Origin of the sequence: Streptomyces polygonati, from assembly GCF_042650325.1 — a bacterium.
Lineage (GTDB): Bacteria > Actinomycetota > Actinomycetes > Streptomycetales > Streptomycetaceae > Actinacidiphila > Actinacidiphila polygonati.
This window is the reverse complement of record NZ_JBHSBB010000012.1, coordinates 153,341-210,606: the sequence shown is the minus strand read 5'-3', so window position 1 is coordinate 210,606 and position 57,266 is coordinate 153,341. Positions and strand designations below refer to the sequence as shown.

Annotated in this window: 46 protein-coding genes and 2 pseudogenes (1 of these 48 cut by a window edge); 25 read left to right on the top strand and 23 right to left on the bottom strand. The window is 70.3% G+C overall.

Features of this window, described 5'->3' with window-relative positions:
• The first annotated feature begins 800 nt into the window (after positions 1-800).
• Together ACFO3J_RS18095 and ACFO3J_RS18090 are read left to right on the top strand one after the other, a co-directional pair.
• Positions 801-2,918, top strand: a complete 2,118-nt coding sequence (locus tag ACFO3J_RS18095) for an MFS transporter (protein WP_386430479.1) — start codon at positions 801-803, stop codon at positions 2,916-2,918.
• 216 nt (positions 2,919-3,134) lie between these two features.
• Positions 3,135-3,365, top strand: coding sequence for a hypothetical protein (locus tag ACFO3J_RS18090; protein WP_386430478.1), 231 nt, complete (start codon positions 3,135-3,137; stop codon positions 3,363-3,365).
• A 133-nt stretch (positions 3,366-3,498) separates the two neighbouring features.
• Here the strand turns inward: ACFO3J_RS18090 and ACFO3J_RS18085 are convergent, their stop codons facing one another.
• Complete coding sequence (locus ACFO3J_RS18085) at positions 3,499-5,664, bottom strand: FG-GAP-like repeat-containing protein (RefSeq protein ID WP_386430477.1); 2,166 nt, start codon at positions 5,662-5,664, stop codon at positions 3,499-3,501.
• A gap of 358 nt (positions 5,665-6,022) precedes the next feature.
• Between ACFO3J_RS18085 and ACFO3J_RS18080 the strand changes: the two genes are divergently transcribed.
• Positions 6,023-7,714 carry a SpoIIE family protein phosphatase gene (locus ACFO3J_RS18080; RefSeq protein ID WP_386430476.1) on the top strand — a complete coding sequence of 564 codons (1,692 nt, stop codon included), beginning with the start codon at positions 6,023-6,025 and terminating at the stop codon, positions 7,712-7,714.
• 225 nt (positions 7,715-7,939) lie between these two features.
• Here the strand turns inward: ACFO3J_RS18080 and ACFO3J_RS18075 are convergent, their stop codons facing one another.
• Together ACFO3J_RS18075 and ACFO3J_RS18070 are read right to left on the bottom strand one after the other, a co-directional pair.
• Positions 7,940-8,647 (bottom strand): alkaline phosphatase family protein, encoded by a 708-nt coding sequence (locus ACFO3J_RS18075; RefSeq protein ID WP_386430475.1) that lies wholly within the window; start codon positions 8,645-8,647, stop codon positions 7,940-7,942.
• Positions 8,648-8,690: 43 nt separating this feature from the next.
• Positions 8,691-9,155 (bottom strand): annotated as a pseudogene (locus ACFO3J_RS18070) (alkaline phosphatase family protein); the annotation flags it as partial.
• Positions 9,156-9,514: 359 nt separating this feature from the next.
• Here ACFO3J_RS18070 and ACFO3J_RS18065 point away from each other — a divergent pair.
• Both ACFO3J_RS18065 and ACFO3J_RS18060 read left to right on the top strand, forming a co-directional pair.
• Entirely contained in the window at positions 9,515-11,194 is a 1,680-nt protein-coding gene (locus ACFO3J_RS18065; protein WP_386430474.1) for a DUF7910 domain-containing protein, read from the top strand.
• A gap of 187 nt (positions 11,195-11,381) precedes the next feature.
• On the top strand, positions 11,382-13,301 hold the full coding sequence (locus tag ACFO3J_RS18060; protein WP_386430473.1) for an arabinofuranosidase catalytic domain-containing protein: 1,920 nt from the start codon (positions 11,382-11,384) through the stop codon (positions 13,299-13,301).
• A gap of 222 nt (positions 13,302-13,523) precedes the next feature.
• Here ACFO3J_RS18060 and ACFO3J_RS18055 read toward each other — a convergent pair whose 3' ends face one another.
• The 5 genes from ACFO3J_RS18055 to ACFO3J_RS18035 form a co-directional block, all read right to left on the bottom strand.
• Positions 13,524-14,657, bottom strand: a complete 1,134-nt coding sequence (locus ACFO3J_RS18055) for a glycoside hydrolase family 19 protein (protein WP_386430472.1) — start codon at positions 14,655-14,657, stop codon at positions 13,524-13,526.
• A gap of 460 nt (positions 14,658-15,117) precedes the next feature.
• Positions 15,118-16,086 (bottom strand): phosphotriesterase family protein, encoded by a 969-nt coding sequence (locus tag ACFO3J_RS18050; protein ID WP_386430471.1) that lies wholly within the window; start codon positions 16,084-16,086, stop codon positions 15,118-15,120.
• Positions 16,083-16,526, bottom strand: coding sequence for a carboxymuconolactone decarboxylase family protein (locus tag ACFO3J_RS18045; RefSeq protein WP_386430470.1), 444 nt, complete (start codon positions 16,524-16,526; stop codon positions 16,083-16,085). Before ACFO3J_RS18045 ends, ACFO3J_RS18050 begins: the two co-directional genes overlap by 4 nt.
• A complete protein-coding gene (locus tag ACFO3J_RS18040) occupies positions 16,526-17,113 on the bottom strand; it encodes a DUF4865 family protein (protein ID WP_386430469.1) in 588 nt (195 codons plus the stop codon). Before ACFO3J_RS18040 ends, ACFO3J_RS18045 begins: the two co-directional genes overlap by 1 nt.
• A gap of 59 nt (positions 17,114-17,172) precedes the next feature.
• The gene (locus ACFO3J_RS18035) at positions 17,173-17,745 is read right to left on the bottom strand and encodes a TetR/AcrR family transcriptional regulator (protein WP_386430468.1); all 573 of its coding nucleotides are present in this window, start codon (positions 17,743-17,745) and stop codon (positions 17,173-17,175) included.
• Positions 17,746-18,015: 270 nt separating this feature from the next.
• Between ACFO3J_RS18035 and ACFO3J_RS18030 the strand changes: the two are divergent.
• Positions 18,016-19,076 (top strand): annotated as a pseudogene (locus tag ACFO3J_RS18030) (pyridoxal phosphate-dependent aminotransferase).
• A 347-nt stretch (positions 19,077-19,423) separates the two neighbouring features.
• Here ACFO3J_RS18030 and ACFO3J_RS18025 read toward each other — a convergent pair.
• Positions 19,424-20,575 carry a serine hydrolase domain-containing protein gene (locus ACFO3J_RS18025; protein WP_386430467.1) on the bottom strand — a complete coding sequence of 384 codons (1,152 nt, stop codon included), beginning with the start codon at positions 20,573-20,575 and terminating at the stop codon, positions 19,424-19,426.
• Positions 20,576-20,631: 56 nt separating this feature from the next.
• Here ACFO3J_RS18025 and ACFO3J_RS18020 point away from each other — a divergent pair, with 56 nt between their 5' ends.
• The gene (locus ACFO3J_RS18020) at positions 20,632-21,000 is read left to right on the top strand and encodes a MerR family transcriptional regulator (RefSeq protein ID WP_386430466.1); all 369 of its coding nucleotides are present in this window, start codon (positions 20,632-20,634) and stop codon (positions 20,998-21,000) included.
• 136 nt (positions 21,001-21,136) lie between these two features.
• Here the strand turns inward: ACFO3J_RS18020 and ACFO3J_RS18015 are convergent, their stop codons facing one another.
• From ACFO3J_RS18015 to ACFO3J_RS18005, 3 genes are all read right to left on the bottom strand, one after another.
• Positions 21,137-21,640 carry a hypothetical protein gene (locus tag ACFO3J_RS18015; RefSeq protein WP_386430465.1) on the bottom strand — a complete coding sequence of 168 codons (504 nt, stop codon included), beginning with the start codon at positions 21,638-21,640 and terminating at the stop codon, positions 21,137-21,139.
• A 558-nt stretch (positions 21,641-22,198) separates the two neighbouring features.
• Positions 22,199-23,455 carry an MFS transporter gene (locus tag ACFO3J_RS18010; RefSeq protein WP_386430464.1) on the bottom strand — a complete coding sequence of 419 codons (1,257 nt, stop codon included), beginning with the start codon at positions 23,453-23,455 and terminating at the stop codon, positions 22,199-22,201.
• Positions 23,446-23,946 carry a MarR family winged helix-turn-helix transcriptional regulator gene (locus ACFO3J_RS18005; RefSeq protein ID WP_386430463.1) on the bottom strand — a complete coding sequence of 167 codons (501 nt, stop codon included), beginning with the start codon at positions 23,944-23,946 and terminating at the stop codon, positions 23,446-23,448. The genes ACFO3J_RS18010 and ACFO3J_RS18005 overlap by 10 nt, the downstream gene beginning before the upstream one ends.
• A 410-nt stretch (positions 23,947-24,356) precedes the next feature.
• On the opposite strand from ACFO3J_RS18005, the gene ACFO3J_RS18000 reads away from it, so the two are divergent.
• The 4 genes from ACFO3J_RS18000 to ACFO3J_RS17985 all read left to right on the top strand — a co-directional run bounded on the left by ACFO3J_RS18000 (position 24,357) and on the right by ACFO3J_RS17985 (position 33,868).
• Entirely contained in the window at positions 24,357-24,716 is a 360-nt protein-coding gene (locus ACFO3J_RS18000) for a hypothetical protein (RefSeq protein ID WP_386430462.1), read from the top strand.
• A gap of 542 nt (positions 24,717-25,258) precedes the next feature.
• Positions 25,259-31,738: an RHS repeat domain-containing protein gene (locus ACFO3J_RS17995; protein WP_386430461.1), complete on the top strand. Its 6,480-nt coding sequence runs from the start codon at positions 25,259-25,261 to the stop codon at positions 31,736-31,738.
• Between the two features lie 127 nt (positions 31,739-31,865).
• A complete protein-coding gene (locus ACFO3J_RS17990; RefSeq protein WP_386430460.1) occupies positions 31,866-32,519 on the top strand; it encodes a hypothetical protein in 654 nt (217 codons plus the stop codon).
• A gap of 356 nt (positions 32,520-32,875) precedes the next feature.
• On the top strand, positions 32,876-33,868 hold the full coding sequence (locus ACFO3J_RS17985) for a LysR family transcriptional regulator (RefSeq protein ID WP_386430459.1): 993 nt from the start codon (positions 32,876-32,878) through the stop codon (positions 33,866-33,868).
• Between the two features lie 88 nt (positions 33,869-33,956).
• Here ACFO3J_RS17985 and ACFO3J_RS17980 read toward each other — a convergent pair whose 3' ends face one another.
• The 4 genes from ACFO3J_RS17980 to ACFO3J_RS17965 are packed head-to-tail and all read right to left on the bottom strand — an operon-like array spanning position 33,957 to position 37,512.
• Positions 33,957-35,195 carry an FAD-dependent monooxygenase gene (locus tag ACFO3J_RS17980; protein WP_386430458.1) on the bottom strand — a complete coding sequence of 413 codons (1,239 nt, stop codon included), beginning with the start codon at positions 35,193-35,195 and terminating at the stop codon, positions 33,957-33,959.
• Positions 35,192-35,446, bottom strand: a complete 255-nt coding sequence (locus tag ACFO3J_RS17975; protein ID WP_386430457.1) for a hypothetical protein — start codon at positions 35,444-35,446, stop codon at positions 35,192-35,194. The genes ACFO3J_RS17980 and ACFO3J_RS17975 overlap by 4 nt, the downstream gene beginning before the upstream one ends.
• Positions 35,443-36,051, bottom strand: a complete 609-nt coding sequence (locus ACFO3J_RS17970; RefSeq protein WP_386430456.1) for a VOC family protein — start codon at positions 36,049-36,051, stop codon at positions 35,443-35,445. Before ACFO3J_RS17970 ends, ACFO3J_RS17975 begins: the two co-directional genes overlap by 4 nt.
• 48 nt (positions 36,052-36,099) lie before the next feature.
• Positions 36,100-37,512 (bottom strand): MFS transporter, encoded by a 1,413-nt coding sequence (locus tag ACFO3J_RS17965; RefSeq protein ID WP_386430455.1) that lies wholly within the window; start codon positions 37,510-37,512, stop codon positions 36,100-36,102.
• 171 nt (positions 37,513-37,683) lie between these two features.
• On the opposite strand from ACFO3J_RS17965, the gene ACFO3J_RS17960 reads away from it, so the two are divergent.
• Positions 37,684-38,559, top strand: coding sequence for a LysR family transcriptional regulator (locus tag ACFO3J_RS17960; protein ID WP_386430454.1), 876 nt, complete (start codon positions 37,684-37,686; stop codon positions 38,557-38,559).
• A 38-nt stretch (positions 38,560-38,597) separates the two neighbouring features.
• Here the strand turns inward: ACFO3J_RS17960 and ACFO3J_RS17955 are convergent, their stop codons facing one another.
• A complete protein-coding gene (locus tag ACFO3J_RS17955) occupies positions 38,598-40,235 on the bottom strand; it encodes a class I adenylate-forming enzyme family protein (RefSeq protein ID WP_386430453.1) in 1,638 nt (545 codons plus the stop codon).
• A gap of 543 nt (positions 40,236-40,778) precedes the next feature.
• On the opposite strand from ACFO3J_RS17955, the gene ACFO3J_RS17950 reads away from it, so the two are divergent.
• The 5 genes from ACFO3J_RS17950 to ACFO3J_RS17930 all read left to right on the top strand — a co-directional run bounded on the left by ACFO3J_RS17950 (position 40,779) and on the right by ACFO3J_RS17930 (position 44,941).
• Entirely contained in the window at positions 40,779-41,585 is an 807-nt protein-coding gene (locus ACFO3J_RS17950; protein WP_386430452.1) for a hypothetical protein, read from the top strand.
• A 79-nt stretch (positions 41,586-41,664) separates the two neighbouring features.
• Positions 41,665-42,369 (top strand): O-methyltransferase, encoded by a 705-nt coding sequence (locus tag ACFO3J_RS17945; RefSeq protein WP_386430451.1) that lies wholly within the window; start codon positions 41,665-41,667, stop codon positions 42,367-42,369.
• Between the two features lie 97 nt (positions 42,370-42,466).
• Positions 42,467-43,732: a 3-deoxy-7-phosphoheptulonate synthase gene (locus ACFO3J_RS17940; RefSeq protein ID WP_386430450.1), complete on the top strand. Its 1,266-nt coding sequence runs from the start codon at positions 42,467-42,469 to the stop codon at positions 43,730-43,732.
• 65 nt (positions 43,733-43,797) lie between these two features.
• Entirely contained in the window at positions 43,798-44,130 is a 333-nt protein-coding gene (locus ACFO3J_RS17935; protein ID WP_386430449.1) for a putative quinol monooxygenase, read from the top strand.
• Positions 44,131-44,464: 334 nt separating this feature from the next.
• Positions 44,465-44,941, top strand: coding sequence for a hypothetical protein (locus ACFO3J_RS17930; protein ID WP_386430448.1), 477 nt, complete (start codon positions 44,465-44,467; stop codon positions 44,939-44,941).
• A gap of 279 nt (positions 44,942-45,220) precedes the next feature.
• Here the strand turns inward: ACFO3J_RS17930 and ACFO3J_RS17925 are convergent, their stop codons facing one another.
• Together ACFO3J_RS17925 and ACFO3J_RS17920 are read right to left on the bottom strand one after the other, a co-directional pair.
• The gene (locus ACFO3J_RS17925; RefSeq protein ID WP_386430447.1) at positions 45,221-46,189 is read right to left on the bottom strand and encodes a lysylphosphatidylglycerol synthase transmembrane domain-containing protein; all 969 of its coding nucleotides are present in this window, start codon (positions 46,187-46,189) and stop codon (positions 45,221-45,223) included.
• A 202-nt stretch (positions 46,190-46,391) separates the two neighbouring features.
• Positions 46,392-47,351, bottom strand: a complete 960-nt coding sequence (locus tag ACFO3J_RS17920) for a hypothetical protein (RefSeq protein WP_386430446.1) — start codon at positions 47,349-47,351, stop codon at positions 46,392-46,394.
• 364 nt (positions 47,352-47,715) lie between these two features.
• Between ACFO3J_RS17920 and ACFO3J_RS17915 the strand changes: the two genes are divergently transcribed.
• Entirely contained in the window at positions 47,716-48,156 is a 441-nt protein-coding gene (locus tag ACFO3J_RS17915; protein ID WP_386430445.1) for a hypothetical protein, read from the top strand.
• A gap of 39 nt (positions 48,157-48,195) precedes the next feature.
• On the opposite strand, the gene ACFO3J_RS17910 is transcribed toward ACFO3J_RS17915, so the two are convergent.
• Positions 48,196-49,806 carry a discoidin domain-containing protein gene (locus ACFO3J_RS17910; RefSeq protein ID WP_386430444.1) on the bottom strand — a complete coding sequence of 537 codons (1,611 nt, stop codon included), beginning with the start codon at positions 49,804-49,806 and terminating at the stop codon, positions 48,196-48,198.
• Positions 49,807-50,149: 343 nt separating this feature from the next.
• A complete protein-coding gene (locus ACFO3J_RS17905) occupies positions 50,150-51,226 on the bottom strand; it encodes a hypothetical protein (RefSeq protein WP_386430443.1) in 1,077 nt (358 codons plus the stop codon).
• A 155-nt stretch (positions 51,227-51,381) separates the two neighbouring features.
• Here ACFO3J_RS17905 and ACFO3J_RS17900 point away from each other — a divergent pair, with 155 nt between their 5' ends.
• The 4 genes from ACFO3J_RS17900 (at position 51,382) to ACFO3J_RS17885 (ending at position 55,187) form a co-directional block, all read left to right on the top strand.
• Positions 51,382-51,828 carry a PhoD-like phosphatase N-terminal domain-containing protein gene (locus ACFO3J_RS17900; RefSeq protein WP_386430442.1) on the top strand — a complete coding sequence of 149 codons (447 nt, stop codon included), beginning with the start codon at positions 51,382-51,384 and terminating at the stop codon, positions 51,826-51,828.
• Entirely contained in the window at positions 51,782-52,921 is a 1,140-nt protein-coding gene (locus ACFO3J_RS17895; protein ID WP_386430441.1) for an alkaline phosphatase D family protein, read from the top strand. Before ACFO3J_RS17900 ends, ACFO3J_RS17895 begins: the two co-directional genes overlap by 47 nt.
• On the top strand, positions 52,914-54,176 hold the full coding sequence (locus tag ACFO3J_RS17890; protein WP_386430440.1) for a hypothetical protein: 1,263 nt from the start codon (positions 52,914-52,916) through the stop codon (positions 54,174-54,176). Before ACFO3J_RS17895 ends, ACFO3J_RS17890 begins: the two co-directional genes overlap by 8 nt.
• A gap of 468 nt (positions 54,177-54,644) precedes the next feature.
• The gene (locus ACFO3J_RS17885) at positions 54,645-55,187 is read left to right on the top strand and encodes an RDD family protein (RefSeq protein WP_386430439.1); all 543 of its coding nucleotides are present in this window, start codon (positions 54,645-54,647) and stop codon (positions 55,185-55,187) included.
• A gap of 14 nt (positions 55,188-55,201) precedes the next feature.
• Here the strand turns inward: ACFO3J_RS17885 and ACFO3J_RS17880 are convergent, their stop codons facing one another.
• Positions 55,202-55,354: a hypothetical protein gene (locus ACFO3J_RS17880; RefSeq protein ID WP_386430438.1), complete on the bottom strand. Its 153-nt coding sequence runs from the start codon at positions 55,352-55,354 to the stop codon at positions 55,202-55,204.
• Between the two features lie 121 nt (positions 55,355-55,475).
• On the opposite strand from ACFO3J_RS17880, the gene ACFO3J_RS17875 reads away from it, so the two are divergent.
• Positions 55,476-55,721: a hypothetical protein gene (locus tag ACFO3J_RS17875; RefSeq protein WP_386430437.1), complete on the top strand. Its 246-nt coding sequence runs from the start codon at positions 55,476-55,478 to the stop codon at positions 55,719-55,721.
• Positions 55,722-55,804: 83 nt separating this feature from the next.
• Here the strand turns inward: ACFO3J_RS17875 and ACFO3J_RS17870 are convergent, their stop codons facing one another.
• Positions 55,805-56,080, bottom strand: a complete 276-nt coding sequence (locus ACFO3J_RS17870) for a hypothetical protein (RefSeq protein ID WP_386430436.1) — start codon at positions 56,078-56,080, stop codon at positions 55,805-55,807.
• A gap of 283 nt (positions 56,081-56,363) precedes the next feature.
• Here ACFO3J_RS17870 and ACFO3J_RS17865 point away from each other — a divergent pair, with 283 nt between their 5' ends.
• Both ACFO3J_RS17865 and ACFO3J_RS17860 read left to right on the top strand, forming a co-directional pair.
• The gene (locus tag ACFO3J_RS17865) at positions 56,364-56,969 is read left to right on the top strand and encodes an RNA polymerase sigma factor (RefSeq protein WP_386430435.1); all 606 of its coding nucleotides are present in this window, start codon (positions 56,364-56,366) and stop codon (positions 56,967-56,969) included.
• A protein-coding gene (locus ACFO3J_RS17860) for a hypothetical protein (protein WP_386430434.1) crosses the window boundary here: on the top strand, positions 56,966-57,266 show its start. Its footprint extends 674 nt past the window's final position; 301 of the gene's 975 nt are visible here — the first part of the coding sequence; it begins with the start codon at positions 56,966-56,968; the stop codon falls past the right edge of the window. Before ACFO3J_RS17865 ends, ACFO3J_RS17860 begins: the two co-directional genes overlap by 4 nt.

Below are 57,266 nucleotides of genomic sequence, written 5' to 3'. Positions count from 1 at the left end.
GTTCGGAAAGGGCGAGGTGGTCTTCCGGCCCGACCCTCCCTCCGGCTGAGCGCAGCAGCGGTCGATGAGGTAGACGCCGTACGCGGGCGCGGGAGGAGGACGGATCATGATGCCGTCCATGCCCGTGCGGAGAGAGCTTGAGCGGGCCGCCGCAAGGCTCCTGATGTCGGAATCGCCCGGGCGACCACGGCGGCAGGGCGCGCGGCCCGGCAATGGCGGAGAAGCTATTCGGCGACCGCGTCGTCACGATGAGCGGCATGAACAGACGACAGCCGCCAGGAGTCTTCGCCACCGCCGCGATCACCGCCCCCGTGTCAGTGTTCGGGCTGCCGGGGGCCACCGCCGATGCGGCTACCGCCCCGACCCGGTCCGCGCCGTTGCCCAGGAACGGGGGGACTTCGAGTCTCCCGGCGCTCCAGCGTCCGCTGAACGCGGAGCCGGCCGCCGGGATGCCGGCGGCCGGCCGCGCCGACACCGGCACCCGCCGACCGCCGCGCACCGCGTTCGAAGAAGCGGCCTGCCGCTGATCGTCGGGGCCCGCCGAACAGACATCTACCAGGCGGCAGGGCCGAAAGGGGGCGCGGATGGCTGATGCGCGACACCGCGACACATTCCATGCGCTCCCGACGGCGGGTCGGCAGCGCTCGGCTCGGCTGGATCGGTGGCCGCGTGAGGAGTCCGTCCTCCCCTTCAGCGGGCCTGCCACCCGGCGCGGAGCAGCGCCGGCCGAAGGCCGAAGAACCCTCCGGCGATCCGATACCAGCGGGACTCCCACCTGCTCTGACAGAAGAGGTACCGACATGTCAGCACCGACCATCCCGGCCGCGCCGCCGATCAGAGCCAGGCGCGGGCTGTGGGGACGCCAACTCGACCGGTACCCCGAAAACGGGGCCCGGAGACTCTATCTGGGCATCGTCGTGGTGAGCACGGTGACCTTGTACTACGAGCTCTTCGTGCAAAACGCGGTGTCGACGCAGATCGCCGCGAAGCTGCACATGTCCCTGTCGTACTTCATCGCCGTGATCGTGATCGGTTACGGGCTCGGCGCGGTGGGATCGGTCGTCGCCGGGCTCGCGGACCGCTGGGGTCGGGCGAACCTGGTGGTCTACGGACTGGCCCTGACCGGAGGGCTGGTGCTGTTCGGACTGCCGAACGCGCACACCAAGCTGACGTACCTGGTCTTGTTCGGCCTGGTCAGCATCGTCGAGGGCGTCGTCCTGGTGGCCAGCCCGGCACTGGTGCGGGACTTCTCGCCGCAGGTCGGCCGGGCCTCGGCGATGGGCCTGTGGACGCTGGGCCCGGTGGTCGGCTCGCTGCTGGTGACCGAGGTCTCCAGCAACACGCTCACCGCGCACCCCGACTGGCAGTACCAGTTCCGGTTCTGCGGCGTCGTGGGTCTGGCGGTGTTCGTGATCGCGTTCCTGGGCCTGCGGGAACTGGCGCCGCGGCTGCGCGACCAGCTGATGGTCAGCCTGCGGGACCAGGCCGTGGTCGAGGCGCGGGCCCGCGGCGTCGACCCGGACCGGGCCGCCGACGGCCGGTGGCGGCAGGTGCTGCGGGCCGACGTGATCGGACCGGCGTTCGGGATCGGCGCCTTCCTGCTGTTCTTCTATATGGCGGTCGGCTTGTTCGTGGTCTTCTACACCACGACCTTCGGCTACAGCCTGGCCCGCGCCAACGCCCTGGGCAACTGGTACTGGGGTCTGCAGGCCGCCGCCCTGATCATCGCCGGCGTGCTGTCCGACCGGCTGCGCGTGCGCAAGCCGTTCATGGTGGTCGGCGCGGCCGTCAGCGCCGTCGGCGTGGCTCTGTTCGCCCGGGCCACCACGCACGCCGACACCGGCTATTACCACTTCGCGTGGATCATCGCGCTCATCTCGATCGGCAGCGCGATCGCCTTCGCGGCGTGGATGGCCGCGTTCACCGAGACCGTGGAGCGGCACAGCCCAGCCGCCACCGCCACCGGCCTGGCTGTCTGGGGCGCGATACTGCGCGTCATCGTCGTGGCGACACTGGGCTCGGTGAGCTTCGCGATTCCGGCCGCCGAGACCTTGGTGGACCACGGACCGCGGCTCAATGCCGCGGTGGCGGGCCAGGACCCGAGCCTGAGCGCGGCGCAGAACGCGATCGTCAAAGCGGTGGCGGCGGACCCGGGCATCGCCGTCAGGGCGCGGACGCTGGCCGCCCAGGACTCCTCCGAACTCGCGACCGCCGCAAGGCTCACCCCGGCCGTCTCCGCCGCCCTGATCGCGAACCCGAACGACCAGGTGACACAGGCCACGGCGCTGAGCCAGATCTCCGGCAAACCAGTCCCCGAAATCGTTCAGGCGCTGACGCTCAGCACGCGCTACCAGGCGCAGCTCGCCACCGCCGCCACCCTCGACCCGGCCACCCAGGCCGCGCTGGCCACCGGCGCCACCGACCCGGGCACCCTGGCCAAGGCCGTCGGCGAGATAGCGGCCGGCCTGCACGTACCGGTCGCCACCGCGACCGCCGACCTGCAAGCCCTGGCCCAAGTCCCGCCGACCGACCTGACCCTGCTGCGCACCGACGGTCCCGTGCTCCAGCAGGCACGCGCGAAACTCACCGCGCTGGGCACGGTCCCGCCGGCCGATCTGACGTTCCTCAACACCTACGGCCGCGGCCTGAAGGACCCCGCGGTGGCCTCCGCACTGGCCTACCTGCAGAAGGAAGCACCGGTAGTGCAGAAGGCGGCCAAGGACGGCCCGGCGCAATGGCAGCGCTGGTGGTGGCTCTGCTTCATCGGCCAACTGGTCTTCCTGCCGTCCATCTGGCTGCTCGCCGGACGCTGGACCCCGGCCAAGGCCCGCGCCGACGCCGCCGCGCACAACAGCGCGGTAGCCCGCGAACTCGAGGCCCTGGCGGCTGAACGAGCGGGCGGCCCACTGGCCCGCTGAGCCATTCCGGTCGGACCTCCGGTGCAATAAAGTCAGGGTTCCGCCCATTCATCACGGATGACACCCCGATGCCCGGAGGTTCACCGCCACGCCGCACACCGAATTGGGCAACGACCAGCCCGGGATCCGTTCGCTGTTCTTCTTCCGCCCGGAGACCGCCGCGCCGCTGTGCGACCTGGTCGAGGTCCCCCTGCGCGCGCCGAGCACATTGCGGCGGTGGAGCTCGTCGAGCCCGCCCGCGCGCAGGGGGCCACGGACGTCGAGCTGCACGACGCGGTCCTGATCGCGGCGGCGTTCTGCATGTACAACCGCTACGTCGACGGACTGGGCACTATCGCGCCGCAGGACCCGGAGAACCATACGAAGCGCGCCGAGGCGTTGGCCCGGAACGGCTACCTGCCGATCGTCGACGCCGCGTTGGCCCACCAGGCCGCCGCGCGAGGCTGACACGTCGAGGTGGTGCCTCACGCCGTGAACCGCACATCTTTGTCCACCGTGTCCACGGGGGATCGCGTGCGGGGCGCCGGGCGGTGGCCGGTAGGAGGTGGAGGGCGTGCCGGTCGGTACGCGTAGACGCCGGTCAGTACAGTCCTCCCACCGCCTGCCAGTCGGTGGCGATCTTCACCGGTCCGGTGACACCGCCGGTGCCGTCGCCGGAACGGCGCCACAGGTTGCCGGAGGCGTCGCGGCCGACCAGGTCGGGTTTGCCGTCGCCGGTGATGTCGCCGGCTCCGGTCAGGGAGGTGAGGGTGTTGAAGCCGGTACCGATCTTCTCCTTGGGGAGCCAGCTGCCGGCGCCGTCGCCCGACCAGCGCCAGAGGTTGCCGGAGGTGTCGCGGGCCAGGAGGTCGCCGATGCCGTCGCCGTCGAGGTCGCCGCCGCCGACCAGCATGGTGTAGCCGGACAGGCTCCAGCCGGCCTTGACCCGCGGGTCGAAGCCGCCCTTCCCGTTGTTGGCGTAGAGCCACAGGTCGCCGTTCTTGTCCTCGGCGAGCAGGTCGGCGCGGCGGTCGCCGGTCTCGTCGCCGGCGGAGACCAGAAAGGTGTACTGGTTCCAGCCCGTGCCCAGGGAATAGTCGCGGATGCCGTCCGGGTAGATCGGGAAACCGTCATCGCAGTCGCCCTGCCACTCCTTCAGTTCCCCTTGCGGGGTGCGCACCAGCAGGTCGTTGCAGCGGTAGCCGAGGATGTCGCCGAAGGGTATCGCGAGGTCGCCGGCCTGCCAGCCGGGTATGAGCTTCCTGGCCGTCGGTGCGGGGAGGCCGCCGCGGCCGTCGCTTTCCACCACGCCCGCCGCCGCGCCGGAGGGGCTGGTGAAGACCAGGCTGCCCTGGGCACCGAAGGAGTGGAACTCAACGGCTTTCACCTCCAGTTGTCCGCTGATCGTGGCGGTGTCGGAGGCGCGGTCGGCGGCGGTCGCGCTGAACACCCACCGGTAGGTGCCGCTGGGCACCAGCTGGCCGGAGGAGTCACGGCCGATCCAGTTCGGCCAGTGGTTCTGGTACGTGTCGTCGCCGTGCAGGTGCCCGCGGACCGGTCCGCCGGAGGTCGTCCACACCGTGCTGCCGGCCGCGTCGCGGATCTGCAGGGTCCAGGAGGAGGCCGGCTTGGACATCGAGAAGTCCGGCTGCCAAAGAGGATTCGGAAGGCGCTCGTTTGCCACCTTCTCCATCGCGCCGGGCACCAGGGTCATGCCCGTGGTGGTCACCCGGGGCATCATCACCCGGATGCCTCCGTCAGCGGTGATCACCGCCGCTCCGCCGCCGAACCGGTCCACGGTCCAGTACAAGCCGCGCTGATCGGCGGAGGCGCCGGGGCGGGAGGGCAGGTCGGCCAGGTCACGGGTGTCGAGAGCGTCCCCGTCGGACTGCGGCAGGTAGCTGATCCGCAGTGTGGCCGCGGCCGTGTCCTGGGTGACGAGGTAGCCGTCACCGAGCATGGCGTAGCCGGAGTCCACCGGCGTCAGCCGTCCGCTGGCGAGGTCGTACACCGCGGCGTGGGCGTCCGGGCCGCAGGACCAGTAGATCCAGTGCGCCACGACCTGGAGGTCGGTGATGGCACAGGTAGCGCCGACGTCGACCTTCTGCCCGGGTGTCATCGCCGGGAGTTCGGCGGCGGTCACCGTCCCCTGCTGGGCGCCGGTGCCGGCCGTCCACAGGGTGTTCTCCCACAATGCGGCCCCGACCGGGTCGCCCTCCGACAGCAGGCCGGGGCTGCTGCGCGTAGCGAACACATACTGCCGCTGCGGCGATCCCTTCCGCAGGACCTCGTAGCCACCCGAGGCGGCCACCATGTCCTGGGTCGTGTCGTACGAGTCCGAGCCCATCCCGGTATGTGTGACGTGGGCCCAGCCCGACGCGGTGAGGCGGCGGCAGTCCCCGGTGCACGGTATGGTCCGTCCCTCATCGTTGATGTACCCGTTGAGGATGTCGGCGAAGTCGAACGCCCCGACCGAGGGCGTACCGTCGGCCGCCACCGACACGTCGGCGGCCGTGACGTCGTCGGCGGGGGAGCCGTAAACGGGAGGGTAGATCGAATCGGTGCCGACGAACAGCCGGCCCTGGTCCAGTGCCAGCCCGCCGCCCTGCCAGGCCGGCGCCCCGGTCTCCTGCACCGTCGCCGGCGGCACGGTCACCGACGGCACGTCGTCCGCCGGGCCATCCGCCACCGCCGGCACCCCCGGCAGGCCCATCACGATCGCGGTCAGCAATGCCGACCCGATCAGCAACGCTCGTTTTCGGCGCATCCGAAACCCCCGGTTTCCTTCGACTTCGCGTCATCTGCGACTCGCATCCGAACTGCCAGACCCCGCACGGCACTTAAGGGTTGTAGCGACGTGATCGAATACCGTGCGTTCACCGGGCAGTCTCCAGAGAGCCCCGGCGTCCAGCACTCGTCCGGACCGGCCACCGGCGGGGTCGGCACCCGGCCGACATCCACCGCTACGGGCGGATTCCGGCTGCCGCTGATGAGGGCGCCGTTTCGGCGGGTTCGGCGTGCCGCATGCCGGCCCCTTCACGCCCGTCTCCGCTTCGGCCACCTGACACGGTCGTGAGAAGCTGAGGTGACGGAACAGGACCCGACCGCCGGAGGAGGTGCAGGAGATGGTGCCGAGAGCCAGGGCCGACGGCGTGCCCGCGTCCGAGGCGGCTTCTTCGGCCGGACTGCCCGACCTGCTCGGGGCGGCGGTGTGCGTGCTGGACGAGCGGGGTGTGGTCGCCCACCTGAACGGCCGCGCGGAGCGGCTGCTGGGCTGGGACGCCGCTGATCTGGTCGGCCGGAACGCTCACGATGTGCTTCAGCGCGACCGCCACGGCCAGCCGTTGCCCAGGTCCCAGTGCTCGCTGCTCCAGGCGTTCTTGTCCCGGTGCCCCCGGGCCGGCACCGGGTGGTTCGAGCGGGGTGACGGGTCGCTGGTCGAGCTGTCCTGGCTGATCGCGCCGTACGCCGAGGCGGGCGCCGACGCCGACGCGTTGGTGATCTTCACCGACGCCGATCGTGCCGCCGACCTGCCGAGCGGGCCCGGGTCGGCGCTGTCGGAACTGGAGCGGCTGACGCTGCTGGCCGATACGACCACCCAGCTGACATCGACCCTCGACAGTGACGAGGCGCTGAACCGGCTGGTTCACCTAGTCGTTCCCCGTATCGCCGACTGGGCGGTGGTGGACTTGATCACCGAGGGCGACGAGGTCGAGCGGGCCATCGTGGTGCACTACGAGGACGGCGTGTATGCCGCCCGGGAGGATTTGCAGGGACCGATGCCGCCGGTGCCGGCCGATTCGCCGATGCCGCTGTCCCGCGCGCTGCGCGGCGCGGCCTCCACCCTGGTGACGCCGCAGACCTACCAGGGACCACCGGACTCCGGTATCGCCCTCGAACAGGCCAGGCTGTTCGAGGCGACGGGCATGCACTCGGCCGCCATCGCCCCGATACGGGGCCTGCGGGACGTACTCGGCGCGCTGACGCTGGGGCGGGTCGAGCCCCGGGGCCCGTTGACTCCGGTCGACCTGTCGCTTCTGGAGGATCTCACCCGCCGCACCGGGCTGGCCCTGGACAACGCCCGGCTCTACCAGCGCCAGCGCAAGGTCGCCGAGACCATGCAACGGCACCTGCTGCCGCAGCTCCCCTCCGTACCGGGGCTGCAAATGGCCGCCCGCTATCTCGCCGCGCCGGACGACTCGCAGGTCGGCGGGGACTGGTACGACGCTTTCACCCTGGCCGACGGTATGACGGCGCTGGCGATCGGCGACGTGGTCGGGCACGACCTGGACGCCGCCGCGGGCATGGCACAGATCCGCAGCATGCTCCGCGCCTACGCCTGGAGCCACCACGAGTCGCCCAGCGCGATCGTGCGGCGGCTGGACGGATCGACGTCCCTCGCGGGAGTGCCGATGGTGACGCTGGTCTTCGGCGTGGTGGAGCAGTCGGCCGATGGCGCGTGGCAGCTGACCTGGACCAACGCCGGCCATCCGCCGCCGCTGCTGATCAGCCACGACGGACAGGCCCGCTACCTCAACGACGGACACGGCATGCTGCTGAGCACGGGCCTCACTCCGGTGCGCTCCGACGCCAGTCTGACTCTTCCGCCCCGGTCCACGCTGGTCCTGTACACCGACGGGCTGGTCGAGAGCCGCCACCGCCCGATCGACGACGGGCTCGAGCGGCTGCGCAAGCACGCCGCCTCCTTGGCCCACCGCCCGCTGCCGGCCTTCATCGACCTGCTGCTGGAGCGAGCCCGCCCCGCAGACGACAAGAACGACGACGACGTCGCCATCCTCGCGGTGCGTACCCCCTGATCGGGTCGTCGCTCGACGGCGGCCGGGACCCGCGGCCGCCGTCGCCACGGGTGTCCTGGCCGGTCAGTCCTTTTCGGCGGTGGCGATCCGGCCTGCCGGGGGCGACAGTGAACTCTCGCGTCCCACCGAGGTAGTCGTTGGCGGTGAGCGTGTAGCGCAACGGCTTGGTGCCCTGGTTGTGCAGGGTGAGTTCGACCAGTGGCTTCTGCTGGGCGCCCCTGCCCGTCAGCAGGTCGACCTCGACACGGGGAGGCCGCGGTCCTTCTGCTCCCGGGAGGGAGTGACCTGGCCGGCGAAGGCCCGAACGAAGCCGTCGTTGGAGTAGACCGAGAAGGCCGGATACTTGTCGGGGAAGACCTGGAAGCTCAAGGCCTTGTCCTTCGGGCCACCGGTCAGGGTCATCCTGGCGGTGATCTTCCCCGACTCGGGGTCCTCGGAGACCGTCGCGTGCGGGTGGAAGCTCAGCGGGCGCGGTGTCATGTGGCCGTCGGGGATCGACACCGGCTGCTCGGCGCGCGGGGCCGGGAAGGCCGCCGGTCCCGGCTGCGGGTGGGCGAAGTCGAGCGCGCTGGTCAGGTCGCCCGCGATCGAGCGGCGCCAGTCGCTGATGTTCGGGCTGCGGAACGGCTTGCCGAGGTGGGCCGACCAGATTTCGGGGAACCTGATCGTCGAGGTGTGGTCGAAGACCTCCGAGGCGACGTAGCCGCCGCGACTCCAGGGCGAGACCAGCAGCATCGGCACCCGAGGACCGAAGCCGAGCGGGTAGTCGCCGGCGTACTCGCGCGCGGTGCCCGCCTCGGGCCACGGCGGCAGCACATGGTCGAACTTCCCGTCGTTCTCGTCGTAGTTGAGAATGAAAAGGGTGTGGTTCCAGATATCGGGGTTGCTCCGCAGGATCCCGAGCACATTGTTGACGTAGCGCTCGCCGAGCATGGTGTCCCCAGAGGTAACCCTGCCGCCCGTCGCCGCTGTTGTCGGAGTAGAGCCGCCAGTCGATGCCGGCCCGCTGAAGCTGCTCAGCCACCGTGATCCAGGAGCGGGAGTAGTTGGATTCGTCCGCGTTGTTCGTCTCGGTGTTGGCGGTACCGCTCCACAGGTACTCGCGGTTGGGGTCCGTCGGCCCGAACTCGGAGCAGAAATTCTGGTCGGCGATGGTGTATTGGGCGGCGACCGAATGATAAAAGCCCATGTAGGCGTCGCTGTGGTAGTTCATGCCGCGGGCGCCGTCATCGACCTGAGGGGTGACGATATTGCCGTCGGCGTCCTTCTGCTGGAAGACGGTCGTTCCGTCCTGGAATCGCAGCGCCTGCTTGTCGTTGAAGCCGCGTACGCCGGGGAAGCTGCCGAAGTAGTGGTCGGTCGACCGGTTCTCCGCCCTGCGCCGTCCCGGATCTGTCGCCGCGGTCGGACCCAGCCCGGGGGTGATCGGACTGGCTTCCATGGAGGCTCCTCGCATGAGCACGGATCGTCGGGAATGGCTGCTATGGCCCGTTCATCGAAGCCGGTGGACACCTACGCCGCAGGCGCTGAGTTCGGTTTCCTTCAAATGCGATCAATCATTGGGGGGCAAAGTGGATATAAGGGCTATACAGTACCAGCTATATGCGGACTTGCGCGCCAACTGTGCCGCTGCGACGGGTAGTTAAGAGAAACATCGGACGTCGGACCCCTTGACCCCCTCAGAGTTCGGGAGTTGAATCGCCGCGCACTGCGGGGTCCCCCACGGGCTCCACCCGGCGCCTGCGCTGGGAACCCGCACGCCTCCCCCCCACCGCAGCTATGCGCAATGGAGTTGTCGCCATGGGTGTGTCACGTCGTACCTTCCTCACCACCGTCGCCGGCGGGTCGGCCGCCGCGGCCCTGGGCCTGGAAAGCCGCTCCGCCGCCGCGGATCCCGCGCCCGCGCGTCCCGCCGCCAGCGCGGCCGGCGACGTGGTCGGCAAGATCAGCGTCGGCTACCAGGGCTGGTTCGCCTGCGCCGGCGACGGCGCGCCGATCAACGGCTGGTGGCACTGGAGCCAGAACTGGGGCCAGGCGCCGTCCCCGTCGAACAACGCCATCAAGGCCTGGCCGGACATGCGTGAGTACGGCAAGACGTATCCGACGGCGTACGGCAACTTCAACGGCGGCGGCGCCGCGACCCTGTTCTCCTCCTACGACCAGAGCACGGTCGACACCCACTTCGCCTGGATGAAGACCTACGGCTGCGACACCGCCGCCCTGCAGCGCTTCAATCCCAACAGCAGTGAAGGCCCCACCCGCGACGCGATGGCCCAGAAGGTCCGCAACTCCGCCGAGGCCAAGGGCGTGAAGTTCTACATCATGTACGACATCACCGGGTGGACGAACATGCAGTCCGAGATCAAGACGGACTGGACGAACAAGATGAAGGCCCATACGGCGTCTTCGGCGTACGCCAGGCAGAACGGCAAGCCGGTGGTCTGCGTCTGGGGCTTCGGTTTCGACGACGCCAACCACCCGTTCAGCGCGGACGCCTGCCTGGACGTGATCAACTGGTTCAAGGGGCAGGGCTGTTACGTCATCGGCGGGGTCCCGCGCGGGTGGCGGACCGGCACCGCCGGATCGCGCGCCGGCTACGCGGACGCCTATCACGCGCTGAACATGATCACCCCGTGGATGGTCGGCGCGATCGGCAACGCGGCCGACTCCGACAACGTGTACAACACGTACACCGTCAGCGACCAGGCCGACTGCAACGCCCATGGCATCGACTACCAGCCCTGCGTGCTCCCCGGCGACGTCTCCGCCCGCCAGCGGGCGCACGGCGACTTCATGTGGCGGCAGTTCTACAACATGTGCCGCGCCGGGGTACAGGGCATCTACATCTCGATGTTCGACGAGTACGGCGAGGGCAACCAGATCGCCAAGACCGCCGAGAACGCCTCCATGGTCCCGGCCGGGTCCGGGCTGTGGGCGCTGGACGAGGACGGCACACCCTGCTCCGCCGACTACTACCTGCGGCTGACCGGCGACGGCGGCCGGATGCTCAAGGGCCAGACCGCCCTCACCGCGACCCGCCCCACCCAGCCGACGACAGGAGGCAGCACGCCTCCCGGCGGGGGTACGACCGTGGTCGGCTTCCGGGCCCGGGCCAACAGCCAGTACGTGACCGCGGACAATGCCGGTGCCTCCCCGCTGATCGCCAATCGGACCTCCGTCGGGACGTGGGAGCAGTTCGACATGGCGGACGCCGGCAGCGGCAACGTCACCCTGCGGGCGCACGCCAACAGCCAGTTCGTCACCGCGGACAACGCCGGTGCCTCCCCGCTGATCGCCAACCGCGCCACGGCGGGCCAGTGGGAGACTTTCCAACTCGTCCGCAACTCCAACGGCACGGTCAGCCTCAGGGCGCTGGCCAACAACCTCTATGTGACAGCGGACAACGCCGGTGCCTCCCCGCTGATCGCCAACCGGACGAGCATCGGGACCTGGGAGCAGTTCGACCTGATCACCTCGTGACCGCCGTGGGTGACCGTCCCCGATGACCACGGCCCCCCTCCTCCTGGCGGCGCCGGCGGCACGCAACGCGGACCTCGCTGTCCGGCCGCACCGTCACGTACCCCCACTCTTCGCAACGACGGAGGAACACATGCCCCCTCACTCCACGACTGGGCGGCGACCACGGCGCGCCGCACCGCGCCTGCTGGTGGCAGTGGTCGTCATGATCCTGGCCGCACTGGGCGCGAACACCGCCACGGCCACCGCCACGCCCGCCGGGACGGCCAGGACCGCGGCCGAAGCCGCCGTCAGGCCCGCCGCCGCCGCGCCGCTTCCCTGTGACGTCTACGCTTCCGGCGGTACACCGTGCGTGGCGGCGTACAGCACCACCCGGGCGCTGTTCGCGGCCTACAGCGGGCCGCTCTACCAGATCCAGCGGGCCTCCGACAGCAGCCGGCTGAACATCGGCCCGGCGTCCGCCGGAGGAGTCGTCGACTCCGCGCCGCAGACCTCGTTCTGCTCCGGGACCACCTGCACCATCACCGAACTGTACGACCAGACCTCCAACGCCAACCACATGCCCATATCAGCGGGCACCTCCTGCGCGGGCTGCTCCCACGGCATCCCCGGCCCCGGCCCGAACGGCTCGGACATCGGCGTGAACGCCATGGCGCTGCCGGTGACGGTCGGCGGCCGGCCCGCGTACGGAGCGCTGTTCAACGCCCAGGGCATGGGGTACCGCATCCAGAACGCCAAGAACGTGCCCACCGGCGCCCAGCCCGAGGGCATCTACATGCTGACCTCCTCGAACGTCACCAGCGACGGCTGCTGCTTCGACTTCGGCTCGGGTGAGACCGACAACACCGACGACGGCAACGGCACCATGAACGCCATCTACTACGGCACCGACTGCTGGACGAAGAACTGCACCGGCCCCGGCCCCTGGGTCGGCGGCGACCTGGAGAACGGCATGTTCTTCAGCGACACCGGCGCCAACCCCACGAGCATCCCCGGCGAGTACGGCTCCTTCCTGTCCGCGTGGGAGAAGAACAACGGCACCACCAACTTCACGCTCAAGTACGGCAACGGACAGCAGGGCGGACTCACCCAGTCCTACTCGGGGCCGCTGCCGCCGAACGGCTACAACCCGATGAAGGTCCAGCCGTCCATCGAGCTGGGCACCGGCGGTGACAACAGCATCTGGGGCAACGGCGAGTTCTTCGAGGGCGCCGTCACGGCCGGCTACCCCTCCGACGCCACCGAGAACGCCGTACAGGCCGGCCTCGTCACGGCCGGCTACGCCAACAACGTCACCGGCGTCCCGACCACCGCCTCCGTGGTCAGCCTCAAGGCCCACGCCAACGGCAAATACGTCGACGCGGCCGGCAACGGAGGCTCCGCCCTCATCGCCGACGCGGCCTCGATCGGCAAGAACCAGACATTCGACCTGATCACCAACCCCGACGGCACCACGGGCCTGCGCGCCCACGCCAACAACCAGCTCGTCACCGCGGACAACGCCGGTGCCTCCCCGCTGATCGCCAACCGTGCGACGGCAGGGCCCTGGGAGACCTTCGACCTGATCCACAACGCCGACGGCAGCGTCAGCCTGCGCGCCCACGCCGACAACCAGTTCGTCACCGCGGCCAACGGCGGGACCTCACCCCTCATCGCGAACAAAACGACCATCGGCCCCGCGGAGGAGTTCGACCTGGTCCACGACACCGTCCCCGTCAGCTTCCGCGCCCACGCCGACAACCAGTTCGTCACGGCCGACAACGCGGGTGCCTCGCCGCTGATCGCCAACCGTGCGTCGGCAGGGCCTTGGGAGACGTTCGACCTCGTCGGCAACGCCGACGGCAGCGTCAGCCTGCGCGCCCACGCCGACAACCAGTTCGTCACGGCCGACAACGCGGGTGCCTCGCCGCTGATCGCCAACCGTGCGTCGGCAGGGCTCTGGGAGACGTTCGACCTCATCGACAACGCAGACGGCAGCGTCAGCCTGCGCGCCCACGCCAACCGCGACATCGTGACCGCGGAGAACGCCGGCGCGGCGGCCCTGATCGCCAACAGGACATCGGTCACGGCGATCGGCTCATGGGAGTCGTTCGACCTCATCTACGACTGACCGGCTGCCGCGTACCGTCGTGCGGGAATGGGATGACGCTGGGGTCGTCGGCGGGGGCTCGGAGCTGCTCGGCGTATTCGGCTCGCGGCACCGATTCAGGAGGCGGGCTGTCAAGAGCGTGACCTGGGCGGACGATTCATCGGCGCCCGCGGAGTTGCCCGCGGGTCGGAACGGGATATCTGTTCCGACCCGCGTTTCCGTCGGTCCACCGGGAGACGACGGTCAGCAGTACAGGTTGCTTCCGGGGGTGACGCCGAGGATGGAGGTGAAGCTCTGGTAGGCGTTGACCCGGCTCTGCACCTGGGCCGGATTCCTGCCGTCGCACTCCAGCGATCCGTTGATCGAGCGGATCGTCTGTCCGAAACCGGCCTGGTTGACCATGGCGTTGTGCGGGGTCATGGTGCCGGGGCCGGACTGGGTATTCCAGTACCACAGGCCGGTCTTCCAGGCGATCGCCGGATCGGTCTGGACGAGGTTGGGGTTGTCGAGCAAGTCGATGCCGAGGGAGTCGCCGGCCGCCTTGTAGTTGAAGTTCCAGCTGAGCTGGATCGGCCCGCGCCCGTAGTACGCGGACTGGCCGGCCGGGCACCCGTAGGGCTGGCTGGTGTCGCAGTAGTGCGAGTAGTTGGCGGTGTTCTGCTCCACGACGTAGACCAAGCCGCCGGTCTCATGGTTGACGTTGGCGAGGAAGGCCGCGGCCTCCTGCTTCTTGACGGTGTCGCTGCCGGTGGTGGCGAAGCCCGGGTACGCGCTCAGAGCGGCGGTCAGTCCGCCGTAGGTGTAGAAGGAGTTCCGGCTCGGGAACATCTGGTTGAACTGCGCCTCGCTGACCACGAATCCCGAGGGTGTGCCGCCGCCCCCCGCGGGGGCGTTCCACTTCTGGTTGGCGGCGCCGGTGCAGGTCCAGATCTGCAGACGGCTTCCATTGGCGCTGCTGTTGTCCCGCACGTCCAGGCACTTGTTGGCGGCCGGGTTGACGATGTCGTGCGCCGCGGTGACCACCCACTGCTGGTTGGCGCCGCCGGAACAGTCCCACAGTTGCACCGCGGCGCCGTCCGCGGTGCTGCGGTCGACCACGTCGAGGCACTTGCCGAGCGCTCGCAGTGTGCCGTCACCGCCGTTGGACCACCGCTGGGCGGTGGTGCCGTTGCAGTCGTAGAGCTGGACGGCGGTGCCGTTGGCATTGCTGGCGGCGGCCACGTCCGCGCACTTGCCGGCCAGTCCGGTGATCTGACCGTCGGCGGCCTGGGCCGGGACGGCGGCGAACAACGCCGCCATCAGGGCCGCCACCACGGCGGCTGCCATGAAGCGGCCCTGGACGCCTCTTCTCGCCAGGAAACGCGTGAATCGATCCATCAGCATGAGGAAGTGACTCCTAGCCGGGAGATGTTCGAAATGGGGGGGATGAAGGTGTCGCGGCGCGAGCGGGCGCCGTCAGGTCGGTGGTGATGGTCGCGCTGGCGCCCGCGGCCAGAAATGCGGTCAATGGACCGAGGCTTACCGAGAACGCCGCTGACAGTCACCGCCTTTCGCGCGCTGCCGCGGCGAGTTGTGAACACCTGCTCGGAGGAGATGAGCGAGGTACACCTATGAAACATTAACGACCGTCACTCGGAAAGGTCTCAATTGGCCATGGTCAATGGATGGAAAAAACTCGATCGACCAGTTTTGACTCACAGTCGAGAGCATGTTCGGTATCCGGTGTTTCCGCCGTGTCAACAGGCGCCCTGTGCGGGATGCTCGGCGTACGCGCGCGCCGGCTGCCCCGGCGTGAGTGTCTGCGGCTCCTGGACAGCCGCCTGCGACTGGCGGCTGGTTACGCCCCGGTCGTCGTCGGACTACCGTCCGTGGCCGGCCACTCGGCAGCCAGGGCCCGGGCGGGATTGTCCACGAGTACGGCGTGCGCGGCCTGTCGGCCGAGGGCGGTGACCAGGCGGGGGCGCAGCACGCGCAGCAGCCAGGGCATGCCGGGGCCGCCGCCGGTCGCCCGGCCGGCGGAGACCACGGTGTCGCCGCCGACCAGGAGTTGACCGGTGTGTCCGGCCTCGGCGAGCGCGACGAGACTGTCGAACAGCCGCCAGTCGGTGGCGTGGTGGGCGAAAGACGGCCCGTCGAAGGCCAGGAAGGCACCGGACGAGGCCAGTTCGCGGTGCAGTCCCGGATCGGGGAACCGGTTCAGGTGGCCCAGCAGCAGACTGCCGGCCGGCACCCCCAGCTCGCCGTGCAGGAGTGCCAGCACGTCGGCGGCGGCGCTGCCCATCTCGTGGTGGACACCGATCGGGGCGCCGGTCGCGTGGTGTGCCTCGGCCGCGGCCCCCATCACCCGGCGCGTGTGGTCGTCCAGACCGTGGAACATCCCGGCGACCTTGATCATGCCGGCTTTGGCGGTGCCCCGCGGCCCGGCGGGATCGTCACCGTCCAGCAGGCCCTCGGTCAGCTCCGCGACGAAGAACCCGGCCAGACCGCGCCCCGCCGTCCGGGCCAGGGCATCGGGCCGGTAGTGCCGTTCCTGATGCAGCCCGGTCGCGGCCACCAGGTGCACGCCCGCCGCCCGGGACAGCGCCGGCAGCAGTGCGGCCCGCCGGCCCAGACCGAACGGCGTCCACTGGGCGACGGCGCCGCCGCCCAGCGCCCGGAAGGCCGCGAGTTCGGCGCCGGCCGCCGCCGGGTCGTCCAATTCCTGCCCGGCGAGCGCGGGCAGTGCGAGGAAGAGGTGGTCGTGCGCGTCGCACACGCCCAGCGATCCGGGCGGGATGTCGCCGAGTACGGTACGGACCGCCTTCACGCCCCCGCCCCGTCCTCGGCGGGCACCTCCGGGCCGTGCGGCGGCGCCGTACCGGCCGCCTCGTTGTCCCGCAGTACCCCGGCCACCACGCGCAGACCGGCCAGTGCCTTGGGCACGCCCACGTACGGCGCCAAATGCACCATGACCTCCACGATCTCGGCCGATTCCATGCCGATCCGCAGCGAGTTGCGTATGTGGTCCTCCAGTTGCGGCTCCACCCCGCCGAAGGCGGTGAGCGCGGCCAGGGTGGCGATCTGCCGGTCGCGCGGGGCCAGCCCCTCGCGCTGGTAGGTGCCGCCGAAAACGGCCGTCACGATCCAGTCGGGGAAACCGGGCGCGAGGGCGTCGAGCGGGGCGAGGGTACCCTCGACCGTCGCGTCTCCCGCCAGTTCGCCCAACACCCGGTAGCCCGCGGCGCGGTCGATCTTCGCCTTCTCCATCACCACTGCCGTCCTGTCTCGATGCTGTCCAGTCCTGGCCGCGACAGATGCGCCACCTGGTAGCGCTCGGCTCCCGGCTCGTCGGGAGCCGCCGCCTGCCACAGCGTGAAACGCAGCAGCTCCCAGTGCCGAGGGTCGACCGCGAGGGCGACCGAATGCACCCCGGGCCGCGCCGCCAGCTCCGGCAGTTCCCCGGCCGCGCGCTCCAGGGCCGGCGCCGGGTCCTCCCCGGGGCCGAGCGGCAGGACCTGCCGGGCCGCGGCGCGGGGGACGTCCGCGACGGCCGGTCCGCGCGCGAAGCCGAGCCCGGTCCAGTGCTCGACCGCCGGGCGCCCGAAGTCGGTGACGACGCCCTGGAAGCCGGGTCCCCACAGGAAGCTGTTCATTCCGCGGGCGGTGTTCCACAGATAGAACGGCGCGTACTGGTTGACGGGGGAGCCGTCGGTGCCGCGCTCTCTGACCAGGTAGGCCTTCAGGCCGAGGCCGGGGAAGTCGTCCAGCAGCCGGCCGCGGGACGCCACCCGCTCATGAATGATCCGCATGTCGTAGTCGGCGGGCAGGGTGATCCGGTAGTTCATCGCGTGCATGGGTGTCCGCTCCCGGGACGAGGACGTGGTGGACGGAGGTGTGCGCGCCGCGCTCCGGCTCAGCCGGTGGCCGGCCGGGCGGCGTCGAGCAGGCCCATCGCCCCCCGTACGGCCTCGTCGAAGGGCTGCCGGGAGCCGGCCGCGCGGGCGAGTACGTAGCCGCCCTGGACGACGGCGGCGACGGCGGCGGCGGTGTCGGACGGGTCCAGCCCCGCGCGCAGCTCGCCGGCGGCGACGCCCTCGGCGACGATCTCGGTGAGCCGCCCGCGCAGCCAGTCGAAGGTCTCCCGGACCGGTTGCCGCAGCGTCTCGTCGGCCACCACGTCGGGATCCATGGCCATCCGGCCCACCCGGCAGCCGCGCAGCGGATCGCGCTCGCGCAGCAGATATGTGCCGAGCCGATCGAACGCCGTTTCCCCGGACGACAGTTGTGCCTCGGCCTGGGCACGCAGCTCGGCGGAGTTGCGGCGCATCGCCGCCAGCGCGAGATCCGGCTTGCCGCGGAAGTGGTGGTACATGCTGCCCTGCCCGGCACCGGCCCGCTCCTGGACGGCCCGTGGGCTGGTGCCCACGTAGCCGCGTTCCCAGAGCAGTTCGCGGGCGCTCTCGATCAGTCGTTCGGCGGAGTCCATGGGAGCAGTGTACATACTAGTAGGTACAGAAACCCGGCAGCTCCGGGATCTGCCGGGGCACGCACCGGGTGGCGCTCCGGCTGTCCGGTGAAGGGAATGTGAGGCGAGCCAACTCTGATCACGCCCGGGTCCTGCCCCGCTCCCGAGGGCCCGGCCCGCCGCGCGACTGCGACGAGCGGCGCGGGACGCGTGCCTCAGACCAGGTAGCGCACGGTGAGGAGGGCCTCGACGTCACCGGACACCGCGGCGTAGCCTCGGATCGCCCTCGACGTGACGCGGCGGGCGATCGACGACGACGCCGCGAACAGCTACCTCCCCTTCCAGGGCCAGCGCGGCCTGCGCGAGGCCGCCACCGCCCATGTCGGCCGGATCGCCAGCCGCACCTACGACCCGGCGGCAGGCCGCGCGATCGTCGCCGGGGGCCTCAACGGCGTCCTCAACGCACTGCTCGCCACCGTCGAGCCGGGGCAGGAGGTGGTGATCGGCGACCCGGTCCACGCCGGCCTCGTCAACAGGATCCGTCTCGCCGGCGGCGTCCCGAGACACGTGCCGTGCCGCCCGACACCCACCGGCCGGCGCACCGACCCGGCCGAACTCGCCGCCGCGGTAGGGCCGGAGACGGCGGCGGTCCTGGTGATGTCCCCCGCGATCCCACCGGCGATCTGCTCGGACACCCGCACTGGGACGCCTTGGCCGCGGCGGTGGCCGAGCACGGCTGCTGGGTGATCTACGACGCGGCCATGGAGCGCATCCGGTTCGACGGCCGGGCCCCGGAGCACCCCGCCAGCCATCCCCAACCGGCCGAGCGCACCATCACGGTGGGTTCCGCTTCCAAGGAACTACGGCTCATCGGCTGGCGGGTCGGCTGGGTAGTCGGTCCGCCGCGCATCATGGCCGACATTGCCTTGGTCGGCCTGGCCAACGCGGTGACGCCCGTCGGCATCGCCCAGCAGGCGGTGGCCGCTGCTCTCGACGCCCCGGACGCGGACGCCGACGTGGCCGCGGCCACCCGCACATGGCGGCAACGCCGCGACCTGGTCCTGTCGGAGCTGGCCGACTACCCGTGCATACGCCCGCACGGAGGCCGGTCGTTGCTCGTCGACACCACCGCGCTGGGCCTCACTCCGGCCGAGGCGTCCGAACGGCTCTTGCGGCACGGGAAGGTCGCAGCCACCCCCCATGACCGGCTGGGGCCCTCACGGGGGCCACCCCCTGCGGTTGGTCTTCGCCAACGAGCCCGTCGAACGCCTCGACGGGCTGCGAGCCCGTTTCGCAGCCGCCTTCGGGTAGGGCCTGTCGTTTGGATCTCCGTGGATGGACTTCTTCGATGAGTGGGCCGCTCGTGGGGGCGGGTGACCAGAGCGGTGGCGAGTTGCTCGAGGGCGTCCAGTCGCGCATGGCCAGGAAGCGGGGGATCTTGGAAGTCCCGACCTGATGTGCTCGGTGGCCTGAGAACTCGTGAGGTTCCGGTCATGGTGACTGCGACTGTCCGATGGTGGAGCGACGAGGAGGGGTGGGGTGTGCTCGACTGATCGGCTCAGCCTGCGGGGCGGGCGGCGACGCGCCAGGACCTGGACCGCCTCGCCCGCACCGAAGCCCTGACGCACCGGCTCGCTGGTCCACTCGACGAGCCAACCGTCGTAGATTGCCACGGCTCGCAATGCCGACGGTGGGCTGTTCAGGACGGGTCGCCGTCACCGAGGGCCCGGTAAATGGCGGTGGTGTAGGCCGCGGCCCGGTGTGAGCCGAGAATGTCGGCGCCCATGGTGTTCATGACGTAGCTGATCGTCATGCGACGGTCGAGGTCCATGATCGCCATCGAGCCGCCCCAGCCGCCCCAGAACGCGATCCGGCCGTCGGGGATCCACGGCAGGGTGCGCCGGTCGGCCAGTGCGTATCCGATGCCCCATCGCAGATGCAGTCCGTTGACGAGGTCCACGCCGTTGGACTGCTCGTCGAAGATGAGTCCGATGGTGTCGGGCTTGAGGAGCTGACCGCGGGCGGAGGCTCCTGCTCGTGCGATGGGGGCGAGGATCTCGGCGACCGACCGGGCGTTCCCGTGTCCGTTGGCCGCGCCCAGGTCGGCTGCGCGCCAGGCCGGCGTGTTGGCGGCGTCGGCGCTGAACGAGGGACCGGTGAAGGTCCGGTACGCGGCGGAGTCGTGATCGAGCGTCGAGGGATCGAAGTCGATGGTCGGTGCGATGACGTCGGCGACCCGTTCGGCGTCGGCGGCACGCAGCCCGATCTGGAAGTCGGCACGGAGGGGCCGGGCGATGTGCTGGTGCACGAAGTCGCGCAGCGACTGGCCGGTCAGGCGGTGGACCAGCTCGCCTATCAGATGGCCGTAGGTGAGGACGTGGTAGCCGGACGCCGTGCCAGGCTCCCACCACGGCTTTTGAGAAGCCATCCGGGCGGCCGCCGCGCGCACGTCGTACAGGTCCTCAAGCCGTGCGGGGCGCTCCAGGCCGGACACGCCCGAGGTGTGGGACAGCAACTGCCGCACCTTGACGTCCTGCTTGCCGTTCGCGGCGAACTCGGGCCAGTAGCGGGCAACCGGCGCGTAGACGTCCAGTTCGCCGGCGTCGACGAGCAGCATGGCGGCAAGGCTGGTCACGGTCTTTGTGATCGACCACACGTTGGTGATCGTGTCGCGCTGCCAGGGCCGCGTGCGTGCCGCGTCGCGGTGGCCGCCCCACAGATCCACCACCTGCTGGCCGTCGACGTCGACGGCCAGCGACAGGCCCACCTCTGCGCCGCCGCGCAGCTGGTCCTCCACGGCGTCGCGGACGGGTTCGAACGAGGGGCTGACGGTTCCGTTCAGTTCGGTCATACCGACATGGTCGAACCTTGACGCCGGTGTCAAGGTCAAGCGGATAGTGTGCTGATATGCGTATCGGCCAGCTGGCCGCCCGAGCGGGTGCCTCTCCACGACAGGTGCGGTTCTACGAGGCGAAGGGCCTGATCACCTCGACCCGTGGGCCCAACAACTATCGTGACTACAGCGAGACGACCCTGGGCCGCGTCCAGCAGATCCGCGAACTGCTGAACGCCGGCCTGTCGACGCAGGCGATCCGCGGAATCCTGCCCTGTCTGGAATCGCCGCGCGACCCGATCGTCTTCGAAGGCGTCACAGCCGAGACGATGGGGGCGCTCGAACGCGAACGTGACAGGCTGACCGAACGTATCGACGTCCTGGCCCGCAACCGTGACGCGATCGCCGACTACCTCACCGAACTCCGAGGGCGGGCGAACTGATCCGCCGCGAGCACGCTGGTCACCTCGGCGATGGCATCCGGAGAGGGCTCGAAGTAGCGACGCACGTTCCGGCTTCCGTTGCCTCGACTTCGCCGGCAGCATCGGCAGCCCGCGGAGTGCCCCAAGCCGCCCCTGGTCAGGCGGTGACCATGATCGCCTCGATCGACCGGTTCTGGCCCGTCGTGCCGACCGTGATGCGGCCGCCCGCGATCCAGCCCTGCCAGCCGAAGCCGCTCAGGTGCGCGTTGGCGGCCACGCTTCCGCCCTCGGTCTGGAACTCGACGGCCTCGATCGGCAGGTTCTGGCCGGTGGTGCCGATCTCCAGGGTCGTGTTGTCCCCGACGCAGATCCACGACTGCCAGCCGATCGTGGAGACGTGCGCACGCGCGCACAGACCGCCCATGCCGACCGTGATGAACCGCAGCGCTTCAATGGCCCTGCCTTCGCCCGTGGTTCCCGCCATCACTCCGCCGCAGGAGTACGCACTCTCCCAGCCGATGCCCGCGACGTGCGCCTCGTAGCAGATCACGCGGTTGGCCGCGGCCTGCGCCGTGCCCGAGTGCCCGCTCCCGGCGGCCCGGGCGGTGCCGGTCCCGACGAGCGAGCAGCCGAGGGCGAGCAGGGCGCCTGCAAGAGCCATTGTCGGTGACTTGCGCATGGGTCATCCCCTCCCGGGGGTCGGCACGACTTCGACAACCAGTGGCAGTGCGTGCCAAGAATGCGCAGCCGCCCTCCACCCGGTCAACACCGCGCGCACGGTCGGTCACCCTCCGCACGGAATCGGGCAAACCCGCGGGAGGGGCATCCACGACGGGTTCCCGCGCGGGCGCTTGCCCTACGGGGGCCGATCGGCGTACGGCGGCCGGACCCCGACCGATCCGAGTCAGGGCGGACCCCGCCGCGACCAGGGCGGGAGCGGCGGAGCGGCAGACGAGTCGGGCTGTACGACGGGTACGTCCTCGTCGCGCTCTTCGTCTACGGCGGAGTGACATGCCGAACACCGTGGGTCCCGCATGGGTGTTGAGAGAGTGGGTCTTGTCTGTGTCGACGCCGGCCCGGACCGCGGCCATGCGGTGCCTCCGTGCGGTGGGGTGCCGGTGCCGCCCGGGCCCGGGTGTTTACCTTCTGCGGGACGCGATGTCACGAACGCGGGAGCAGCGGGAGGCCGGTCCCGCAACGGATTCCCCCGGGCTGGGTCTTACTGGCTGGTCGGTGCTGCCTGGCGAGGAGACAGCGCCGAGGACCAGCGCAGGCCCGGCGTGGTCGTTCCGATCAGCGCGACGGCGGTGATGCAGAGTAGTCCGCCGCTGACCAGGGCTGTCGTGCCTGATGTGGCGCCCGCGACGAGCCCGCCGCGCATGTTGCCGATGTCCGGGCCGGCTTGCCCGACGATCTGTTCGGCGGCGCTGACCCGGCCGAGGAGTTCGATCGGGGTGTGCAGCTGGACGATGGTGCTCCGGGAGACCACGGAGACGGTGTCGGCTGCGCCGGCCAGGGCAAGGAAGGCCAGACCCGTCCAGGGGTCGGGTGACAGGCCGAATAATGCGAGCGCCGCGCCCCAGGTGGCTGATCCGCCGAGCATGACCAGGCCGGGATGCGGCAGGCGGGTGAAGGCCCCGGAGAAGAGCGACGCGGCGACGCCACCGGCCGCGATGGCCGTCAGGAACAGCCCCAGAGTGCGTGGGCTGTTGTCGAACCACTCCGCGTTGACCAAGGGGAACAGGCTGACCGGCATCGACAGCACGGTGGTGGCCAGATCCGTGAGGAGCGCTCCGCGGATGACGGGAGTGCGGGCCAGGAAGGCGAGGCCGTCCAGCGCGCCCCGCAGACCGGGGCGGGCAGGCTCGTTGCCGGGGTTCATCCGGGGCAGGCCCAGCGCGCCGATGATCGCCGCGGCGAAGGTGAGCGCGTCGATCAGGTAGCAGCCGGCGACGCCCAGTCCGCCCACCGTCAGACCGCCCAGCGCGGGTCCGATCAGCATGGCGCCCTGGAAGGCGATCCGGTTCAGCGCCAGGCCGGCCGCGAGTTGCTGCTTGGGCAGCAGGCCCGGGATGAAGGTGCGTGACGCCGGGCCGCTGCCGGCGACGAAACAGGATTGGGTCGCGACCAGCAGTAGGAGCCCTGCGGCCGGGAAGTTCCCGAGGAAGCCCTGGAGGGCGAGAATCAGCGAGCAGACGGCCTGGCCGCTGGTCGTGACCAGGTAGAACTTCCGTCGGTCCACACGGTCGACGAGCGACCCGGTGAAGAGTCCGAGGACGACGAGTGGAATGGCCTGGGCCAGGCCGACGGCGCCTGTCCACGCGGTGCTGTCCGTCATTTCCCAGATCTGGAACATCACAGCGACAAGGGCCATCTGACCCCCGAGCGCGGACAGCGCCTGGCCGGCCCAGAGCCGCCGGAACGGTGCTGAGGTCCGCAGCGGGGTCAGGTCGAGCAGCGCGTGCCTCACTCCCATGCGGGGTCCTGCGCCAGCTTCTCGGCGATCCGGTCGTGGAAGCTCTTGCGCTCCAGGGCCTGCTCGATGTCGGTGACCACCCGGGTGAGCGGATAGGGGATCTCAGTCTCGATATCGGCGATGGCGGCTTCGGTCGCCCGCCATTCCGCCGCCAGGCGGCCGACGATGCCACGGGCGTTGTCCGTGAGCGTCACCTTCTTGCTGCGTGCGTCGTCGCCCGGGACAGTCCGGACCCAGCCGGCCGCCCGCATCGCGGACACCTTCTGGCTGAGCGCTGAATGGGTCCGGCCGACCGACTCGGCCAGTTCGGTGATGGTCATCGGCCCGTGGGCGTGGAGCCGGAGCAGTTCCATCACGAAGTTCGTCCTGAGCCCGTCGATACGCCCCTCGGAGTGGATCCGGGCGATGTCGGCGTCCATCGTCGCCTGGAGAAGTCGCAGGGGCCGCCAGCGGCTCTGCTGGGTGGGGTCGAGTGTGTGTTCCTCGGGCATGGCAAGCATTCTAACAGTCCTTATATAAGGACTGTCACATAATCCTCGCGCTCCCGACCGCCCTTCGACGCCCGCCGGTGCGGCGGTGGCTGCCCGCACCGCGGTCTTCGCGCGGATCGAAGGCCGGTACGACATACGCAGGGCGGTCCTCACTGACCTGCGGGAAGGTGAGGACGACCTGGTTGTCACATGGCTTGGGGACTGGTTCGGCGATCACCCGGGACTCCACCTCTCCGGCGAAGAACGCGCGAGCTGATCGTGCTGGCCGCGGCGGCAGGGGACTGTCGGTGGCCGGTGGCAAGATCGCCGGCATGGATTTCGTACGTACTACTCCGCCGCGGCCGGTGGACGTGACCGAGGTGCGGCGGATGCTGGAGGACTAGGACAGGTGGCGGGCAGCCGGCGCCGACGTGGTCAGCTCCTACGCGAAGTATCCGCTCGATTTCTATTCCCTTCATCTGGGCAACGCACCCGGCTGGAAGGTCGGCGGCCGGCCGCCCTGGGGCCGCACCGATCCGTACCCCCAGTACTGCGCTGTGTGCGAAGTGCGGATGGTCCCGCCACTGACGATCGCTTCCCAGGAGCGGAGCGGCGGCGAAGGCCACAGCTGGGCGCCGCAGGAGGACCAGGCCGCCGCCCTCGCCGGCCCCCACTACGCGGGCCAGCATCCCTCGCTCCCGACGAAGGTAGAAGTAGGCAGCACGGACAACATGCAGATCTACGTCGGCCCGACCTCCCCCGAACATCCGCACACCGACCTGATCCAGTGAACTGCCGGGCCTGGCACGGATTTCGTGATCGGTTACGGTGCGTGTTGGCCACTGGGTGGAAGGCGGAGGGTGCCTTGAGCTCTGCCCGGACCGGTATTCCCCCCTCACCTGCCGGGTTGTCTCCCTAGATGGCAGTACACAGCTATATGTCTTTTTCAAAGAAATAGTAAGGCCGCCGCGATCGGCAATGCGGTAGCACTAATTCCACTTCCGGGCCAAGAAATAATTTGACGCGGACGCGTCGATCAGGTAAAAGTCCGCCACAGCTGGGACGTGCGTCTTTGATGACGGTCGTACCGAGGGAGTGATGGCCCGGTAAAAGGTAAAGAATGTGTCTGCTCTTGCCTCGCGGCGGTGGCGGGTTCTTTGGCGCTGGTATTTTCCCTGCCGGTTGATCGATCAGCGCTGACAGCGAGGGGCGGGACACTGTGGCGTCCGGGGACGGGATTTTCCAAAACAGGTCAGGCGGGGCGGGCGGGCGACGCAAACGGTGGGGCGGGCACACCGCCGCCTGGCGCGCCGTCATCGCCGTGGCGGGCGCGATGGCCGTGTCCGCGACGCTGCTGGGGGCGGCGTCCCCGGCGGCCGCACGAGTGACGGGGCCGCCCAAGGCCCCGCATGCGAAGCCGGTGCCGGTCACCGCGGTGACCTCGCACTACGGCAAGCCGCGCAGGCTCGTCACGAAGCCCATGCCGGCCCCGGTCTGGCCGGCGGGCACCGCGACGGCGAGCGTTCCGCGGCTCTCCGGTGGGAGCACGGCGGCAGCCGGGGCGGGCTCGGCGACCGGTTCGGCGGCGGCGACCGCCGCCACGCCGGCGCCGGCGCGAGCAGGCGGTCTGCCCGTCTGGTTCAGCCCGGTGCCCGCGGCGGCGGGCACGCGGGCCGCAGGCTCGGCGGCGAGCGCGGCCGGCGCCAAGAGGCAGACCCCGCCGACGGACGTCCAGGTGCGGATCCTGCCGAAGTCCGCCGCGGCGGCGGCCGGCATCGACGGCGTGCTGATGCAGGTCACCCCCACCCGGGCGACGCCTCTGCGCATGGCGCTGGACTACCGCTCCTTCGCCGACGCGTTCGGCGGCGACTGGGCCTCGCGTCTGCAGCTCGTGCGGCTGCCCGACTGCGCCCTGACCACGCCGCGACTCGCCTCGTGCCGCACCGAGACCCGCGTGCCGTCCGCCAACAGCGCGGCGGCGCAGACCCTTTCGGCCCCGCTCGCCGCCACGGACAACATCGTGCTCGCGGCCACCGGCGCGCCCAGCGGCGGCGGCGGCGACTTCAGCGCCACCTCGCTCAAACCCTCCGGTTCCTGGCAAGCCGGCGGCAGCACCGACGCGTTCACCTGGTCCTACCCGATCAGCGGGCCCAGTGTCCCCGGCGGGCTGACGCCCAACCTCGCGCTGGGTTACGACTCGCAGAGCGTGGACGGCCTGACCTCGTCCACCAACAACCAGGCCTCGGTGGTCGGCGACGGGTTCTCGCTGCCGACGAACTACATCGAGCGGTCCTACGGCTCCTGCCACGACAACCCCACCGGCGCCACCAAGACCTGGGACAGCTGCTGGTCCGCCGACAACCAGCTCACCCTCTCCCTCAACGGCAACACCACCACACTGATCAAGGACGACACCTCGGGGACCTACCGGGCCCAGGGCGACTCCGACGAACGCGTCGAGCGGCTGACCGGCGCGACCAACGGCGCCCAGGGCGGCGAGTACTTCCGGGTCACCACGCCGGACGGCACCCAGTACACCTTCGGCCTGAACCGACTGCCGGGGTGGGCCTCGGGCAACACCACCACCAACTCGGTGCTGACCGAGCCGGTGTACGCCACCGCCTCGGGCCAGCCCTGCTACAACGCCACCTGGGCCAGCTCCTGGTGCCAGCAGGGCTACCGCTGGATGCTCGACTACGTCAAGGACACCCACAGCGATGTGATGTCCTACTTCTACACCCCGACCACCGCTTATTACGCGCGCGACCTCGGCAAGACCGCCGACACCTCGTATGTGCGCGACGCGGCGCTCGCGAAGATCCAGTACGGCCAGCGCGACGGCTCGGTGTACTCCACCAGTCCGGCCGGCCTGGTGACCTTCACCTACAACGGCCGCTGCGACACCTCCGCGACCGGGTGCGCCACCTCCACGCTCACCAGCTCCACCGCGTCCAAGTGGCCGGACGTGCCGTTCGACCTCAACTGCGCCAGCGGCGCCTCCTGCTCGTCCAACTCCCCGTCCTTCTGGACCGAGAACGAGCTGACGGGCATCCAGGCGCAGGCGCTGGTCGGCTCCACCGAGACGAACGTCGACTCCTGGGCGTTCGCCTACTCCTTCCCGCCGACCGGGGACGTGACCACGCCCTCGCTGTGGCTGGACACGGTGACCCGCACCGGCCAGGACACCTCCGCCGGCGGCTCCGCTTCGGCGCTCGCCATGCCCAAGGTGACCTTCGCCGGCACGCCGCTGTCGAACCGGACGAACCTGACCAACGGCTACCCGCCCATCACCCGCTACCGGCTCAACACCATCACCACCGAGTCCGGCGGTGTCGTCAGCGTCGGCTACTCCGCCCCCGCCTGCGGAAGCGGCACGCCGAGCGACGCCAGCCAGAACACGTCCCTGTGCTACCCCGGTTACTGGACCCCCACCGGGCAGACCACCCCGATGCTGGACTGGTTCAACAAGTACATCGTCACCACGGTCACTCAGCAGGACCAGACAGGCGGCGGCGTCAACGACACCCTCGTCACCCGCTACCTCCCGGTCGGTACCCCGGCATGGCACTACGACGACAACCCGCTGACCCCCACCGCCCAGCGCACCTGGGACCAGTGGCGCGGCTACGGCGGCATGAAGGTCACCACGGGCACCGCCCCCGACCCGGCCACCGAGACCGACTACACCTATTTCCGCGGCATGGACGGGGACACCCTGCCCGCGGGCCACACCCGCTCGGCGACCGTCACCGACTCCCGCGGCGACCCGGCGGTGACCGACTCGGCGCAGTACGCCGGTCTGACCTACGAGGCCATCCTCTACAACGGGCTGAACAGCGGGAAGGTCGTCAACGACACGATCACCGCCCCCTGGAGCAGCGGCGACACCGCCTCCCACGCACTGTCCGGCGGCCTCCCGGCGCAGCAGGCGTTCCTGACCGGCCAGAGCGACATCAAGGTCTTCACGCCGCTGGCGTCCGGGGCGACCCGGGAGACCGAGATCGCCTACACCCACGACTCCTACGGCCGGGTCACCAGGACCGACGACAAGGGCGACGTCTCCACCACGAACGACGACCTGTGCACCACGGCGAGCTACGCGGACAGCACCTCGGCCTGGATACTCGACCTGGTGGACGAGACCAGGACGGTCTCCGTCGACTGCTCGGCCACACCGGCGCTACCGGCCGACGCGGTGAGCGACAAACGGATCTTCTACGACAGCTCCAGCACGCTGGGGGCCGCGCCCACGGTGGGTGACCCCACCTCGACCCAGCAGGCCACCTCGTACACCGGGTCCACTCCGGTCTACACGACCATGTCGTCGCTCACGACGGACGTCTACGGCCGTCCACTGACCAGCACCGACGCGGATCAGCAGACCACGAAGACCAGCTACACCCCGACCACCGGCGCCGCACCGACGTCCATCGTCTCCACCGACCCGCTGGGCCAGACACTCAGCCAGACCTACGACGCGCTGCGCGGGCTGACGCTGACGCAGACCACGGCGGCCGGCTACGTCACCAAGGCGCAGTACGACGCCCTGGGGCGGACCACGGCCGTGTTCCGGCCCGGGATCGCGGCTGCCACCACCAAATACAGCTACGCGCTCGCCGCCGACAAGCCGAGCTCGGTCATCACCCAGACCCTGAACGAGGACGGCAGTTACCGCAGCAGCGAGCTGCTGCTTGACTCGCTGCTGCGGCCCCGCGAGACGCAGATCGCGACGGTCGACGGCGGCCGGGACGTCACCGACACCGTCTACGACACCAACGGATGGGTGGCCAAGACCACCGCGCCCTACTACGCGAGCGGTGCGCCCAGCGCGACACTGGTGCAGGCACAGGACGGTGACGTGCCGTCGGAGACGGGCTTCACCTACGACGGCGCCGGCCGCAAGACGGTGGCCACCGCTTACGCGCTGGGCACCTCCACCTGGAACACCACGACGGTCTTCGGCGGCGACTTCACCACCACCCTGCCGCCGAAGGGCGGCGTCGCCGAGACCACCCTCACCGACGGCCGCGGCCGTACGACCGACCTGTACCAGTACCACGCGGGCGCCGCGGCCGACCCGGTCCACGACGCCGCCTCGGACTACTCCGACACTCACTACACGTACTACCCGGACGGCCACCAGGCCAGCCAGACCGACCCCGGCGGCAACACCTGGACCTGGACCTACAACCTCCTGGGCGACCAGGTCGCGGCGACCGACCCCGACGCCGGCGGCTCCTCGGCGACCTACGACAACGCCGGCCAGCTACTGACCACCACGGATGCGCGCGGTGACCGGGCCACCTACACCTACGACAAGGACGGCCGGAAGACGGCCGTCTTCGACACCACCGGGAACGCGACACCGTCCGCCGCCAACCAGGTGGCGTCCTGGACGTACGACACACTGAAGAAGGGGTACCTCACCTCTTCGACCTCGTACGCCATGGGCACGGGCAGCGCCTCGGTCACCAACGCCGTACTCGGCTACACCAGCATGGGCGACGTCGCCGCCACGAAGACCACACTGGCCAACCTGCCGAGCGATCTGGCACCACTGGCGCCGTCCGGCGGATACACCGAGTCCAACACCTACAAGTCCAGCGGACTGCTGGCGAGCCACCAGGACCCGGCGGGCGGCGGCCTGCCCGCGGAGACCGTCGACTACGGCTACGACCAGTACGGCCAGACCACCGGCATCGCCAGCTCCGGAACCAACGCCTGGACCTATGTCTCGGCCATCGGCTACGACGAGTACGGCGAGCCGCTCCAGTACGCCATGGGTCCGACCACCAATTGGGTCGACCTGACCATGCGGTACGACCCGCAGACCGGCCAGCCCACCGACGCCAAGACCACCGACTCGAGCAGCGGCACGGTCGTCGACGACACCTCGTACGCCTGGGAGAACCCGGCTCTCTCCAAGGGCGCCGGACTGCTCGCCTCGACCACGGACCGGCAGAACGGCGGTGCGGTCTCGGACACCCAGTGCTTCGGATACGACTGGGGAACCCGCCTGACCGCGGCCTGGACCGCCACCGACAGCTGCGCCGCCGCGCCCTCCACCGGCAGCGGCACCGTCGGCGGCCCCAGCCCCTACTGGCAGACGTGGACGTACGCCGCCGACGGCGAGCGCCAGACGCAGACCGACCACGACACCACCGGCAACACCGCCGGCGACACGACCACGACCTACCACTACCCGACCGCGGGCTCCGCGACCGACCAGCCCCACACGCTCGGCAGCACCACAGCCACCGGTCCGGCCGCCGCCGCGAACTCGGCGTCCTACGGCTACGACGCCTCGGGCAACACCGACTCGATCCAGGGCGGCGCGCTGGGCGACCAGACCCTGACCTGGAACCACCAGAACCGGTTGGACACCGACACCACGTCGGCCGGCACCACCAGCTACCTCTACGGCCTCGACGGCGGTCTGGTGCTGCGCACCGACCCGACGCAGGCCACGCTCTACCTGGGCGACGAGGAACTCGTGGAGAACACCGCCACCAAGGCGGTGACCGGCACCCGGTACTACTCCGTCAACGGCACCACGCTGGCCTCCCGCTCCAGCAGCGGCGACGTCCAGTACCTGATCCCCAACCGGCAGGGCAGCGACTACCTCTCCATCGACTACCAGACCCAGGCGGTGACGCGGCGTCAGTACCTTCCCTTCGGCGGGACGCGCGGCACGGTCCCGGCTGCCTGGCAAGGGGACAAGGGTTACGTCGGCGGCACCACCGACACCACCACCAGCCTGGTCAACCTCGGGATACGGGAGTACGACCCGCAGACCGGGCGGTTCATCAGCCGCGACCCCCAACTGGAAACCTCGGACCCCTCGCAGCTGACCGGCTACGACTACGCCGCCAACGACCCGGTGACCGGCAGCGACCCGACCGGGCAGAGCTGGTTCCACTCGCTGTCCAACGCGGTCTCCAGCCTGGCCGACACCGCGCAGCAGGTCATCGACCGGACCAACGGCCCCATGGCAGCGCTGGGCTTCGGGGAACTCCTGCTCGGCGCGGGCATGGACGGCCTGGGCGGCGCGCTCATGGCCACGGGTGTCGGGGCGCTCGGCCCGGGTGAGGCGCTGATCGCCGCGGGCTCCGTACTCGCTGTCTCGGGCACCGCCACCGTGATCGCCTCGGTCGCCGCTCCCAACGTCGCGTACGCCGTCCAGAACGCCGGCGGCGGTGGCGGAGACGACGGGGACGGCTCCGACGGTTCGTCGTCGGAGGACCCGGGCCGGGACGAGGCAGCGCAGTCCCTGGTCGACGAGCACAAGGCGAAGGGGCGAGAGTCGCAGCTGACCCTGGACAACGCCTACCGCTCTTTGGACGGTGCCCCGGAGGGGACCCGGTCCCAGCTGCTGCCCGAGGAACACGAGTACAAGAACATGCCGGGTTACAAGAACCCCGACCTCGAGTACCTCGACCAGCAGGGCGACGTCGTCGGCTACGGCGAGGTGAAGACGGTCGGGGACGCCAGTCAGAAAACCTTCAACAGCCAGCTCGCCTCGGCCGTCAAGCAGCTGCGCGTTCGCGAGGACGTCGAGGGAAAGATGGACGTCAACGAGATCTTCATTCAAGTCCCCGACCTGGCCGACGCCCGGGAGGTCAAGGGGTGGGTCCGCGCCTATCAAAAGACCCGCGTGCATCATGGGAGCGACCTCGAGAAGGTCCGCGGATACCATGTGCGGGTCTACACCGAAAGCGGCAGCAAACTGGCCGACTTCGACCTCGGGATCGACGCCGACGAAGGCCACGTCGTGGACCACACCTACTATTCGCCGAACGGGTACTCCTACTGAACCGCCTGCTGCCGCTGACTGACACCGGGCTGTAACCCGGGGCAGGGGCGGACGCGTACCGTGAGGACGCGTCCGCCCCTGCCCCCTGTCCGAAAGGCGCGTTTCCTTGTCCTCGACGCTTTACCGCGTGCGTGAACCGTTTCCCGACGCTTCGAGCGCGCTGTCCCGGGCGCGCGCGATCATGCGCGACCTGACCGACTGGACGGCCGAGCCCTGGCCGCAGCTGGAGGGCGTCACCACGGTCGAGCAATTCACCTACGCACTCCGCACGTTCGACACGGCCCGGTTCACCGCGGACCGGGCACCTCATGTCGTCCCTTTCACGGACGAGTTGCAGCGCCGAGGAGTCGTCACGTTCGACGCGCGGCAGATGAAATCCTGGTCCAGCGGCGATGTGCGGCTGGGTCCGGACCTGGCGGATCTCTGGCCTCTTCCCGAGGGTGTGGACCTCTCACTGGCCGCGACTCCGCCCTTCGGCGCCCCCGGCGGCGAGCCTGAGGACACCCGCACCGAGGAGGAACTGGACCGCATGGTCTCCCTGCTCGGCCCGCTGGCCCTGAGCGTCATCTGGGACTGCGCCTGGCGCGGTCTCCCGGAGGCCAAGGGCTGCGGCGTGCTGCTCTGCCTGAACAGCGTCTGGCTGCGGCAGCACGACGAGCCGGCTCCCGGCGAGTTCGGCGTCTGGATCTCCCTCGGCCCCCGCGTCGCCTGGACGGAGGAAGGCCAGAACTGGGTCCGCGAGACCGGACTCCCCCTGGGCGAACCCCAGGAAGGCTGGTGATGACGGGCGCGCCGCCGCGCGACAGCCTTGGCGACCGATCAACATGTCGCGTGACCCGCGCGGAGAAGGCTTTCGGCACGTGCGGGGCCACAATTCCCGCAAAATTGCCGACCTTGTGCCGGACAAGCGAAAACACCGTACGCACAATCGGAACGGCAACATCTCCTCACGTCGGGACCGGCGCGATCCGGTCATAGAGGCGGATAGTCGCCGTAGATGCGTTCGACGATGGGAAGATATGTTCGTCATCGCGCCAGGACGCATGTCGGTCATAATTTCCAGCGAGTGAGCGTCCCGGTATCTCGCGATGCCCCATTCCCGCTTTTCGGCCTTGCCGGCGAGGCCCCGGTCGTGGTGTGAGCCGGCCGACGCGCCAACGGTACCCCGGCGGATTCCGCCTGCGACACGCACTGTGTGTTCTGACCCTGCACGTAACGCGCTTGTCTTGTTATGTCAATCTTGGGATCAGAGGTGAGACTGCGTTGCAGCGTGACATCGAAGTGAAACTCCTGCGCACCCTCGTCGCCGTTGTCGATGAGGGCGGTTTTGCCCGAGCCGCACACGCTCTGCACGTGACACAGCCGACGATCAGCCAGCAGATCCAGCGTCTGGAATCGATTGTCCAGGCGCTGCTGTTCCAGCGCGCCCACCGGCCGCTGAGCCTCACCCCCGCCGGCCGGGAGATGGTGGCGCACGCCCGCCGGGTCATCCTGCTCAACACCGAAGTGCTCGACAGCGTGTTCGCCCTGCGCAGCGAGACATGGCTCAGCATGGGATGTTCGGTCCACTTCACCGACGGGCTGCGGACCATGCTCACCCAACTGGCGGTGGAGCGACCGCGACTGCGGTGCTCGATGACCACCGGCCTGAGCGCCGTACTCGCCGACAAACTCGCCGAGGAGGGGTTGGAGGCGGCCATTCTGCTGGGAACCGAGACGCCGCACTGCGAGATGCTGGGGAGGCTGCGACTGGCGTGGTTCGGCCGGGCTCCGATCGTGTCCGAGGACCGGTTTCCGGTGGCGCTCGTCGGTGAGCGCTCGGCCTTGAGCACCCGGATCGTCGACACCCTCGCCGAGCACAAGGTCCCCTGGCGCTCCGCCCCCTGGTGCTCCGACCCCTTGGCGGTCCGGGCGTCCGTCCAGGCGGGACTGGCGTACACCGCTCTCACCGCGAACGCCCACCACAACGACCCTTCGCTGCACCCCGCACAGCATGCCGCCCTTGGCCCCGCGCCGGAACCGCTCCCCGTCTATCTGGCCTTCTCACCCTCGGTGAGCGAAGCCGCTGTCGACGCGGCTCGGGTGGCCGCCCGCGCGATACTCAAGGACATCCCGCTCTGTCCACCCTGACGGTCACCCCACCGCCGACGCGGGACCGCACGGCCGGCCAGGGCCGGCCGTGCGGTTCGCGGGGTTCATCGCCGGCCGGGGTCAGCCGTCAGTAGGAACTCCTGGCCGCCCCGCGCTGCGCCAGCTTCGGCCCGTAGGGCGCGGAATCCAGCCACGCCCCCGCCTTGCGCCCGGCTATGGCCACGGTGGCCGCGGCGCGCCGCCGCAACCAGACAGTCGGGCGGTGCGCCAGCATGTGCTCCAGGGCCGCGTTGGCGCAGGCGCGGTTGTAACGCGCCGCTTCCTTCCGCTCCTCGGCGAACCGGCCGATCTCCGCCGCGGCCCTCCCGGGGCCGTCGGCCGCCAGCGCCGCTCGGACGGCGTCCACCGCCCGAACCGCGTCCGGCACACTGGAGTTCATCCCGCGCGCGCCGAACGGGGCGAAGAGGTGGGCCGCCTCGCCCGTCAGCAGCACCCGGTGGTCGGCGTCGGTGAAGCGGGCCGCGACCTGCTGCGCGAACCGATAGGTCGACACCCAGCGCACGCGCTCACCGTACGACGCGGGCATCACCCGGGGAATCCACCGGCGCAGGCCCTCCGGTGAGATGAACTTGTCCGGGTCGTCGTTCACCAGCAGATTGAGGTCGACCCGCCAGCCGCCCGCGAACGGGACGATCAGCACGTTGCGTCCGCCGACTCCCGGGTGTCTGTAGTGGAAGACCCGCTCCACCGGTACCGGGTGAGCGGGGTCGTCGTCGAGGTCGACCACCACGAAGGTGTTCTCGGAGCGCGGACCTTCCAATGGGCTGCTGATGGCGGACCGCAGCGCCGACCGGGAACCGTCCGCCGCGATCACGTAGTCCGCCCGCCATTCACGGCCCGCGGCGTCCGCCAACCGCACCCCGTCGGGGGAGGTGCCGGCCGACTTCACCTCGACACCCCAGTGGAACCGCACCCCGCGCTCCCGGCACGCGGTGACCATCATGTCCTCCGTCGCGACCTGCGGAAGGCTGGTGAACGGCGGCAGACCGTCGCGGCCCGAGGGCGGATAGGTCCGGGTGTAGATCTCCTGCCCGGCCCAGTACGAACGCTTGGTGGCCCACATCAGGCCATGGGCGGCGATCCGGTGCCCGAGGCCGGGGCTGAGCCGTTCCAGCTCGCGCAGTGACGCTCCGTGCAGATAGGCGGCTCGGCTGCCCGGTCGGACGGTGTCCTCGGTACGCCGCTCCAGGACCGTGGCGGGCAGGCCGGCGTCGCGCAGTGCCAGCGCGGCGCTGAGCCCGGCCGGGCCCGCGCCGACCACCAGGACGGGGTGACGCGTGGTCGGGCCGGCGGCGGGCGCGCTCACTGCCCCTCTCCCGTCAGGTGGATGATGTCCGAGGTGAAGGACACGATGCGCGCGTCGAGTCCGCCGGTCAGCGCCGCGTGCCACAGCGCGGTGCGGATGCCGGTCCCTTCCCTGCGCAGCAGCACCTCGTCCCCGCCGGCGGTGAGTTCCAGATAGTCACCGCTTCCACGGACTTCCATCCCGGCCGTTCTGGCGGCCCGGACCAGGGGTTCGAACTCCGGCACGTCGAGTACGTACAGCGCGACGGTCACAGGTCCGACACCTCCGCGCTCTTCCGGACGAGTTCCGCCTTCCGCTGCCACAGCGACTGCGCCCGGGGATGGGGGGACTCGGCGACGTCGATGAGCGCCCGCACCGTCAACTCCGCGTCGCGGGCGTCGATCCCGGACATCTCGCGGAGCGGTCTGGTGATCTCCAGTTGGAGGCCGTTGGGGTCGTCGAAGTAGATCGACTCGATCAGCTCGTGGGCCAGCGGGGTCGTGACCCGCACCCCATGGGCCTTCAGCCGGCCGCGCCAGGCCAGCAGGTCCTCCTCGGTGTCGACGTGGAAGGCGACGTGCCGGGAACGGTGCATGAGGTCGCTCGGCGGCTCCTCCTCCGGCAGCCCGAAGTAGTAGAAGAACGCGATCCGGTTCCCCTTGCCCGACTCGAAGAAGAAGTGCACGAAGTCCGGGTAGTCGTCGGTGACCCAGCCGGTCGCCGTGATCGCGTGCACCAGGGGCATCCCCAGTACCCGGGTGTAGAACTCGTAGGTCGCCCGCGGCTTCCAGGTGACGAAGGCCAGGTGATCGACTCCGCCGACGCGCAGGCTCGGCTGATCGGCCGGTGGACGCGTGGACGGCGATGCGGTTCCCAATGCTCCTCCTGGAGGCAGAACGGCGGAAGGGGCTCCGCCGGGACGGGGTCAGCGCGCCGGAGCCGGGGTCCTTCCCCGCAGTCCGCCGCTGATGAGGGCGCCGAGCAGCAGGACCGCCCCGCCGGTGACCAGCGCCCAGCGGGTGCCGGCGGCGTTGGACGAGGACAGGTCGAGCACCACGCCGAGGACGGCGACACCGAGTGAGGCGCCGATCTGGCGTGCCGAATTGAGCGTTCCCGCGCCGATGCCGGCCAGCTCCGGCGGGACCGTGGAGGCGACTCCGGCGACCAGCGCGGGGAGCGCGAAGGAGACACCGAAGCCGAAGGCCAGCAGACCCACCTCGGTGGCCACCACCGCGCCGGTGGAGTCGCCGGTGAACGGCGCCTGCACCAGTGCCCCGACGCCCATCAGGACGAAGCCGATCGTGGCCGGGCGGCGCGGTCCGATCCGGCCGACCAGGCGCCCGGTGTAAAGCGGGTTGAAGGCGGTCGGCAGGGTCAGCGGGAGGAAGGACAGACCGGCGACGAACGAGGATTCGCCGCGGCCGTCCTGGAAGAACAGCGACAGCACGAAGAGCAGCCCGGAAAGGCCGAAGTTCGCGAACAGGCCGGCCGCCAGCGCGGCCGAGAAGCCGCGGCTGCGGAACATGCGCAGCGGGAGCATCGCCGCGTCACCGGCCCGTGTCTCGGCGAGAACGAACGCCACCGCGGCGACCAGCGTGAGCGCGAAGGCCCCGAGCACCGCGGCGGCCGTCCAGCCCTTGTCGGGGCCCTCGATCAGCGCGTACACCAGGGCGGCCAGCGCGACGATGCCGCTGACCTGCCCGGACAGGTCAAGGCCGCTGCGCTGCTTGCGCGCGGTCTCGGGAGCCATCCGTACGGTGATGACGAAACTGGCCAGCGCGACCGGCACGTTGATCAGGAAGATGGCGCGCCAGCCGACGGCGTCGGTCAGCACGCCGCCGACCACGGGTCCGGCGGCGAGCGCCGCCCCGGTGATCGCCGCCCAGGAACCCACCGCGCGGGCGCGCTCGGCGGGGTCGGTGTAGGCGTTGGTGATCACGGCGAGCGAGGCCGGGAGCAGCAGCGCTCCGGCGGCGCCCAGTGCCAGCCGCAGCACCACCAGGACCGGGAGGGTCGTCGCGGCGGCCGAGACGCCCGACAGCAGGCCGAACGCCACCAGCCCGCAGAGGAACACCCGGCGGCCGCCGTAACGGTCCGACAGCCAGCCCGCGGTGAGCAGGAGGGCCGCGAAGGTGATGGTGTAGCCGTTGGTGACCCATTGCAGACCGCTTAATCCGACGTGCAGGTAATCGGAGATCGCGGGAAGTGCCACCGAGACGATCGTCATGTCCAGCAGGACCATGAAATAGCCGAGCGAGAGCCCGATCAGCAGGGTACGTGACGGCTTGTCGGGTCGTGCCGGTGCGACGACGGGCTGCGCTCCAGCCTGCGTTGCCATGTGTTCTCCTCGGTATCGGAGTCGCTGTTTCCACCGCCCGAACCGGGTCGTCGACAGGCGGGACAAGCCATTCAACCGGACCGGCAAGGCCGGTTGACGACGATGACGACGGGAATGCCCTATGGGTATCATCGGCTCAGCCGATAGATCGTCAGAGGGGGTCTCGGGCTCATGGAATTACGGCATCTTCGAACGTTCGAGAGGGTTGCCCGGACACTCAGTGTTACCCAGGCGGCCAGGGAACTGCACTACGCGCAGTCCAGCGTCAGCGACCAAATACAGTCGCTCGAACGGGAACTGGGGGTGGAACTGCTCGATCGGTCGCAGCGGCGGGTCCGGCTGACCCAGCAGGGCGTCGTCCTCGCGGAGTACACCGACCGCCTCCTCAAACTGCTCGAGGAGGCCCGCTTCGCGGTCGCCCGACCCGGCACGGAACTGGCGGTCGGCGCGCTGGAGACGCTGGGCCGGTATCTGCTGCCGGAGGTGCTCCTGCACTACCGCTCGCTGTACCCGCAGGCACGGGTACGGGTGGGGCAGCACAACCGCGGTCAGTTGTACGACGCGGTGCGCCGGGGGGACTTGGACCTGTGTCTGACCTTCGGCGACCCGCCGGCCGACCCGGTCCTGCGCGCGGAAACGCTGGCCGAGGAACCGCTGGTGGTCATCGTGCCGCCCGGCCACCGGCTGGCCGAGTGCGGCCGGGCCCCCCTGGCCGAGCTGGCCAAGGAGTCCTTCCTGGTCACCGAGCAGGGATGCGGTTTCCGGGAGATGTTCGACCGCGCCTTCGGGTCCGTCGCCCCCCAGGAACCGATCACCGAGGTGTCGGGCATCGGCACCCTCGGCGCGTGCGTGGCGGCCGGTATGGGCTGCGCGCTGCTGCCGCTGGTCTCGGTACGCGGCCAGGCCAACCGCGGTGAGGTGGCCATCGTGGAGATCGGCGACACCGAACTGCGGACGACGGTGACCATGACGTGGCTGGACCGTAACTCCGCCAATCCGACCCTCACCGGCTTCCAGACGGTGCTGCGCGGTCAGCTGGGAGGCTGACCCCGGGCGCGGGCCCGGGGGAACCGCCCGGCCCCGGATCACTGCGCCGCCTCCACCGGCTCGGGCACGGGCCGCGGCGGGATCGCCGGCGGCAGCGGGACCGTCCGAAGCCGGGCACGGGCGATCTTGCCGGTGACCGTGGTCGGCAACCGATCGACGACAACCAGTTGTTCGGGAAGCTTGTATGTGGCCAGCCCCTTACGGGACAGGTGCGCGGTCACCTCGTCCAGGGACAGACGGGCGCCCTCGTGAAGCGTGGCCAGCAGGCACGAGCGCTGGCCCAGGCGCGGATCAGGGCGTGCCACCACCGCGTGCAGGGCAAGCTGCGGCAGGTCGTTGAGCAGTTCCTCCACCTCCAGCGCGCTGAATTTCAGTCCACCGCGGTTGATCAGTTCGTCGGTACGGCCCCGGTAGCCGACCGAACCGTCGGGGTTGAGAACTCCAAGATCGCCGGAACGCAGCCAGCCGTCGTCGGTGAAGGTGGCCCGGGTCAGCTCGGGAGCGTCGAAGTAGCCGGCGAACACATAGGGGCTGCGGTAGTGCAGTTCGCCGACCTCACCCGGTTCCGCGGGGGTTCCGTCCTTGCCCAGCACCCTGACCTCGCCGCCGGACACCGGCCGCCCGATCGTGAAGGCCGCTTCGGGCGGGTCGTCGGGACGGGTGTAGGTCCCCGCCCCGATCTCCGTCATACCCCACTGCACGATGAGCCTCGCGCCCAGAGTCCGCCGTACACCGTCGACCAGCTCGCGGGGCACGGGAGCGCCGCCGGTGCGCACCTCCCGCAGACCGAGGGGCGGCCGAACGTCCGACGCGCTCTGCTCCGACCGGAAGACAAGGTCGCGCAGTTGGGCCGGGACCGCGAACGCCGCGGTGGCCGAGGCGGCACGCAGCGCGCCGAGGAAGCGCTCGGCGTCCCACCCGTCGAAGAGGCCGACTCCGCCGCCGACGACCAGGGCCAGGTGCACGGAGAGCAGTCCGAAGGCGTGGCTGAGCGGGCTCGCGGAGACGATCGTATCGGTGGGGCCGAGCCCGCCGTCCGCCGCGACGGCCGCGGCGTTGCCGAGCAGGCCGCCGTGGCTGTGCACGCACAGCTTCGGACGCTGGGATGTCGTCCCGGAGGACGCCAGGAGCACCAGGGGCGTGTACGGGTCCCGCGGGGGCTTCGGCAGCCGCGTGGTCGGATCCGGGTCCTCGGCCAGCAGCTCGGCCGAACTCGGCAGGAGGTCGCTCGACGGACCGCCGGCGGAGAGCCACACGTGCCGCAAGGACGTGCAGCGCTCGCGCAGCGCGATGATCTCCCGCACACGGTCGTGGCCGCGGTAGGAGTCCCGTGCCACCAGCGCGGTCGCGCCCGACTGCTCGATCAGTGACCGTACCTCGTGAGCACCGTAGGCACAGTGCAGGGGCAGCATGAGCACCCCGAGCCTGGCCGTGGCCGCGTGCAGGACCAGGAGTTCCCAGCAATTCGGCAGCTGAGCCGCGAGCACGTCACCGGCCCTGAGCCCTCTTCGGTGCAGGGCGCCGGCGGTCCGCTCGGCCTGGACCAGACAGTCGTGCCAGCTCCGCCACCGGCCGTCGTCCCACACCGCGGGGTCCGTCCGGCGGAAGGCGGCACGCTCCAAGGCTTCGGAGAACGTCGGGAAAACCGGCGGCGATTCCGTGAGGGGAGTGTTCACCAAGATCCTCCGTCTGTCGCAGGACGAACAGTCACCGCATTGCCGACACGAATTCTGGGCGGCACCGTCACGGATCGTCCAGAGGATGCCGATAAGAGTTCCCACCATGCGGCCGGCCGGGTCGGACCCGATAAGAGATCGCTATATCTCGGCTGACGGCCGAGGAAAGCAGCGGGCCGCGTGCGGTTGTTCGTCCCTGCCGATGCCAGCCATCGGCAGGGACGAACACCCCCACGTCCGGGACATGGCATGTGCCCTCGGAAAGCACCGCGGGGCCGGATTCCGGTAAGGAAAATTGATGGATCAAGCCGGGGCTCCCGGCTCCGGACAATGCTCCGACCCGGGCTCCGCCACATCGTTCGACGGTGTCAATACAAGCCATCGTGAAAACCGGAGAACGCGGGTTGTCCTGCCCATTCACGGCGTTTTCCGAGCTGCGCTCCGGCCGCCTGTCCTGATGTGCTTCGTTCGATCACAGCGAGGTCTTGCCGGAAAACACGGAGCACCACAGAATTCCGACTGGCCCCGACGCAGGAGGTATCGATGTCCGTCGCACGCCCTTCCGGCGAAGCGCATGCACAGTTACGGTTCGGCGGCGCCTTCCGGGACAGCGCGTTCTCCGGCGCCGACCGGCGGCGGTTGGAGGACGCCGTCCGCGACGCCCGTCTCGCCTCGACGGCCTCGGCGTCGACGTCCCTGCTCGCGCCGGCCGCGGCGGGCGGCAAGGCCATGCCACTGACCGACGAGAACTGCGTGTTCGACCACTGCGCGGTACTGCTGTTCCCCCGTACCCTCGCGGCCGGCTTGCGCGAACTGGAGAACCGCGGCCTGGCCCCCCTCCCCACCGTGGCGAGCACGGTGGTCCGCCGCCGGCTGAGCGAGCGCTACGGGCTCGACCCGACGGAGTGCGACGTCCACATCGCGCGGCTCCGGCTGGACCTGCCGGACGGACGACGTCATGCCGCGGTCGAGGCCTTCCTCTTCCCCCGCGACAGCCGCGCCTTCGACCGGCGGATCGAGGAGTCGGAGGTCGCCTACGGCTTCGAGCAGCACACCGCGTTCGTGGTGCCCCGCCCGGACCCGCCCCTGCTGGCCGGGCTCGTCACCGCTTGGCGCACCGAGGCGGGCCTGCTGTGGGAAGGCGGCGGCCACAACCCCAGCGAAGGCGGTCCCCAGGGTTCGACCGTCATGTACTTCGTCCGGGACCACGGACATCCGGCCCGGTGCCGCCGGTTCGAGCTGCACTGCGCCGGCGATCTACGAACGTTCACCGACCGGCTGCCCGTGGAGACCGAGGCGGTGCGCCGCGCCTACACCGCCTGGCCCACGGAGCCCCGGCGAACCGGCTGAGGCGTGGGCCCCGGACATACCCGCCCCGAGGCGTGTTCCGCCCGAGAGCTGCGCACCGTCCCTTCACACACTTGGGAGAATGCCCGTGCTGCGCAACGACACGCTGAGCCAGCGGAATCTGGCTCTCACCCCGGAGTTGCACACCTACCTGCTCGCCCAGGGCCGGATGACCCCCGATCCGCTGCTGGCCGAACTGATCGAGCGTACGAGGGAGACCGTCCCCGACCAGGCGCACATGACCGTCGCGCCGGAGGAGGGCGCTCTGCTCACCTTCCTGGTGCGGCTGCTGGGCGCCGTACGCGTCGTAGAGGTAGGGACCTTCACCGGTTACTCCTCGCTGTGCCTGGCGCGCGGGCTGCCCGTCGGCGGCTCGCTGACCACCTGCGACGTGTCGGCCGAGTGGACCGCCCTGGCCCGCGAGTTCTGGGCGCGCGCCGACGTGGCCGACCGCATAGAACTGCGGCTCGGCCCCGCGCTGGACACGCTTCGGGCGCTGCCCGCCGGACCGCACCTGGATCTGGCCTTCATCGACGCGGACAAACCCGGTTATATCGGCTACTGGGAGGAGTTGGTGCCGCGCATGCGCCCCGGTGCGCTGCTGCTGGTCGACAACACCCTCTTCAGCGGCGAGGTGATCGACGAGCACCCCGGTGAGAAGGCCGCCGCCGTCCACGCGTTCAACGAGCACGCCCGCCGGGACGACCGCGTCGAGCTGATCATGCTGCCGGTCGCCGACGGCCTGACCATGGCCCGGCGGCTGCCGTCCGGCGAGATCGCCGCCTGATGGCAGCGGCCGGCCCACCACGAATCCCGCACCATCGGCGCCGACCCGCAGGAGGACGGACGTGACCGGGGGAGTCCGATCAGGCGAACCGCACCCCATGCCCGTCACCGGGAGCCGCTTCGTCGACCCCGGTGCGGACTGGCCCTCGCGCCTGGGCCCGGCCGGCCAGCAGCCGGAGTGGAGCGATCCGGTCCGGGCGGCGGCGGTCCGCGCCGAGCTGTCCCGATCATCCGGCCTCGTCGTTTGGGAGGAGATCCGCCGGCTGCGGACCCTGCTGGCCGAGGCGGCGGACGGCCGCTACCAGATCATCCAGGCGGGTGACTGTGCCGAGGACCCGGCGGAGTGCGAACCGTCGGCCGTCACGCGCAAGGCGGCTCTGCTCGACACGCTGGCCGAAGTGATGACGGCGGGTACGGGCAAGCCGGTGCTGCGGATCGGCCGGATCGCAGGACAGTTCGCCAAGCCGCGCAGTGCCACGACCGAGACCGTCGGTGGCGTCGAACTACCGGTCTACCGAGGCCACTTGATCAACGGTCCCGAGCCCACACCGGCGGCCCGGCAGGCCGACCCACGGCGCATGCTGGACTGCTACCACGCCGCCCACGCCGCCGTGTCCTCCCTGCGGCGGCGCGCCGACGGCAGTGTGCTGCCCACCGGCGCTCCCGTGTGGACCAGCCACGAGGCGCTCGTCTTCGACTACGAGTTGCCGCTGCTGCGGCGCGCCCCGACCGGAGAGACCCTGCTCACCTCCACCCATCTGCCCTGGATCGGCGAGCGGACCCGGCAGCCGGACGGCCCGCACGCCATGATGCTGTCGCAGGTGGCCAACCCGGTCGCCTGCAAGGTCGGGCCGACGAGCCGGCCGCAGGACCTGCTCGCCCTGTGCGCCCGGCTGGACCCCGAGCGCGAGCGCGGCCGACTCACGCTGATCGCCCGGATGGGCGTAGCGGCGGTCGCCACCGCGCTCCCGCCGCTGGTCGCCGCCGTCCACCGGGCCGGCCACAGCGTCGCGTGGCTGTGCGACCCGATGCACGGCAACACCGTCAAGTCACCGAACGGAACGAAGGTCCGGTCGGTGCGGACGATCGTGTCCGAGGTGCGGGCCTTTCAGCAGGCGGTCGCCGAGGCGGGCGGTACGGCTGCCGGACTGCATCTGGAAACCACCCCGTACGACGTCACCGAGTGCGTCTGGAGGGATCCTTCCGAACTCGACTCCGGCGACGGGGAAGCGTCCGGACCCGCCCCCCACGCATCCCACTGCGACCCCCGCCTCAACCTGGCCCAAGCCGTCGAGGTGGCCCGCGCGTGGGCGAACCCGCACGCCCGGAGCGCCAGCCGTGCGGCGAACCCGGCGCTGCGCTGAGCCCACGGCACACCGAGATGCCCCGCCACGAAGGAATTCGAGAACACCAGAGGAAGGACCGACTCATGAGTGAGAGCGTCATCCGCACCGGCGACGGCACCATCGCCATGATCAACGTCTTCGACGTCGAACCCGAGAAGCAGAAAGAACTCGCCGAGGTGATGAACGAGGGCGCCGAGAAGTTCATCCGGCACCGCCCCGGCTGCATCTCGGTGAACATCCTCACCAGCAACGACGGCAAGCGACTGCTCTACTTCGCCCAGTGGCGCAGCAAGGCCGACATCCGGGCGACCATGTCCGACCCCGATGTCCAGGTCTACCGGGACCGGGCGGCCGCCCTGGCCAAGCCGGACCCGCACGCTTACACGGTGTACTCCGTGCACCACCCGGAGAGCTGACGCCCTTCCCGACGGTCCACCGCGCGAAGTTCCCCTTCTTCGGGCTTCCGTTCCAAAGATCGATCACCCGTACACCCGCGGTGACAAGGGCATGCCGGGTACTGGGCATCCATCCACAGACCGGCAAGCTGTGGCGCAGTGGACTCAAGGAACCGGCCGAAGGCGATAGTGCCGATTCGTCAGGTATCGCCTTCGGCCGGCCCCTCTCATCACCCCCGGGGGATCGGTTCGTATTGTCATGTCCGTTTCAATGCGCGGAGAAGTGGGGAGGCCGATGCTGTTCTGCTGTGCCGGCCGTCACCCGGTGGGACTACCACCGGTTCCAGGAGGAAGAATGAACCCGCGCAGGCTTCTCGCTCCCATCATTCTGGCCGTGATCGGACTTGGCCTCATGGCGCCGACCGCCGGCGCCAGTGGTACGAAGATGTCGCAGTCGGCGGCCGCGAGTGACCTCCGGGCCGCAGGCGTCACCTGGAGCTCCAGCGGCAACTGCACCACCCGCTCCAACTCGACGTGCACGTCGTTCGACCAGATCAACTCCGGCACGGTGAGCACGATCATCACCCTGAAGAACGCCAGCGGCTGCGCCATCAACATCACCGGCGGCACCGAAGTCGGCCACGCGTCCGGCACCTACAGCCACTACAACGGCTACAAGGTCGACATCTCGCACAACTCCTGCATCGACGGCTACATCCACAACAGCTTCAGTTACGTCGGTCTCCGCGGCGACGGTTACCCGCAGTGGCAAGCCGCCTCCGGCAACCTCTACTGCGACGAGGGCAACCACTGGGACATCACGGCCTACTGACGAGTACCCGGCCGCGGGACCGGCGATGGACGCGCTCGCGGAGCAGGACTTGATCCTCCTCCCGTGGCCGGACCGATCGGCCGAGCGGACAACGGACACTCACCTGCTCCACCGCGGAGAACTACTGGAATGACACGTGGGAGAACTCGAGGAGCGGAGGAAGCGTCCCCGTGCAGCACCCCAATATCGGTCTGGGCGACAACTCGCTCCACGACGGTACGAGCACCTGCGACTACCCGCTGGTGTACGGCTGATGCCGCAGCGGTGAACGCGCGGCTCTCAGATCACCTTCCGGCGGACGAGTGCGCCGAGCATCAACGCCGCGGGGAGCAGCGGCAGCCAGACGGTGATGATCCGGTAGCCGAGGACGGTGGAGGTGGCGATGCCGACCGGGGAGCCGGCGCTCATGAGGGCGACGACGAGCGCCGTGTCCACGGTGCCGAGACCGCCCGGGCTCGGCACGCCCGCGGCCGCGCTGGCGCCGGCGAGATACGCGATGGCGACATGGATCGAGGCCACCGGCATGTCGAGCGCCAGGGCGATCACCGCGAATTCGGTTGCCTGCAGGGCCGGGTACGCCAGCGCGCCGCCCCACAGGGCGAAGGCCCGGGCCGGACGGGCGTGCACGGACCGTGCGTTGGTCAGCGCGGTGCCCACGAAGGTGCCGATGGTCCCGCGCAGCCGCCGTACGACGATCACCGCGAGCACGGTCGTGCAGATCAGCCCTCCGCCCGCGGAGAGGAGCAGGAGCGCGGGCGCGTGCGGCAGGACGCCGCTGAGCCGCAGCGCGTGGGGAAAGACGACCAGCAGGGTCAGCAGGAGCACGATCCGCGAGGTGCTCTGGGCCACGGAGTAGAGGGCGAGCGCGGCCGTGCAGGTGGCCAGCGGCAGCCCGCGGCCTTTGAGGAAGCGCAGGTTCACCGCGTCGGCACCGAGCCCGGCCGGGAGCAGGTGGTTGGCGGCGCCCGCGGCGAACTGCGTGGCGAACAGCTTTCCGGCGGGCAGCGGTTCGAGAATCGCTCCTTGCCGGGTGAAGGAGACGGTGACCAGGCCGACCCCGGTGAGCGTCAACGCCACCAGCAGCCAGTAGGCGTTGGCGCCGAGCAGTCCGCGGCCACCGGAGGCGATGACCTGCCAGTGCCGGACCATCCAGACGGCGACCACGGTGATCGGGACGAGACACGCGATCCGGCGTAGTGTCAGCCGACGCGGAAAGGGTGTCGTAAGGGGCACGCGGAGTAGGGCCATCGGTCTGGGCCGTCCTTGCTCGGTCTGCACCTGCTGGGCGTTACTCCCGTCTTTCCCGGCGCGCGGGACCTTCCGGCGTCGTCCGGCCGACAACTGGCGGGCGTCCCGGTGGCCGGAGGGAGATACCCCTCCGGCCGACGAGGGCGCCGCTGTCGGCGCTGCGGGGGCTTGCGCGGTGCGGCCTTCGACCAGCGCAGGCCCGTCAGGTGCGCGTGTCCGTGTAGTAGGTGGTGATCCAGGCTTCGCCGCGCTCGTTGACCGCCGCCATCGCCACGTGTTCGCCGGTGGTCCCGAAGTAGTACGTGCGGGTCGTGCCCCACTGGGACAGCGCGCTGGGCATGCCCGTGTCGAGCGGAGCGCTCACGATGAGTTTCCGGGCGTCGGTGAGGTATCCGGCCACCACGGCGTCCATCAGCCCCTGGTTTTCCGGGAAGGTCCAGCCGTCCTTGAGCATGTGCTTGAGTGCGTGACCGGCCAGGGCGCGCGTGCTGCCGAAGTTGAGTTTCTCCGCCTGGGCGGCGCCCTTCAGTTTCGTGGCGAAGTCCGGTGCGTACGACCTCCAGTCGGCGGAGGTGCCGAGCTGGGGTGCCGGTCCGATTCCGGTGGCCTCGGCTGCCCTGAGGCTCATGTCGTAGAGGTTCCCGATCAGTTGCGGGTCCGGTGGCACGAACTTCGCCCCCGGCGTCTGGACGCTTTGGAGCCGGAACGCCTTGACAGCGGAGATGTAGAGCGCGTGGAACTGGATGAACTCGTAGACCGATGCCGGGTGGCGGCTGAGAGCGAAGGCGCCGGCGGTGGCCGGGATCGTCGGCGCCTCGAGCACCAGACCCTCGTACTGCAGGGCCCGATAGGTCGGCAGCAGCGCGTCGAGATCGGCGGGCGTCGCGAACTGGCCGTCGGCCGTGATCCCCAGTGCGGTGCGCGCGGCCCTGGCGTCATCCTCGAAGCCGGCCAGCACGATGCGGTACTGCCTCACCACCTGGCTCGACTCGGAGCGATCGGCGGTCAGCAGCGTCGCCAGTTTCCGGAGAATCCGCAGATCATCCAGAAATACCGGCGCCGCACGGAACGTCGTCTTGTTCCTTCCGGTGATGTGCCAGAACGGATCGCCCTCCGTGAAGGCACCGCTGGCGCCGAGCTCGGCTTTGAGCTCTTCCCACATGAGTGTTTCCCCCTCGTACCTCTGGTCCGGTCCGCCGGGAGCCTCCCTGTCGCTTCCCCCGTGCCCCCGCCGGGACCGCCGCCTCATCGCGGTCATGTCCACCCTTCCCTGCCTGGGCCGTCCTGCCAACCAGGACGAGAGGGAGCTCGAACGCAGAAAGGGCGCAGAGTGGCGCGTATGCGCGGCTCTGCCCGCCCCATGTCGATAGCCGCCTCGCCGCCATTGGCGTAGAGCCGTTGCCATGCGTACCCCAACGCTTGCGGAGCCCGCGCCGACCGGCCCCGGCAGTGTCCAGCAGCCGTCGATCGGCATGTCCACCGCGATCCGGCCGACATCACGCGTTCAAGTTGAGTAGTTTGCTCGGGTGAGTCTTCTTGATGATGTGGCCGAGCGCGACGGCTGGCGCTGCTGGGTGTGCGACGAACCGGTCGACCCCGACAAGTCGGTGAACGACCCAAGGGGGCCCAGCGTTGACAGCCGGACCGCCGACCGGAAGGCCAAGGTCGCCGAGCGGCTCGCCCACCGCGGGTGCAACACTCGCAAGGGCGCGGTCAAGGTGGTGATCGCCTGGCCGGACCGCCTGTACGTGGTCGAACCGGCACCGCTGCTCGCCGTTGCCGGGAGGCTGGAGCGCAAGGGGGGCCGCGAGATCGTGGGACGTTGTCCGACCGGGCGGGACGCCCAGGAGGCGGCGGACTGGCTGGTGGACCGCTTCTCCCGACTGGTACCGGGCCTGCCGGTGACCGCCGACATCGAGGCGGGCGGCGGCCAGTTCCTCGTCATCCTGGCCACCGGCCGCCGCTGACCGCCGTCCCCGGCCGGTGAGAACCGGGGCCGTGGCGGGCTACTGCCCGTAGACGCCGAACTCCCAGAGGGAGTAGCCGTACTGGGTGCCCCGTACCGTGCCCAGCACCCGCACCCAGCGGCCGCTGCTGCTGACCGGGACCTGGACGTCGCCGCCGCGCCCGGTGGTGGACGAGGCTATGGTCTGCCACGCTGACGATCCGTTGGGTGAGACCTGGAGCTGCCAGGAACTGGCGTACGCCGTCTCCCAGTTCAGTTCGACCTGGGTCAGTGTGCGGGTCTGGCCGAGGTCCACGGCGAGCGACTGCGGGTCGCCGGAACCGCTGGCCCAGCGGGTCGCGCGGTTGCCGTCCACGGCGTTGGCGCCCGACATCGTGCTGCCGGACTCCACGCTGGAGGTCTGGACGGGCCGGCCGAGCGCGAGGTTGACCCGCGGCGCGGCGGTGGGCGCGCCGAAGGCGCTCAGCGGAACGGCGTTCGCGATGGCCTGCATTCCCGCGTCGTTGGGGTGCAGGTGGTCGCCGGAGTCGAAGGCCGGCAGGTACGCCTGCGGATTGGACGGATCATGGGTGGCCGTGTCCACGTCGTTCACCGCGTCGCAGCCGCTGGACGACGTGCGCAGGAAGGCGTTGTAGGCCTGCCGGATGTCCTCGCGGTTCTGCGTCCATCCGGTGGTGCCCTTGAACGGGGTCAGCGTCGAGCAGAGGAAGGCCACGCCGTGCGCGTGCGCGGCGGTGACCAGTTGCGAGAAGGAGGACTCGATCTGGGAGATCGTCGGCGGGTTGGAGTTGAGCAGGTCGTTGATGACGTCGTCGCCGAAGACCACCCACTTCACGCCGGACTGGTCCAGGACGTCGCGCTGGAAGCGGGTGGTGGCTTTCTGACCGCCCCCGTCGAAGATCAGACCGTTGCCGGAGATGCCTTCGTTGATGACGCCGACCGCCCGGCCGCTGTCCAGCAGGCGGTCCGAGAACAGGTCGGGCCACCGGTGGTACGCCCCGAAGGTCGAGGAGATCGCGTCGGTGATCGAGGCGCCGAAGGCGACCACCGCACCAGGTGAGGCGGTGTTCTGGACGTCCAGGCCGGCGAGGAAGTTGTCGTTGGTGTTGGTCTGCGCGCCGGAGAGCGTCGCGGAGCCGCTCTGGTCTCCGGGCGCGGAGTAGTTGGTCACGTCGGCGGTCTGGTGCCAGGTCGACTGTGCGGACTGCGGCAGGTAGAAGCTCACTGCCAGGTCGGCGTCGGAGGGGACGGCGAACGCCGCGGTGTCGCTGACCGCGCTGCCGCCCGCCGGGATCGTCACCGACGAGGCGCCGTTGAACGTCAGGGCGCGATCCGTCGAGGTGTCGACCGCGCCGTTCGCGCCCGGTTCGGCCAAGTGGATGTCGGAGAGCGTCACGGGCGAGGTGCCGAAGGCGTTCGAGAGGTGGATACGGGCGCTCGTGCCGCCGATCGTGGTGTGCACGATCTGCCGCAGTGTCTGCTGGGCGAACGTGGGACCCGCGGACTGCATCGCGGCCCCCCAGGTGCCGGTGAACGCCGTCGCGTCCGCAGAAGTGGGGGAGGCGGCGGAGGTGGTGGCCGTCGCCGCGAGTGGCAGGACGAGTCCCAGGGGGACGGAGAGCGCCAGCAGCCTGCGCAGAGTTGTTCGCATGAACTTCTTCCTTGTCGTTCAGTGATCCGCCTGGGCCCGGGCGGCCGCCCCCTGAGCACGGCACTCCGACATTCACCGTGCGAGGCAGGCCTGCTTCGTGCGATCGGGCTGTGGGCGGTGGTGTGGGGGAGTCGGAGTGGGAGGGGGCGGGAGTCGATCAGCGGGGATCCCGTCCCTGCGGGGCAGTTAGATTATTAATCTATATAAGTGTCGGTCATGATCCGACACCATGCCCGGCGGTTCGAGCACCGTACCGGGCGCCCCGCTTCCGCATCAAGGGACAGACCGGATCAGGCTGTTGAAACGGCCGGGCACGGACCGATCGGACGTCATGAGGCCGGCGCTAGGAGCGTGCCCCGATGCCTGTCAGAGTCCCGTCGTACGACAGGACGACCACCCGTCCTGCCGTGATCGCGATGCCCGCGACCTGCGCGCACGTCGTCACCGGCTCGGGTCGGTGCGGGTGCGCGGGGTGCACCACGAAGATCTGCCCCCGGGTGTCGGCGAGCACCAGGCGCCCGTCGGCGCTGCGTACGGTCCGCGCCGCGAGCACCCTGTCGATGCCGACGTTCTCGAAGCGCGTGTCGGAATCCACGCGGCCGCGTGCCAAGTCCACGACGAGCCAGCCGTGCTCGTCGGCGGAGTGCAGACGGCCGCCGGGGTCCAGGACGCCCGTCAGCCGCGTCGGGCGGGGCAACGCGATGGATTCCACCGGCCGGCCGGAGTCCACGCCGAACCCCCGCACCCTTTCCTCGAGGGTGTCCTCGATCCACAGCACGCCGTTGACCACCGCGATGAAGCCGCCGCCCATGGTCAGCGCGCGCGGGTTCCGCCACCGCTCCTCGCCGCTCTCCAGATCCAGCGACACCAGGTCGCGCCCCCCTTCGCCCGCGGCTCCGACCAGCTGATCACCTACGGGCATCACCGGCCCCACGACGCCGCTGCGCCACATGATGTGCCCGGTCACCTCGTCGATCATCTCCATCGTGGACGACGACCAGTCGTCGAACGCGTCCACCAGCAGCCGGCCACCGGGAAGACCGGTCACACCCAACGCGTCCGGGGCGTACGCGCTCTCCCACACCGGCACGGGCGCCTGCCCTGGTGTCAGGCGGTAGACGCCCGCGTCGTCGTCCACGAGCATCAGGCCGCCGGGATGCGCCGAGCCGACGAAACGTACCGGCACCGGCCACCAGTCCGCATCCGTGCGCAGGCTTGGCGCGCCGGCGCCCAGGGTCAGCACGCCGCGGTCCGAGGAGACCAGCCAGGCGGCCCCTCCCGCATCCATCAGCCGCGCTTCGCGGGTGTGGTAGCCGGATAAACCCGCTTGCCAGACCACCTCAAGCGGGGCGTCCAGGAGCTGATCAACCACATCTCGTCCGGCGCTCCACAGGGGCGCCGCGATCACGTCACTATGCATCAGCGCATTCTAGTGACCGTGCTCCGCCTGGGCTGTCGGTCCGCACGCCATCGGACCGCCGTACTGACACTCACCAACTCGCGCCGCTGGCACGTCACTTGATCGACCCGATCGCAAGAGGGGAAGTTCACTTGCGTCCGCGAGCATCGGCGACCATGAAGAACCTCAGTCGCCGCATCTTCATCCTGGGCGGGCTCACCACCGCGGGCTCCGCCGCGCTCCAACTCGGGGCGATCGCCCAGCCGTCGGCCGCCGCCTCCACTCCCTTCCCGTTCACGCTCGGCGTCGCCTCCGGAGAACCGGACGACAGCAGCGTGGTGCTCTGGACGCGTCTGGCTCCCACCCCGACCAACGCGGACGGTCAGGGCGGCATGCCCAACGCCGACGTCGCGGTCGACTGGCAGGTGTCGACCAACCAGAACTTCACCACTCTGGTCAGCTCCGGTACGTTCACCGCCCGCTACGCCCAGGCCCACTCGGTGCACGTGCTGGCCGGTGGACTCGCCCCGGACTCGGAGTACTTACCGGTTCCGGGCCCAGGGATTCATCTCCGCGGTGGGCCGGACCCGCACCGCGCCGGCGCCGGGCACGGTCGGGCGTGACTTCACGATGGCCTTCGCCTCGTGCGCCCACTACGAGCAGGGCTACTACACCGCTTACCGCCGTATGGCCGACGACCGCCCCGATCTGATCCTGCACCTGGGCGACTACATCTACGAGGGCGGCGCCACCTCCGGCGCCCTGCGCCAGCACCTGGGCAGCGAGATCGTGTCGCTGGCCGACTATCGCCGCCGTTACGCGCTCTACCACAGCGACCCGGACCTGCAGGCCGCGCACGCGATCGCGCCGTGGCTGGTGGTGCCGGACGACCACGAGGTGGAGAACAACTACGCCAACATGGTCCGCGCCGACAACAGCCCTGTCCTGACGGCGGCCCAGTGGACCGCGCGCCGCACCGCCGCGTACCAGGCCTACTTCGAGAACATGCCGCTGCGGGCCGCGGCCACGCCTTCCGGCAACAGCATCCAGCTCTACCGCCGGGTCCGCTGGGGCACCCTCGCCACGTTCCACATGCTCGACACCCGCCAGTTCCGCGACGACCAGGCCTGCGGCGACGGGACGAAGGTCTGCGCCGACGCCGATCTGCCCAGCCGTTCGATCACCGGCGCGACGCAGGAGGCGTGGCTGCTCGACGGACTCGGCCAGCACCTGAGCACCTGGGACCTCATCGGCCAGCAGGTCTTCTTCGCCCGCAACGTGAACGCGTCCGGCGCGATGAACATGGATGCCTGGGACGGGTACCGGGCCAGCCGGGCGCGGATCCAGCAGGGCATTATCGACCGGGCCGTACGCAACCCGGTCGTGCTCACCGGTGATGTGCACGCGTCGTGGGGCAACAACCTCAAGGCCGACTACGCCAATCCCGCGTCGGCGACGTTCGGCTCCGAACTCGTCTGCACCTCCATCACCAGCGGCGGCAACGGAACCGCCACCACGGCGATCCCCAACGGGTCGCTCAACCCGCATCTGCGCTTCTACTCCGATCGGCGCGGCTACGTCCGCACGCACATCACGCCGTCGCAGCTCACCGCCGACTTCCGGTCGGTGGCGACGGTGACCGAGCACGGTGCGGCGGCGACCACCGCCCGGACCTTCATCATCCACGACGGACAGCCGGGGTTGGCCGATGCGTAAGCTCTCACTGCTCGGCGCGGCCGTCGCCGGCTTCGTCGCGGTCCTTGCCATGGTCGCCCCGGCCTCGGCGGCGGGGCCCTCGTCCTGGGTGACCGCGAACAGCGACTCCGCCGGTGACCAGGACTCCTCCTCGATCGCGGCCAACCGCCTCGGCGACGTCGCGGTGGTCTGGGAGGACGACCGCGACTCGACCGACCCGGACGACAACACGCACAGCGATGTGTGGGTGCGGATGTTCCGCAACGGCGTGTCGGCCTATGAGAAGAAGCTCTCGGCCGGCGGGACCGCGGGCACCGCCTGGCGGCATCTCCAGCCCGACGTGGGACTCGACGACCGGGGCGACGCCGTCGTCGTGTGGGCGGAGGACCCGGACGGCAACGGGTTCTACAACATCACCTACCGGGTGCTCTCCCCGGCCGGTGCGGTCATCGGCTCCGGCCAGGCCAACGCGAGCGCCGACGGCCAGCAGATCCATCCGCGCGTGGCCGTCGATCCGGACGGCGCGCCCAACAGCACCACCGCGGTCGCGTTCTCCGTGGTGTGGGAGGACATCCAGGGCACCGCGCCGGCGACGGTCAAGGCGGCCGGGTTCACCGGGACCACGACGAAGGCCTACGAGGTGACGGTCAACGCGGCCGGCGGCGCACACCACAACCCCGACGTCGCGACCTCCGCCTCGGGCGACGCCGTCGTGGTCTGGGACGAGGACACCGACAACAACGGCTACTACCAGATCGGTCTGGTGAAGCTGGCCAAGGCGAACGGGGCGGTCACCCTCACCCGCCGCAGCGCCAACAGCCTGGCCGGCGGGCAGCAGCAGCGCCCGGCCGTGGCCGCCGACTTCAACGGCGACTTCGCGGTGGCCTGGGAGTCCGATCACACCGGCACCCGTGGCGTCTGGGCCCGGTCGTTCACCGCGACCGGCACCGCCGGCTCGGCCGAGGTCGAGATCTCCAGCGGAGCCGGAGCCGGCAACCCCACCGTCGGCATCGACGACCAGCGCGACGCCGTGGTCGGCTGGAGCGTGGCCGGCACCGATCCAGCGGTCTGGGCCCGGGGCCTCAACCCCGACGGCACCTTCGCCGGCCGGCTGCCGGCCCAGTCCGTCAGCCAGGTCACGACCGGTCGGCAGGAGCAACTCGCCGTGGCTTCCTCCCCGTTCGGCACGCTCTCGATGTCGTACACCGATGACAACGACGGCAACGGCTTCGACCAGGTCCTGATGAGTCTGGGAGCGACCGACTCGGACTGGTGACGTCCTTTCCTTCCGCGGACGTCCGCCGGGCCGCCCCCGGGTGGGGTGATCCGACCGACGGTTCCGGAACCGCGCGAGAACGCGGTTCTCGGGCACCTCTGTCGGATCATCCCCGCGGGGCGACCCGGATGCGGACGTCCGGACACCCGTGCGCCGCCGGCCGCAGAAGACCAGGGCCGCGGTTCGGCCAGGGTGGCGATGGTGCGGTCCCAGCTGCCGGCCACCTGGTTCCACAGCTTCAGCAGCGCGCCGTCCACATTGCCCTGCAACTGGTCGCCCCAGCGGGTAGGCGGCCACCGAGTCGCCGAAGCCCTCGGTCCGGGCGCGGGTGGCGGCGTTCGCCTCGACGGCCGTCCAGCACGGGGTGGTCGAGTTGGCCCGGCGGCGCGAGGGTTGTTGCTTTCTGATCAGAAGGTTGTACGCAATTCATCTATGACCCTGGCCCTACGTGATGCTTTACTCACCGGCATGAGTGAGAACCCGCCATCCCCCTATGGCAGCAATCCGGGGGAACAGCCCGGACCGTACGGCCAGTCCAACCCGTACGCGCAGGAGGCCTACGGCCAGCCCGGTGTTCCGTCCTACCCGGGCGGCGGCCCGCAGGACCTGAACGCCTATGGCCAGCAGCCCACCGGCATGCCACCGCTGGCCAACTGGGGCTGGCGCGCCCTGTCGTACCTGATCGACTCCGTCATCATCCTCGTGCCGTACCTGATTGTTCGTGCGGTCGCGGGAGCGCTGTTGTCGGTCCTGGTCAGCCTGGTCATCACCGTGCTGTTCGCGTACATGGAGGGCACCACCGGCCAGACGCCCGGCAAGAAGGCAGTCGGCACCCGGACCCTGCGCGAGTCGAACGGTCAGGTCCTCGGCTTCGGCCTGGCCCTCGGCCGCAAGATCCTGCACATCCTGGACGTGATCCCCTGCTACCTCGGCTTCCTGTGGCCCGCGTGGGACAAGAAGAAGCAGACGTTCGCCGACAAGATCGTCTCCTCGGTCGTCATCAAGCCGTAGGGCGGCTGCCCGGCTCAGGCGCGGTCGTCACGCCACCACTGTGGAGCCGGCGATGACGGGGTGCGGCGCTTGGCACGCCGTCTCGCCAGGGGTATGCCGACCGCAAGGACCACGACGACCACGGTCATGACCATCACGTACCAGTAGGAGAAGTGAGCTGAGTTCATGGGCTCATTGTCCCGGCAGGGCCAAAACTGATGCCAACGGGGCGCGCGGTTCTGCCTGATGCGGCCGGACCGCGCTGCGCCCGCCGCCCGCGCTCCTACCGCAAAGGCAAGGTGTACGGGTGTGTCTCTCAGCGACAGCGGATTCATCCTCAGATGTGATGTCGAGATCCTCGCGCTGGCGGCCGGCGTCGTCGAGCGGCGCGGTGGCATCTCGTACAGCGCCGCGTCGCTCCGCGCGCTTCGCCGGTCCCTGGAGGGCCAGGCGGACTACGTCCGGCGCGTTCATCCCACGCTGGTGGACGGAAAGGGACCCGAGATGATGCGCAAGGCCGGCGCCCGCGAGTACATCGACCAACGGCGCAAATGAGCAACGACGGCCTGGCACCGGGCTCGCGGCCCCCCGCGTCCGGGGCTGCTGTCCGGGGACGGTGCGCGCGACGGTAGGACGGCCTACTCGACGGGGCGCTTGAACGTGTACTGGGCTCTCACGGACGTGACTGTCTTCGCCAGGCCTCTTCCCTCCGGTGATCCCATCTCGGCGGATTCGGGAAGCGTCGCGGTGACCAGTTCCCAGCCTTCGGCGCCGAACCGGGCGAGCGCGTGTGCCCACGGCTCCGAAGAGACCTCTTCCCAGTTCGAGGCGCCCGGCGGGGCCACACGCAAAGTCGTCGCCCACTCGGCCGAGCCCTCGCCGTCCGGGACGACCAGGCTCCACTCCTCGCTCACGATGAGGTACTCCCACCGTGTCCTCATCGGCGCGGCAGACGCTGGTGGTTCGGGGGCAATGCGACCTCCGGGTTTGTGGCCGGTCCTGGGGCGTGCGGCAGTTTATGCCGCATCCCGGCGCGCTGATCGGGATTCGGACGAAGAACCGGCCCGGATCGTCCGCAGGGACGATCGGCCCCGCCGAGACGGAAGCCGGAGTGGCCCAAGCGGTCCCGAACGCTTGGGCCCCGGGGGCGCAAGTAGGGGGTGAGGCCGGACCCGACCGGTCTGCGAGGGAGGGCGAATGAGGATCCTGCGCAAACAGGGGGACAGCGGCGGCCACGAGCCGCCCGAAGGTGACGACGCCGATCTGCTGAGCCGGTCCGCCCGGGAGCCGACGGCGTTCGAACCACTGGTCGAGCGGCATTCGACCGCGCTGCACGGCTATCTGGCCCGGCGCGCGCCGGCCGCCGCCGATGATCTGCTGTCCGAGGTGTGGCTGCGGGCCTTCGCGGGTCGGTCCGGCTTCGACCCGGCGCGCGGTACGGTCCGCGGCTGGCTGTTCGGCGTGGCCCGGCACGTGCTGGCCGCGCACTGGCGGGACGCCGAGGTGGCCGGTCCGCCCGGGCCCGGGCCCGAGCCCGTCGCCGACCCGTGGCAGGCCGTGGACCAGCGGTTGGACGCGGCGGCTGTGGGCCCGCTGATCCGCAGCACCCTGGCCGGACTCCCCTACGTGGAGCGGGAGTTGCTGCTGCTCGTGGCCTGGGAACAACTCACCCCCGCGGAGGCCGCAGCCGTGGTGGGGATTCCGCAGGGCACCGCCCGATCCCGGCTGCACCGTGCCCGCACCCGACTGCGCGAAGCCCTCGACCAGCCCTCCCTCACCACCCTGACAGGAGAACTCGCATGAGCACCGACGAACAGCACCGGCTCCCGGGCCACCCCGGCGGCACCGCCGGCTGCCCCGAGCTGGCCGCGCTGACTGCCGCTCGCGAGGTCGCCCCGCCGTCCGCCACCGCCCTCGCCGACGTGCGGGCCGTACTGCGGGCCGCCGTCGAGCGCGAAGAGGAGGCGGCCGTCGTCCCGGCCACCCGGCCCCGGCTGCGGGGCCCGCGCCGCTGGATCGTCACGGGCGCGGCAGCGGCCGCGGTCGCCACCGGCCTCGCGGTCCTCCCCGTTGTGGACTTCGGGGGTGGCGGGACAGCGG

Excerpts from the sequence above, each read along its gene's own strand:
- ACFO3J_RS18095 (WP_386430479.1), top strand. The coding sequence starts at position 801 with ATGTCAGCACCGACCATCCCGGCCGCGCCGCCGATCAGAGCCAGGCGC.
- ACFO3J_RS18085 (WP_386430477.1), bottom strand. The coding sequence starts at position 5,664 with ATGCGCCGAAAACGAGCGTTGCTGATCGGGTCGGCATTGCTGACCGCG.
- ACFO3J_RS18080 (WP_386430476.1), top strand. The coding sequence starts at position 6,023 with ATGGTGCCGAGAGCCAGGGCCGACGGCGTGCCCGCGTCCGAGGCGGCT.
- ACFO3J_RS18075 (WP_386430475.1), bottom strand. The coding sequence starts at position 8,647 with ATGCTCGGCGAGCGCTACGTCAACAATGTGCTCGGGATCCTGCGGAGC.
- ACFO3J_RS18065 (WP_386430474.1), top strand. The coding sequence starts at position 9,515 with ATGGGTGTGTCACGTCGTACCTTCCTCACCACCGTCGCCGGCGGGTCG.
- ACFO3J_RS18055 (WP_386430472.1), bottom strand. The coding sequence starts at position 14,657 with ATGGATCGATTCACGCGTTTCCTGGCGAGAAGAGGCGTCCAGGGCCGC.
- ACFO3J_RS18045 (WP_386430470.1), bottom strand. The coding sequence starts at position 16,526 with ATGGAGAAGGCGAAGATCGACCGCGCCGCGGGCTACCGGGTGTTGGGC.
- ACFO3J_RS18040 (WP_386430469.1), bottom strand. The coding sequence starts at position 17,113 with ATGCACGCGATGAACTACCGGATCACCCTGCCCGCCGACTACGACATG.
- ACFO3J_RS18035 (WP_386430468.1), bottom strand. The coding sequence starts at position 17,745 with ATGGACTCCGCCGAACGACTGATCGAGAGCGCCCGCGAACTGCTCTGG.
- ACFO3J_RS18025 (WP_386430467.1), bottom strand. The coding sequence starts at position 20,575 with ATGACCGAACTGAACGGAACCGTCAGCCCCTCGTTCGAACCCGTCCGC.
- ACFO3J_RS18020 (WP_386430466.1), top strand. The coding sequence starts at position 20,632 with ATGCGTATCGGCCAGCTGGCCGCCCGAGCGGGTGCCTCTCCACGACAG.
- ACFO3J_RS18015 (WP_386430465.1), bottom strand. The coding sequence starts at position 21,640 with ATGGCTCTTGCAGGCGCCCTGCTCGCCCTCGGCTGCTCGCTCGTCGGG.
- ACFO3J_RS18010 (WP_386430464.1), bottom strand. The coding sequence starts at position 23,455 with ATGGGAGTGAGGCACGCGCTGCTCGACCTGACCCCGCTGCGGACCTCA.
- ACFO3J_RS18005 (WP_386430463.1), bottom strand. The coding sequence starts at position 23,946 with ATGCCCGAGGAACACACACTCGACCCCACCCAGCAGAGCCGCTGGCGG.
- ACFO3J_RS17995 (WP_386430461.1), top strand. The coding sequence starts at position 25,259 with ATGGCCGTGTCCGCGACGCTGCTGGGGGCGGCGTCCCCGGCGGCCGCA.
- ACFO3J_RS17965 (WP_386430455.1), bottom strand. The coding sequence starts at position 37,512 with ATGGCAACGCAGGCTGGAGCGCAGCCCGTCGTCGCACCGGCACGACCC.
- ACFO3J_RS17960 (WP_386430454.1), top strand. The coding sequence starts at position 37,684 with ATGGAATTACGGCATCTTCGAACGTTCGAGAGGGTTGCCCGGACACTC.
- ACFO3J_RS17950 (WP_386430452.1), top strand. The coding sequence starts at position 40,779 with ATGTCCGTCGCACGCCCTTCCGGCGAAGCGCATGCACAGTTACGGTTC.
- ACFO3J_RS17945 (WP_386430451.1), top strand. The coding sequence starts at position 41,665 with ATGCCCGTGCTGCGCAACGACACGCTGAGCCAGCGGAATCTGGCTCTC.
- ACFO3J_RS17940 (WP_386430450.1), top strand. The coding sequence starts at position 42,467 with ATGCCCGTCACCGGGAGCCGCTTCGTCGACCCCGGTGCGGACTGGCCC.
- ACFO3J_RS17935 (WP_386430449.1), top strand. The coding sequence starts at position 43,798 with ATGAGTGAGAGCGTCATCCGCACCGGCGACGGCACCATCGCCATGATC.
- ACFO3J_RS17930 (WP_386430448.1), top strand. The coding sequence starts at position 44,465 with ATGAACCCGCGCAGGCTTCTCGCTCCCATCATTCTGGCCGTGATCGGA.
- ACFO3J_RS17925 (WP_386430447.1), bottom strand. The coding sequence starts at position 46,189 with ATGGCCCTACTCCGCGTGCCCCTTACGACACCCTTTCCGCGTCGGCTG.
- ACFO3J_RS17920 (WP_386430446.1), bottom strand. The coding sequence starts at position 47,351 with ATGTGGGAAGAGCTCAAAGCCGAGCTCGGCGCCAGCGGTGCCTTCACG.
- ACFO3J_RS17910 (WP_386430444.1), bottom strand. The coding sequence starts at position 49,806 with ATGCGAACAACTCTGCGCAGGCTGCTGGCGCTCTCCGTCCCCCTGGGA.
- ACFO3J_RS17905 (WP_386430443.1), bottom strand. The coding sequence starts at position 51,226 with ATGCATAGTGACGTGATCGCGGCGCCCCTGTGGAGCGCCGGACGAGAT.
- ACFO3J_RS17900 (WP_386430442.1), top strand. The coding sequence starts at position 51,382 with ATGAAGAACCTCAGTCGCCGCATCTTCATCCTGGGCGGGCTCACCACC.
- ACFO3J_RS17890 (WP_386430440.1), top strand. The coding sequence starts at position 52,914 with ATGCGTAAGCTCTCACTGCTCGGCGCGGCCGTCGCCGGCTTCGTCGCG.
- ACFO3J_RS17885 (WP_386430439.1), top strand. The coding sequence starts at position 54,645 with ATGAGTGAGAACCCGCCATCCCCCTATGGCAGCAATCCGGGGGAACAG.
- ACFO3J_RS17880 (WP_386430438.1), bottom strand. The coding sequence starts at position 55,354 with ATGAACTCAGCTCACTTCTCCTACTGGTACGTGATGGTCATGACCGTG.
- ACFO3J_RS17865 (WP_386430435.1), top strand. The coding sequence starts at position 56,364 with ATGAGGATCCTGCGCAAACAGGGGGACAGCGGCGGCCACGAGCCGCCC.